This window comes from Winogradskya humida (assembly GCF_016862215.1).
Lineage (GTDB): Bacteria > Actinomycetota > Actinomycetes > Mycobacteriales > Micromonosporaceae > Actinoplanes > Actinoplanes humidus.
The window spans coordinates 1-55,309 of sequence record NZ_BOMN01000102.1 but is presented as its reverse complement, the minus strand read 5'-3'; the positions used below and the strand labels follow the sequence as shown (position 1 = coordinate 55,309).

Annotated in this window: 55 protein-coding genes and 1 pseudogene (1 of these 56 cut by a window edge); 29 read left to right on the top strand and 27 right to left on the bottom strand. The window is 69.8% G+C overall.

The features are described from left to right. Positions 1–180: the 3' end of a DHH family phosphoesterase gene (locus Ahu01nite_RS35810; RefSeq protein ID WP_203841157.1), read on the top strand. Its footprint begins 759 nt before the window's first position; only the last 180 of its 939 coding nucleotides appear in the window; its start codon lies off the left edge, out of view; it ends in the stop codon at positions 178–180. Between the two features lie 154 nt (positions 181–334). Here Ahu01nite_RS35810 and Ahu01nite_RS35805 read toward each other — a convergent pair whose 3' ends face one another. Then, positions 335–1,150, bottom strand: coding sequence for a DUF1775 domain-containing protein (locus Ahu01nite_RS35805; protein WP_203841156.1), 816 nt, complete (start codon positions 1,148–1,150; stop codon positions 335–337). Between the two features lie 80 nt (positions 1,151–1,230). Here Ahu01nite_RS35805 and Ahu01nite_RS35800 point away from each other — a divergent pair, with 80 nt between their 5' ends. From Ahu01nite_RS35800 to Ahu01nite_RS35780, 5 genes are all read left to right on the top strand, one after another. Beyond that, entirely contained in the window at positions 1,231–1,440 is a 210-nt protein-coding gene (locus Ahu01nite_RS35800; RefSeq protein ID WP_212999263.1) for an RNA-binding S4 domain-containing protein, read from the top strand. Positions 1,441–1,524: 84 nt separating this feature from the next. Beyond that, complete coding sequence (locus Ahu01nite_RS35795) at positions 1,525–2,877, top strand: ABC transporter substrate-binding protein (protein WP_203841155.1); 1,353 nt, start codon at positions 1,525–1,527, stop codon at positions 2,875–2,877. A 4-nt stretch (positions 2,878–2,881) separates the two neighbouring features. Further along, the gene (locus Ahu01nite_RS35790) at positions 2,882–3,844 is read left to right on the top strand and encodes a carbohydrate ABC transporter permease (protein ID WP_203841154.1); all 963 of its coding nucleotides are present in this window, start codon (positions 2,882–2,884) and stop codon (positions 3,842–3,844) included. After that, positions 3,841–4,695 (top strand): carbohydrate ABC transporter permease, encoded by an 855-nt coding sequence (locus Ahu01nite_RS35785; protein ID WP_203841153.1) that lies wholly within the window; start codon positions 3,841–3,843, stop codon positions 4,693–4,695. Before Ahu01nite_RS35790 ends, Ahu01nite_RS35785 begins: the two co-directional genes overlap by 4 nt. A 157-nt stretch (positions 4,696–4,852) precedes the next feature. Beyond that, entirely contained in the window at positions 4,853–5,731 is an 879-nt protein-coding gene (locus Ahu01nite_RS35780; protein WP_203841152.1) for a hypothetical protein, read from the top strand. 96 nt (positions 5,732–5,827) lie between these two features. Here the strand turns inward: Ahu01nite_RS35780 and Ahu01nite_RS35775 are convergent, their stop codons facing one another. After that, a complete protein-coding gene (locus Ahu01nite_RS35775; protein WP_203841151.1) occupies positions 5,828–6,196 on the bottom strand; it encodes an FKBP-type peptidyl-prolyl cis-trans isomerase in 369 nt (122 codons plus the stop codon). Positions 6,197–6,313: 117 nt separating this feature from the next. On the opposite strand from Ahu01nite_RS35775, the gene Ahu01nite_RS35770 reads away from it, so the two are divergent. Further along, positions 6,314–7,231, top strand: coding sequence for a lytic polysaccharide monooxygenase (locus Ahu01nite_RS35770; protein WP_239159398.1), 918 nt, complete (start codon positions 6,314–6,316; stop codon positions 7,229–7,231). Positions 7,232–7,309: 78 nt separating this feature from the next. Here the strand turns inward: Ahu01nite_RS35770 and Ahu01nite_RS35765 are convergent, their stop codons facing one another. Both Ahu01nite_RS35765 and Ahu01nite_RS35760 read right to left on the bottom strand, forming a co-directional pair. Then, positions 7,310–8,836 (bottom strand): LPXTG cell wall anchor domain-containing protein, encoded by a 1,527-nt coding sequence (locus Ahu01nite_RS35765; RefSeq protein ID WP_203841149.1) that lies wholly within the window; start codon positions 8,834–8,836, stop codon positions 7,310–7,312. Positions 8,837–8,905: 69 nt separating this feature from the next. Continuing rightward, positions 8,906–9,814: a TIGR03619 family F420-dependent LLM class oxidoreductase gene (locus Ahu01nite_RS35760; RefSeq protein WP_203841148.1), complete on the bottom strand. Its 909-nt coding sequence runs from the start codon at positions 9,812–9,814 to the stop codon at positions 8,906–8,908. A 130-nt stretch (positions 9,815–9,944) separates the two neighbouring features. Between Ahu01nite_RS35760 and Ahu01nite_RS35755 the strand changes: the two genes are divergently transcribed. Continuing rightward, positions 9,945–10,457 carry an RNA polymerase sigma factor gene (locus tag Ahu01nite_RS35755; protein WP_203841147.1) on the top strand — a complete coding sequence of 171 codons (513 nt, stop codon included), beginning with the start codon at positions 9,945–9,947 and terminating at the stop codon, positions 10,455–10,457. A gap of 23 nt (positions 10,458–10,480) precedes the next feature. On the opposite strand, the gene Ahu01nite_RS35750 is transcribed toward Ahu01nite_RS35755, so the two are convergent. Both Ahu01nite_RS35750 and Ahu01nite_RS35745 read right to left on the bottom strand, forming a co-directional pair. Further along, positions 10,481–13,183 (bottom strand): ATP-binding protein, encoded by a 2,703-nt coding sequence (locus tag Ahu01nite_RS35750; protein WP_203841146.1) that lies wholly within the window; start codon positions 13,181–13,183, stop codon positions 10,481–10,483. A gap of 233 nt (positions 13,184–13,416) precedes the next feature. Continuing rightward, positions 13,417–14,022, bottom strand: coding sequence for a DinB family protein (locus Ahu01nite_RS35745; protein WP_203841145.1), 606 nt, complete (start codon positions 14,020–14,022; stop codon positions 13,417–13,419). Between the two features lie 62 nt (positions 14,023–14,084). On the opposite strand from Ahu01nite_RS35745, the gene Ahu01nite_RS35740 reads away from it, so the two are divergent. The 4 genes and pseudogenes from Ahu01nite_RS35740 (at position 14,085) to Ahu01nite_RS35725 (ending at position 16,353) form a co-directional block, all read left to right on the top strand. Next, on the top strand, positions 14,085–14,240 hold the full coding sequence (locus tag Ahu01nite_RS35740) for a hypothetical protein (RefSeq protein ID WP_203841144.1): 156 nt from the start codon (positions 14,085–14,087) through the stop codon (positions 14,238–14,240). Between the two features lie 35 nt (positions 14,241–14,275). After that, a pseudogene (locus Ahu01nite_RS35735) lies at positions 14,276–14,960 on the top strand (MBL fold metallo-hydrolase). Continuing rightward, positions 14,957–15,454: a hypothetical protein gene (locus tag Ahu01nite_RS35730; RefSeq protein ID WP_203841143.1), complete on the top strand. Its 498-nt coding sequence runs from the start codon at positions 14,957–14,959 to the stop codon at positions 15,452–15,454. The pseudogene Ahu01nite_RS35735 and the gene Ahu01nite_RS35730 overlap by 4 nt, the downstream one beginning before the upstream one ends. A 152-nt stretch (positions 15,455–15,606) precedes the next feature. Further along, positions 15,607–16,353 (top strand): alpha/beta fold hydrolase, encoded by a 747-nt coding sequence (locus Ahu01nite_RS35725; RefSeq protein ID WP_239159397.1) that lies wholly within the window; start codon positions 15,607–15,609, stop codon positions 16,351–16,353. Here the strand turns inward: Ahu01nite_RS35725 and Ahu01nite_RS35720 are convergent. Beyond that, entirely contained in the window at positions 16,288–17,253 is a 966-nt protein-coding gene (locus tag Ahu01nite_RS35720; RefSeq protein ID WP_438874854.1) for an EamA family transporter, read from the bottom strand. The two genes, Ahu01nite_RS35725 and Ahu01nite_RS35720, sit on opposite strands and share 66 nt — an antisense overlap. Before the next feature lie 22 nt (positions 17,254–17,275). Between Ahu01nite_RS35720 and Ahu01nite_RS35715 the strand changes: the two genes are divergently transcribed. Both Ahu01nite_RS35715 and mraY read left to right on the top strand, forming a co-directional pair. Further along, on the top strand, positions 17,276–17,749 hold the full coding sequence (locus tag Ahu01nite_RS35715; RefSeq protein WP_203841141.1) for an Lrp/AsnC family transcriptional regulator: 474 nt from the start codon (positions 17,276–17,278) through the stop codon (positions 17,747–17,749). 88 nt (positions 17,750–17,837) lie between these two features. Then, on the top strand, positions 17,838–18,941 hold the full coding sequence (mraY, locus tag Ahu01nite_RS35710; protein ID WP_203841140.1) for a phospho-N-acetylmuramoyl-pentapeptide-transferase: 1,104 nt from the start codon (positions 17,838–17,840) through the stop codon (positions 18,939–18,941). Between the two features lie 16 nt (positions 18,942–18,957). Here mraY and Ahu01nite_RS35705 read toward each other — a convergent pair whose 3' ends face one another. From Ahu01nite_RS35705 to Ahu01nite_RS35670, 8 genes are all read right to left on the bottom strand, one after another. Next, entirely contained in the window at positions 18,958–19,206 is a 249-nt protein-coding gene (locus Ahu01nite_RS35705; protein ID WP_203841139.1) for a hypothetical protein, read from the bottom strand. A gap of 657 nt (positions 19,207–19,863) precedes the next feature. Beyond that, entirely contained in the window at positions 19,864–20,298 is a 435-nt protein-coding gene (locus tag Ahu01nite_RS35700; protein WP_203841138.1) for a hypothetical protein, read from the bottom strand. 473 nt (positions 20,299–20,771) lie between these two features. Beyond that, the gene (locus tag Ahu01nite_RS35695; protein ID WP_239159396.1) at positions 20,772–21,674 is read right to left on the bottom strand and encodes an aminoglycoside phosphotransferase family protein; all 903 of its coding nucleotides are present in this window, start codon (positions 21,672–21,674) and stop codon (positions 20,772–20,774) included. A 19-nt stretch (positions 21,675–21,693) separates the two neighbouring features. Beyond that, a complete protein-coding gene (locus Ahu01nite_RS35690; RefSeq protein WP_203841137.1) occupies positions 21,694–22,701 on the bottom strand; it encodes an ABC transporter ATP-binding protein in 1,008 nt (335 codons plus the stop codon). An 11-nt stretch (positions 22,702–22,712) separates the two neighbouring features. Continuing rightward, positions 22,713–23,798 (bottom strand): ABC transporter ATP-binding protein, encoded by a 1,086-nt coding sequence (locus tag Ahu01nite_RS35685; protein WP_203841136.1) that lies wholly within the window; start codon positions 23,796–23,798, stop codon positions 22,713–22,715. 28 nt (positions 23,799–23,826) lie between these two features. Next, positions 23,827–24,804, bottom strand: a complete 978-nt coding sequence (locus tag Ahu01nite_RS35680; RefSeq protein WP_239159395.1) for an ABC transporter permease — start codon at positions 24,802–24,804, stop codon at positions 23,827–23,829. 62 nt (positions 24,805–24,866) lie between these two features. Beyond that, positions 24,867–26,588, bottom strand: coding sequence for an ABC transporter substrate-binding protein (locus tag Ahu01nite_RS35675; RefSeq protein WP_203841135.1), 1,722 nt, complete (start codon positions 26,586–26,588; stop codon positions 24,867–24,869). Between the two features lie 68 nt (positions 26,589–26,656). Continuing rightward, positions 26,657–27,601 (bottom strand): ABC transporter permease, encoded by a 945-nt coding sequence (locus tag Ahu01nite_RS35670; RefSeq protein WP_239159394.1) that lies wholly within the window; start codon positions 27,599–27,601, stop codon positions 26,657–26,659. Positions 27,602–28,121: 520 nt separating this feature from the next. Here Ahu01nite_RS35670 and Ahu01nite_RS35665 point away from each other — a divergent pair. Next, positions 28,122–31,583: an ATP-binding cassette domain-containing protein gene (locus Ahu01nite_RS35665; RefSeq protein WP_203841133.1), complete on the top strand. Its 3,462-nt coding sequence runs from the start codon at positions 28,122–28,124 to the stop codon at positions 31,581–31,583. Between the two features lie 11 nt (positions 31,584–31,594). Here Ahu01nite_RS35665 and Ahu01nite_RS35660 read toward each other — a convergent pair whose 3' ends face one another. Then, positions 31,595–32,536 (bottom strand): S1C family serine protease, encoded by a 942-nt coding sequence (locus Ahu01nite_RS35660; RefSeq protein ID WP_203841132.1) that lies wholly within the window; start codon positions 32,534–32,536, stop codon positions 31,595–31,597. Between the two features lie 234 nt (positions 32,537–32,770). Here Ahu01nite_RS35660 and Ahu01nite_RS35655 point away from each other — a divergent pair, with 234 nt between their 5' ends. Beyond that, positions 32,771–33,058 (top strand): peptidoglycan-binding protein, encoded by a 288-nt coding sequence (locus Ahu01nite_RS35655; protein ID WP_203841131.1) that lies wholly within the window; start codon positions 32,771–32,773, stop codon positions 33,056–33,058. Here the strand turns inward: Ahu01nite_RS35655 and Ahu01nite_RS35650 are convergent, their stop codons facing one another. Beyond that, positions 33,059–33,784 (bottom strand): PP2C family protein-serine/threonine phosphatase, encoded by a 726-nt coding sequence (locus tag Ahu01nite_RS35650; RefSeq protein WP_239159393.1) that lies wholly within the window; start codon positions 33,782–33,784, stop codon positions 33,059–33,061. A 186-nt stretch (positions 33,785–33,970) separates the two neighbouring features. On the opposite strand from Ahu01nite_RS35650, the gene Ahu01nite_RS35645 reads away from it, so the two are divergent. After that, positions 33,971–34,420, top strand: coding sequence for a GNAT family N-acetyltransferase (locus Ahu01nite_RS35645; RefSeq protein WP_307794664.1), 450 nt, complete (start codon positions 33,971–33,973; stop codon positions 34,418–34,420). Between the two features lie 52 nt (positions 34,421–34,472). Here the strand turns inward: Ahu01nite_RS35645 and Ahu01nite_RS35640 are convergent, their stop codons facing one another. Then, positions 34,473–36,548: a M1 family metallopeptidase gene (locus Ahu01nite_RS35640; protein ID WP_203841129.1), complete on the bottom strand. Its 2,076-nt coding sequence runs from the start codon at positions 36,546–36,548 to the stop codon at positions 34,473–34,475. Positions 36,549–36,607: 59 nt separating this feature from the next. On the opposite strand from Ahu01nite_RS35640, the gene Ahu01nite_RS35635 reads away from it, so the two are divergent. Then, positions 36,608–37,171 (top strand): acetoacetate decarboxylase family protein, encoded by a 564-nt coding sequence (locus Ahu01nite_RS35635; protein ID WP_203841128.1) that lies wholly within the window; start codon positions 36,608–36,610, stop codon positions 37,169–37,171. 10 nt (positions 37,172–37,181) lie between these two features. Here Ahu01nite_RS35635 and Ahu01nite_RS35630 read toward each other — a convergent pair whose 3' ends face one another. Then, a complete protein-coding gene (locus Ahu01nite_RS35630; protein ID WP_239159392.1) occupies positions 37,182–38,381 on the bottom strand; it encodes a metallophosphoesterase in 1,200 nt (399 codons plus the stop codon). A gap of 83 nt (positions 38,382–38,464) precedes the next feature. On the opposite strand from Ahu01nite_RS35630, the gene Ahu01nite_RS35625 reads away from it, so the two are divergent. Together Ahu01nite_RS35625 and Ahu01nite_RS51500 are read left to right on the top strand one after the other, a co-directional pair. Then, positions 38,465–38,674: a hypothetical protein gene (locus tag Ahu01nite_RS35625; RefSeq protein ID WP_203841127.1), complete on the top strand. Its 210-nt coding sequence runs from the start codon at positions 38,465–38,467 to the stop codon at positions 38,672–38,674. 25 nt (positions 38,675–38,699) lie between these two features. Beyond that, a complete protein-coding gene (locus Ahu01nite_RS51500; RefSeq protein ID WP_275411805.1) occupies positions 38,700–38,828 on the top strand; it encodes a hypothetical protein in 129 nt (42 codons plus the stop codon). A 171-nt stretch (positions 38,829–38,999) separates the two neighbouring features. On the opposite strand, the gene Ahu01nite_RS35620 is transcribed toward Ahu01nite_RS51500, so the two are convergent. Further along, entirely contained in the window at positions 39,000–40,406 is a 1,407-nt protein-coding gene (locus tag Ahu01nite_RS35620; protein WP_203841126.1) for a hypothetical protein, read from the bottom strand. 253 nt (positions 40,407–40,659) lie between these two features. Here Ahu01nite_RS35620 and Ahu01nite_RS35615 point away from each other — a divergent pair, with 253 nt between their 5' ends. Together Ahu01nite_RS35615 and Ahu01nite_RS35610 are read left to right on the top strand one after the other, a co-directional pair. Then, positions 40,660–41,154 carry a sigma-70 family RNA polymerase sigma factor gene (locus Ahu01nite_RS35615; protein WP_203841125.1) on the top strand — a complete coding sequence of 165 codons (495 nt, stop codon included), beginning with the start codon at positions 40,660–40,662 and terminating at the stop codon, positions 41,152–41,154. Further along, complete coding sequence (locus Ahu01nite_RS35610) at positions 41,151–42,281, top strand: hypothetical protein (protein WP_203841124.1); 1,131 nt, start codon at positions 41,151–41,153, stop codon at positions 42,279–42,281. The genes Ahu01nite_RS35615 and Ahu01nite_RS35610 overlap by 4 nt, the downstream gene beginning before the upstream one ends. On the opposite strand, the gene Ahu01nite_RS35605 is transcribed toward Ahu01nite_RS35610, so the two are convergent. After that, a complete protein-coding gene (locus Ahu01nite_RS35605; RefSeq protein WP_203841123.1) occupies positions 42,271–42,930 on the bottom strand; it encodes a nucleoside/nucleotide kinase family protein in 660 nt (219 codons plus the stop codon). The genes Ahu01nite_RS35610 and Ahu01nite_RS35605 overlap by 11 nt on opposite strands. A 93-nt stretch (positions 42,931–43,023) precedes the next feature. On the opposite strand from Ahu01nite_RS35605, the gene Ahu01nite_RS35600 reads away from it, so the two are divergent. Next, the gene (locus tag Ahu01nite_RS35600) at positions 43,024–44,151 is read left to right on the top strand and encodes a ScyD/ScyE family protein (protein WP_239159391.1); all 1,128 of its coding nucleotides are present in this window, start codon (positions 43,024–43,026) and stop codon (positions 44,149–44,151) included. Here Ahu01nite_RS35600 and Ahu01nite_RS35595 read toward each other — a convergent pair. Together Ahu01nite_RS35595 and Ahu01nite_RS35590 are read right to left on the bottom strand one after the other, a co-directional pair. Next, positions 44,148–44,798, bottom strand: coding sequence for a hypothetical protein (locus Ahu01nite_RS35595; RefSeq protein ID WP_203841122.1), 651 nt, complete (start codon positions 44,796–44,798; stop codon positions 44,148–44,150). The two genes, Ahu01nite_RS35600 and Ahu01nite_RS35595, sit on opposite strands and share 4 nt — an antisense overlap. Before the next feature lie 66 nt (positions 44,799–44,864). Then, the gene (locus Ahu01nite_RS35590; protein WP_203841121.1) at positions 44,865–45,107 is read right to left on the bottom strand and encodes a hypothetical protein; all 243 of its coding nucleotides are present in this window, start codon (positions 45,105–45,107) and stop codon (positions 44,865–44,867) included. Positions 45,108–45,401: 294 nt separating this feature from the next. Between Ahu01nite_RS35590 and Ahu01nite_RS35585 the strand changes: the two genes are divergently transcribed. From Ahu01nite_RS35585 to Ahu01nite_RS35575, 3 genes are read left to right on the top strand one after another with little or no spacing between them, the layout of a single operon-like run. Continuing rightward, entirely contained in the window at positions 45,402–46,214 is an 813-nt protein-coding gene (locus tag Ahu01nite_RS35585) for a polysaccharide deacetylase family protein (RefSeq protein ID WP_203841120.1), read from the top strand. 12 nt (positions 46,215–46,226) lie between these two features. After that, entirely contained in the window at positions 46,227–47,291 is a 1,065-nt protein-coding gene (locus Ahu01nite_RS35580) for a glycoside hydrolase family 26 protein (protein ID WP_203841119.1), read from the top strand. A 38-nt stretch (positions 47,292–47,329) separates the two neighbouring features. Beyond that, complete coding sequence (locus Ahu01nite_RS35575) at positions 47,330–48,946, top strand: tetratricopeptide repeat-containing diguanylate cyclase (protein ID WP_203841118.1); 1,617 nt, start codon at positions 47,330–47,332, stop codon at positions 48,944–48,946. Positions 48,947–48,967: 21 nt separating this feature from the next. Here Ahu01nite_RS35575 and Ahu01nite_RS35570 read toward each other — a convergent pair whose 3' ends face one another. Continuing rightward, complete coding sequence (locus tag Ahu01nite_RS35570) at positions 48,968–49,600, bottom strand: winged helix-turn-helix transcriptional regulator (RefSeq protein WP_203841117.1); 633 nt, start codon at positions 49,598–49,600, stop codon at positions 48,968–48,970. 76 nt (positions 49,601–49,676) lie between these two features. On the opposite strand from Ahu01nite_RS35570, the gene Ahu01nite_RS35565 reads away from it, so the two are divergent. Both Ahu01nite_RS35565 and Ahu01nite_RS35560 read left to right on the top strand, forming a co-directional pair. After that, a complete protein-coding gene (locus tag Ahu01nite_RS35565; protein ID WP_203841116.1) occupies positions 49,677–50,519 on the top strand; it encodes an SDR family NAD(P)-dependent oxidoreductase in 843 nt (280 codons plus the stop codon). 57 nt (positions 50,520–50,576) lie between these two features. Next, positions 50,577–51,626 (top strand): SDR family oxidoreductase, encoded by a 1,050-nt coding sequence (locus tag Ahu01nite_RS35560; RefSeq protein ID WP_203841115.1) that lies wholly within the window; start codon positions 50,577–50,579, stop codon positions 51,624–51,626. Here the strand turns inward: Ahu01nite_RS35560 and Ahu01nite_RS35555 are convergent. Then, positions 51,599–52,432, bottom strand: a complete 834-nt coding sequence (locus Ahu01nite_RS35555) for a helix-turn-helix transcriptional regulator (protein WP_203841114.1) — start codon at positions 52,430–52,432, stop codon at positions 51,599–51,601. The genes Ahu01nite_RS35560 and Ahu01nite_RS35555 overlap by 28 nt on opposite strands. A gap of 102 nt (positions 52,433–52,534) precedes the next feature. Between Ahu01nite_RS35555 and Ahu01nite_RS35550 the strand changes: the two genes are divergently transcribed. After that, on the top strand, positions 52,535–53,422 hold the full coding sequence (locus Ahu01nite_RS35550) for an SDR family NAD(P)-dependent oxidoreductase (RefSeq protein WP_203841113.1): 888 nt from the start codon (positions 52,535–52,537) through the stop codon (positions 53,420–53,422). 88 nt (positions 53,423–53,510) lie between these two features. Here the strand turns inward: Ahu01nite_RS35550 and Ahu01nite_RS35545 are convergent, their stop codons facing one another. Then, complete coding sequence (locus Ahu01nite_RS35545; RefSeq protein WP_203841112.1) at positions 53,511–54,380, bottom strand: bifunctional 5,10-methylenetetrahydrofolate dehydrogenase/5,10-methenyltetrahydrofolate cyclohydrolase; 870 nt, start codon at positions 54,378–54,380, stop codon at positions 53,511–53,513. Between the two features lie 114 nt (positions 54,381–54,494). Further along, positions 54,495–55,309, bottom strand: an 815-nt coding sequence (locus Ahu01nite_RS35540) for a hypothetical protein (RefSeq protein ID WP_239159390.1), incomplete at its 5' end; no start/stop codon positions are given.

The following is a 55,309-nucleotide window of genomic DNA, read 5'->3' as shown; positions in this document are numbered from 1 at the left end:
GCGTGCGGCAAATCGATCCTCGACCGTACGTCGCCGGTCGACATCGGCTCGGTGATGCTGCACTACGGCGGTGGCGGGCACCTTGCCGCCGGCACCTGCCAGGTGCCGCACGCGGACTCCGAGCGGGTCGAGCGCGAGATCATCGACGCTCTGCAGTCGCCCAGGACCGTCACGGTCTAGCGAAAAGTATTGCGGGCGGGGCGGAGAGCCGAACCTCTCCACCCCGCCCGACGCAGGTCGTGGGTCTTGCCCTGGACCCCACCCGCATGTCGTGCCCCGCGCCCCACGCGCTTCGTCACGACATGTCCGCGCCCACCTCTGCGCGGACGTCTTCTTACTTCTCCTCGGGCTCCTGGTAGCGCCACGACGACGCTGTCACGAGCTCCTTCTTCTCCGGTTCCGCGCTGCCGGCCTCGGCACTGGCGGCCGGGCGCTGCCTGCGGGACCGCATGATCGAAATCGCGGCGGCCGCGGCGGCCAGCAGGGCGACGACCCACCCCGCGACGGTCCAGAAACCGGGTCCGTCACTGCCGGCACTTTCGGCCAGAGCCTGCTGAACGTACGCGTCCAGCGCGGTGTTGTCCGTATCGGCCGTCCCGCCGCCCGTGTGGCTCGCGTGCCCGCCGTACTCCTGGCCCGCGACCGCCGGGGTCAGCGAGATCGACACCGGCGACAGCGGCACACCCTTGGCGGGGTCGGCATACGTGGCCTCGACCTTGAACGCCATCGACGACGTGCCCGGCATCGGGCCCATCGCCGTGGTCAGGTCGGTGGACGCGCCGGGGGCGAGCTCCTTGCCGGCGGCCGCGACCCAGGTGATCGAGGCGGTCATCTGGGTGATCTTGCTGCCGTCCGTGGACGTCACGGGGGTGTCGAGCTGCTTCGTCTCGATGACCGGCGCCCAGTTCTCGACCGACAGCGGATAGATCTCCGCCACCGGGAGATCGGCGGGCAGCACGAGCTTGACCTTGGTGATCGGGGTCTGCGCGGTGTTGGTGACCTTGAACGCGATGTCCTGGCCGCTGCCCTGCGGTGCGCTGGGCGGGTTGACCGTCACGCCGGCGGCGGCCGGGGCCGCGAAACCGAGCACGCCGGTGGCGACGGTGGCAGCCAGGATGCCCGCCCGGCGGTGCTTCTCGAGTCGACTCACGTGGGGTAGTTCGTCTCACACCGCCGAATGGTTCAACGCCTCGGAAAATTTCTTTGCGGGCCGTGCCGGAGAATGAACGCATGCGTGAAGTAGCAATCGGCAGCGACATGATCAGACTCGGACAGTTCCTGAAACTGGCCGACCTCATCGAGACGGGCGGCGAGGCCAAGCTGGTGATCGCCGACGGCGACGTGAAGGTCAACGGTGAGATCGACACCCGCCGGGGGCGGCAGTTGCACCCCGGCGACGTCGTGGCGGTGAACGGTAACAGCGCCAAGGTGGTCCTTTAACGGAAAGTGATGCGCGGTTGACACGGTGTCGATCTCGGCATCTACTGAGGCGGATATCGATGTCTGCCTCGATGGGGAGGCCCTATGAGCCGCGCATTTCTCGCCGCCGCAGCCGCCTGTCTCCTGGGAGTTTCCGGCTGTGCGGGCTGGGGCGGTGACAGCGCCGGCGGCGGCGGGGCGAACAGCATCGACGTGCTGATGGTCAACAACCCGCAGATGATCGATCTGCAACGGCTGACCGCGCAGAACTTCACGAAGCAGACCGGCATCTCGGTCAACTTCACGGTGCTGCCCGAGAACGACGTCCGCGACAAGATCAGTCAGGAGTTCTCCAGCCAGGCCGGCCAGTACGACGTCGCCTCGCTGAGCAACTTCGAGATCCCGATCTACGCGAAGTCGAAGTGGATCGCGCCGCTCGACGACTACGTCAAGGCCGACTCCACGTTCGACCAGAGCGACATCCTGCCCCCGATGACCAAGTCGCTCACCGCCGACGACGGCAAGCTCTACGGCGAGCCCTTCTACGGCGAGTCCTCGTTCCTGATGTACCGCAAGGACGTGCTCGACGCGCAGGGCCTCACGATGCCGCCGAAGCCGACGTGGCAGCAGGTCGCCGACATCGCGGCGCAGGTCGACGGCAAACAGGCGGGGATGGCCGGGATCTGCCTGCGCGGCCAGCCCGGCTGGGGCCAGATCTTCGCCCCGCTCACCACGGTGGTGAACACGTTCGGCGGCACCTGGTTCGACAAGGACTGGAACGCGCAGGTCGACTCGCCCGAGTTCGAGGAAGCGACCACGTTCTACGTCGATCTCGTCCGCGAGCACGGCGAGGTCGGTGCCCCGCAGGCCGGCTTCACGGAGTGCCTGAACAACCTGATCCAGGGCAACGTCGCCATGTGGTACGACGCCACGAGCGCGGCTGGTTCCCTCGAGGCGGCCGACTCCCCGGTCAAAGGCAAGATCGGCTATGTCGCCGCCCCCGTGGTGAAGACCCCGAGCGCCGGCTGGCTGTACGCGTGGTCGTGGAGCATCCAGCAGGCCAGCACGAAGAAGGACAACGCCTGGAAGTTCATCTCCTGGGCGTCCAGCAAGCAGTACGAGGAGCTCGTCGGCGGTCAGCTCGGCTGGTCGAAGGTCCCCGCCGGCAAACGCGCCTCCACGTACGCCAACCCGGACTACCTCAAGGAGGCGTCGGCGTTCGCCGGCCCCACCGAGCAGGCCATCTCCGGCGCCGACCCGCGCAACCCGGGGGTGCAGCCGCGCCCCGCGATCGGCATCCAGTTCGTGGACATCCCCGAGTTCACCGATCTCGGCACCCAGGTCTCGCAGTACGTGAGCTCCGCGATAGCCGGGCAGATGAGCGTCGGCGAAGCCCTGAAACGCGGCCAGCGCCTCGCCGACGACGTGGCCGAACGCTACCGCTCCCGGGAGGGGTGAGGTCATGACATCCGTGGCGGAGAAGACCAGGGGCCGCACCGGGGAGCCCAAGCCGAAACCGTCCGGCGGGGCGAGCCGGGCGGCCGGATGGGTACGCCGTGCACCGCTGCTGCCCGCGCTGATCTTCATGATCGTGGTGACCCAGCTGCCGTTCGTGGCGACGCTGGTGATCTCCTTCATGGACTGGAACGCGTACTACCCCGACGAGGTCGGCTTCGCGGGTGTCGACAACTTCCGGCGCGTGTTCACCGACGTCAACATGCGCGATGCGGTCTGGACGACGATCCTGCTCACCGTGGGCGTCGTCCTGATCAGCCTGCTGCTGGGCCTGGGGATCGCGCTGCTGCTGGACCGCAAGTTCCGGGGCCGGGGCGCGGTCCGCACGATGATGATCGCGCCGTTCCTGGTCGTGCCGGTCGCCGCCGCGCTGCTCTGGAAGCACGCCCTCTACAACCCCGAGTACGGCCTGTTCAACGGCGCGCTCACCTGGATCTGGTCGCTGTTCGGCTCGGACAACCCGCCGCAGCCCGACTGGATCAGCAACATGCCGCTCTGGTCGGTGATCTTCGCGCTGGTCTGGCAGTGGACGCCGTTCATGATGCTGATCCTGCTGGCCGGGCTGCAGGGACGCCCCCTCGACGTGGTCGAGGCCGCGCGCATCGACGGCGCGAGCAGCTGGCAGATCTTCCGCTCGATGACGCTGCCGCACCTGCGCCAGTACCTCGAGCTCGGCGCGCTGCTCGGCTCCATCTACATCGTGCAGAACTTCGACGCGGTCTTCACGATCACGTCCGGTGGCCTGGGCACGGCCAACCTGCCGTACACGATCTACCAGATCTTCTACCAGGCGCACGACTACGGACGGGCCTCCGCGGCGGCCGTGATCGTGGTCGTCGGCACCATCGTCATCGCGACGTTCGCGCTGCGTACCGTCTCGTCGCTGTTCAAGGAGGACCCGGGCCGATGAGTACGCTCACCGCGGCACCCGCCGTACCCAAGAAGAAGGAACGCGGCGGCATCTGGCTGACCCTGCTCGCCTGGGTCGTGGGGATCCTCTTCGTCCTGCCCGTCGTCTGGATGGTGCTCACCTCCCTGCACAGCGAGGCCGACGCCGCCACGAACCCGCCCGCCGTCCTCGCGCCGCTGACGCTGGAGGGCTACCGCGAGTTCTTCACCGGCGGCGCCAGCCCGTGGCCGCCGCTGCTCAACTCGCTGACCGCCAGCATCCTGTCGACCGCGCTGGTGCTGCTGCTGGCGTTCCCGGCCGCGTACGCCCTGAGCATCAAGCCCGTCCGCAAGTGGACCGACGTGCTGTTCTTCTTCCTGTCCACCAAGATGCTGCCGGTCGTCGCCGGTCTGCTCCCGCTGTACCTGTTCGCGCAGAACAGTGGCCTGCTCGACAACATCTGGCTGCTGATCGTCTTCTACACCGCGATGAACCTGCCGATCGCCGTCTGGATGATGCGCTCGTTCCTCTCCGAGGTCCCCGTCGAGATGCTCGAGGCAGCGTCCATGGACGGCGCGAGCCTGACCCGGACCCTGAGCTCGGTGATCGCGCCGGTCGTCATGCCGGGCATCGCCGCCACCGCGCTGATCTGCTTCATCTTCAGCTGGAACGAGCTGCTCTTCGCGCGGGTCCTCACCGCCACCGTCGCCGAGACCGCGCCGGTGTTCCTCACCAGCTTCGTGACCAGCCAGGGCCTCTTCCTCGCCCAGCTCTGCGCGGCCGCGTTCGTGGTCTCGCTGCCGGTGCTCGCCGCCGGGTTCGCCGCCCAGGACAAACTCGTCCAGGGCCTCTCCCTGGGTTCGGTCAAATAAGCCCCCTCCCGAAGCCTTGTCCCGCCCCGTGCAGGCCCTCTTTAAGCTTTATCCCGCCCCGTGTAAGAAGGTGGCCGGTCCCGTTGCCGGGGCCGGCCACCGCATTTTGATCGGATCAGCCGGGAACCCGTCGCCGGGGGAGCACGTCTGAGGCGGTATGACGACATTTCGCGGTTTCCCGACGGCCGCAGCCGCCGCCACGTTGTTCCTGATCAGCGCGTGCGCCAACGCCGGCACGTCCCCCGTAGCGGGTTCTGCACCCTCCTCGTCCGCGCCTCCCGCAGCCGGGAGCGCGGACGATCTGCTGTTGCGCGTCGAGCAGGTCGGCGGTTTCGTGGCCCCCAGCATGCGCTCCGGGCGGCTGCCCCAGATCAGCATCTACGCGGACGGCCGGGTCATCACCGAGGGCCCGGTGCCGGCGATCTATCCCGGTCCCGCGCTGCCCAACCTGCAGGTCGTGATGATCGACCCGGAGCAGGCGCGGGCGCTGGCCGGGAAATCGGCCGCGGCGGGCGTCACCGAGGGCACCGACTTCGGCCAGCCCGGCGTCGCCGACGTCCCCAGCACCCAGGTCACCGCCGTGACCGCGGCGGGCCGGCACACCGTGGCGGCCGAGGCGCTCAACGAGGCACGGGCGAACGACTCGGCGCTCACCGCGGCGCAGCAGGCGGCCCGCACGAAGCTGAAGGCCTACCTCGACGACGTCAACAAGATCACCCTGACGAAGATCGCGCCCGTGCAGTACAAGCCGGAGATCATCGCCGCCATCGTCACGCCCTACGTGGCCACCGACGACGCGGTCCGCCCGGAGACGATCGAGTGGCCCGGCGCGGCGCTGCCCGGTGAGCCGCTCGCGGAGGGCGCCGAGCTGACCTGCGTCACCGCCACCGGCGAGCAGGGCGACACCGTCCTCGCCGCCGCGGCCAAGGCCAAGACCAACACCGCGTGGGGCTACGGCGGCAACACCTGGTCGATCCGCTTCCGGCCGCTGCTGCCCGACGAGACGGGCTGCGCCGACCTCAAGGCGGGGCAGTGAGCCCGTTCGAATACCCCGGCGACGGCCCGGAGCAGGAAACGAACGGGCCGGGACAGGAGAACCCCGTCCCGGCCCGGCCGGCATGCCGTCCCTGCGTCAGCTCACGCCGAGCAGGTCCACCACGAAGATGAGCGTCTCGTTGGGCTTGATGACGCCACCGGCGCCACGCGCGCCGTAACCCAGGTGCGGGGGGATGGTCAGCTTGCGGCGGCCACCGACCTTCATGCCGGCCACCCCCTGGTCCCAGCCGCTGATGACCTGGCCGGCGCCGAGACCGAACTGGAACGAGCCACCCCGGTTGTACGACGCGTCGAACTCCTTGCCCGAGGAGAACGCCACACCCACGTAGTGGACGTCCACCTGGTGCCCGGGCTTCGCCTCCTCGCCGTCACCGACGGTGAGGTCCTCCACGACCAGCTCGGCCGGCGGCTCACCGCTGATGGGGCCGACGTCGGGCTTTTCCATGTGTCCTCCTGAGTCGAGTTCCTGCCAAACCATGCAACCACAGCACTCCGTGGTGAACGATTCGGGTACGCCATCCGTACCCCCTGCGAGCGCATGCAAGCCCGCCAGGAGGTCGTCGTGAAGTCAGCCCGCAGTCTCGCCGCCATCGCCGCCGCCGGTGGGGTCGTCGCGGTGACGGCCCTGCTCCCGGCGGTCCCCGCGCTGGCCCACGGCGCCCCGACCACCCCGATCAGCCGGACGGCGGCGTGCGCCCCGAACGGCGAGGAGCCCGGCGCGGCGGCGTGCAGGGCGGCGGCGAAGGCGAACGGCGCGAACATCGGCTCGTTCGACAACCTGCGGATCGCGAACGTGAACGGCAAGGACAAGTCGGTCGTCCCCGACGGGCACCTGTGCAGCGGCGGCCTGCCCAACTACAAGGGCCTCGACCTGGCCCGCGACGACTGGCCGTCGACCAAGGTCACCGCCGGTGCCACGCTCGCGGTGAGATACCAGGGCACGATCCCGCACAAGGGCAGCTTCCGGCTCTACCTGACCAAGCAGGGCTACGACCCGACCAAGGCCCTGACCTGGGACGACCTGACCAGCTCCCCGGTCGCCACGTTCAAGGACCCCACGTTCAGCGACGGCTCGTACCGCATGAGCGTGAAGATCCCGAAGGACCGCTCCGGCGCGCAACTGCTCTACGTGGTCTGGGAGACCTCCAGCACCCCGGACACGTACTACTCCTGCTCGGACCTCGTGGTGAAGGGCAAGCCCGCCGCCGTCGTGGCGACCTCCAGGACCGCCGCGTCGCCGTCACCCTCGCCGTCGCCGTCCCCCAGCAGGAAAAAGGAGTCGGCGGCCCCGGCCAAGCTGACCAGCAGGACCACCGCCCCGCCGGCCACCACCGACCCGGCCCCGGACCTGAACCCGGTCGCCTCCGACTCGGTGGACGACGGCCGCGCCCAGCTCGGCCACCTGATCATCGCGGGCGCCCTCCTGGTGATCGCCCTCGCCGGCGCCGCAGCCCTCACCACCCGCCTGCGCAGCCGCTGAGCCTCCCGCCTGCGCAGGCGCTGAGCCTTCCGCCTGCGCAGGCGCTGTCCCTCTCGCCCGAAAGCGAGGCCGCCGCCGTCAGGCCTCGAAACGGGACTTCCGCCGGCGGGTGACCACGAACGCCACGATCCCGCCGGCGATCAGCAGCGCCCCGGCCACCCCGATCACCGCGGCGTTCGCCCCGGTGATCGGCAGCGTGCCGCCGCCGCCCCCGGACCCGCCCTCGCCCCCGGGCCCGCCGTCGTCACCGGGCGGCGTGGTTCCTCCCGCGGCCGGCGGGTTCACGACAAGCGCTGCGGTGTCGTTGCCGTGGTTGTGGTCGGGGGTCTGCTCCGTCCATTCGCCCTTGCTGACGACGCGGCCGCGCAGGGTGCCGGCTTTGTCGATGCGCAGCGTGAACGGGAACACGACGCTGCCGCCCGGCAGCAACGGGGCGGCCGCCTTGCGGGTGCACACGTACGAGCCGCCGCTGGGCTCGCACTCGCCGGGCTTGCCGACGACGGTGGTCCCGTCGGGCGGTGTCACGGTGACCACCGCGATCGGGCCGAGGTAGACGCCGACCATCGCCGGCCCCAGGTTGCGGGTGCCGACCCCGGCCACCACGGTGGCACCGACGTCGCCGGTGACCACGGCGCCCACCGCGGCGAGGTCAGCGGTCTGCTTGCCCGTCACCTTGACCTCGACGGACTGGTTGAGGATGTCCTCGGCATCCGGGTCGGTCTCCGGGACCGTGGCCTTGGCGGCGGAGACGCGGCGCACGAGCGACAGCTGTCCGGCCGTACCCTTCGCGGGCTTCTCTGCCTCGACCTTCTCCCGCTCGGTCAGACCGTCGGCCGGGGTCATCCAGTTGAACCGGGTGCCCGCGGAGAACGGCGCCGGGCTCTGTGGACTGATCCGCAGCTTGAGCGGCTCGGACGTCGTGTACCAGGTGGTCCGCGCGAGCTCGTCGTCGAAGTGGCAGTAGCCGGTGCTGGTCCCGTAGTAGCAGTTGGAGTAGCGCTTGGTGAGTGTCAGCCGGGGGTCGAGGCGGAAGTACACGTCGATGCCGTGGATGGTCTCGAGGCCCTGGTTGTAGACGCCCAGGTCCGGCGTGACCGTGGCGCCGGGCCTGCCCGTGAGGTCCTGGAAGTACGGGGCGCCCGTGTAGTCGACGTGTTTCGCGAGCAGCACCGTCGCCTTCCTGGTGAGGGGCTTGAACTCCTTGCCGGTCACGGTGAGCACCACGGTGCCCTGATCGCCGGCCGCGGCACCCACGGCGGTCCGGTACCGCACGGTCGCGATGCTCAGGTCGTACTTGTCCGCGGTGCCGATGTCGCAGGTGATCAGATCCGCGGTCCGGGTGCAGCCCTCGCCGTCACCCTGGGTCAGGGAGTCGACGGCGACGACACCGGCCACCCCGGAGAGGTCGATGGTCGCCCTGACGTCGTGCAGGACACCACCGGCCGGGATACGCATGGCGGTGTACTGAATGCCGATCGCGCCGTTCGCCACCATCGTCAGATTGTTGATGCCGATGGCCGGTGCGGCGTCCGGGGGCGCGGCAGCCGCCGGGAGCGGCGCCGCCAGGATGAGCCCGGCCATTCCTGCGGCAAGTTTCCGGATCACTGCGCGTGCCTCCCCGCGGATCATAGGAAAACCCCGGGTGCCAGGACACCCGGGGTGATCAGAACGGTGCTAACCGGCGCGCATGAGTTCGAGGAATTCTCCGGCGATGCCGAGCATCTCGGAGCGGGTGCGGACGGTGAGGGTCAGGTCGATGAACACCTCGTCGGCCTGCGCTTTTAGGGCGTAGGCGGCGATCTGGTCGAGGGTGCCCCGGGCCGGCACCTGCGCCGGGTCGACGGGGGCGGCGGTGAGGCGCGGGTTGAGGCGCTGGACCATCCGGAGCGAGCCGGGCTCCCGGCCGTACCCGTCGGCCTCGTTCTTGATCTTTTCCCAGAGGCCGTGCAGGTAGGGCAGGGGCATGCCCACCGCGAGCCAGCCGTCGGCGCGGCGGGCGACGCGGGACAGGGCCGGTTCGGTGAAGCCTCCGAGCAGGATCGGCGGTCGCGGTCGCTGCACCGGTTTCGGCCGGATCGAGCTTTCGGGTACGCGATACCGGGCCCCCTCGTGCGCGACGACATCCCCGCCCCAGATCGTGTCGAGGAGGTCGAGGATCTCGTCGAGCCGTTCGCCCCGCTCCGACCACGGCACCCCGGCCGCGGTGTACTCGTCGCGGAGCCAGCCCAGCCCGAGTCCCACGTCGAGGCGTCCCTCGCTGAGCACGTCGAGCGTGGTGAGCGTCCGGGCCAGCAGCACCGGCGGGTACCAGGGCGCGTTGAGCGTGCTCGTGCCGAGCCGCAGCCGGGTCGTCGAGGCCGCCGCGAACGTCAGCGCCGTCAGCGGGTCGAGGTAGACGTCCATCTCCGCGGGCATCGTCCCGTCGCCGCCGGGGTAGCGGTCGCTGGGGTCGACCGGTGACAGCAGCCGGTCCCCAGTCCACAGGCTGTCGTAGCCCATCGCCTCGACGGCCCGGCTGACCTCGGTGATGTCGCCGGGGCCGGTCAGCGCGCCGTAGTGGGGCAGGTTGATGCCGATCCGCATGGGCGTCCCTTCGCACAGCACTGTGGACCGACACCCTAGTGGTTCTTCGGATCCCCAGGGTGGTCCCGCCCGGGAAACCTGGGGTCCGGCCCGGATCTGACCGGTCCGTCGGTTTTCTAGCGTGACCGTCATGGACGAGGAAGTTGTCAAGGCATACGAATCACTGGTCTGGTGGACGGTGCGCTCGTTCCGGCTGTCCGAGGCCGACGCCGAGGACGCCGTGCAGAACACCTGGCTGCGGCTGCTCGAACACCTGCCCGACATCCGCGACCCGCAACGGCTCGGCGGCTGGCTCACCACGGTTGCCCGGCGTGAGTGCCTGCGGTTGCTGCGGACCGGCCGGAGGGAGATCGTCGGGTTGCCGCAGGAGCAGGACGCCCCGGACGAGCGGGCACCGCAGCCGGAACGGGTCGCGGTCGAGAACACCATGAACGAGTTGCTCTGGCGGCACGTCGACGAGCTCCCGGCGCCGGCGGGGAGCCTGCTGAAGGTGCTGAGCGGCAGCCGCGCCCCGGGCTACGCGGAGTTCGCCCGCACGGTGGACATGCCGATCGGCAGCATCGGCCCGACCCGGATGCGGACGCTGCGCAAACTTCGCAGCAGGCTGGAAGGCGACGGCCTCGGCGCGTACGCCTGGCACTGAACACTACGGAAGCACGGCCGACCCTAGGGAAGCACGCTCGCGAGCTGGGTGCGGGAGCGGATGTTGGTCTTGCGGTAGATGTTGCTGAGGTGGTACTCGATGGTCTTCTGGCTCAGGAACAGCGTCGCCGCGGCCTCGTGGTTGGTGGCTCCCCGTCCGACCACGAGGGCGACCTGCAGCTCCTGCGGGGTCAGGCCGGGCAGGGCAGCGGCCGACCCGCTCACGCCGCCGCTCGCACGCAGCTCGGTGCGGGCCTTCGCCGCCCAGGGTTCCGCGCCCAGCCGGTCGAACGTCTCCAGGGCCTCGCGCAGCGGCTCCCTCGCCTCCGCGCGCTGCTTGTCGCGGCGCAACCGCTCGCCGAACGCCAGCAGGGTCCGGGCCCGCTCGAACGGCATCAGCCCGGCGTCGAGGGCAGCCCCGAACGCCTCCCGCAGCTCGTGCGGCCCGGACAGCAGGGCACGGCACCGGGCCGCGGCGCCGGCGGTCCACGGCCCGGTGCCCGCGGCTTCCGGTGCGTTCAACAAGGACACCGCATCATGGGTACGCCCACCGCGCACGTACGCCTCCACCAGGTCGAACACCCACGGCACCACGGCGGGTTCGCGGATGTGCCGGACCACGGGCAGCGCCCGCACCGCCTCGAGCCGCGCGATCGCGCCGGCGGTGTCGCCCTCGCTCATCGCGAGCAACCCGAGCTGATGCCCCGTGTAGAGCGCCATGCACGCGATGCCCAGGTGATGCGCCACCTCATCGGTACGCGCGGCGTGCTCCCGGCACTCCTCGGCGCGCCCCTGCACGGCGTCGAGCCGGCCGGCGAAGAACCGGCCGTAGAGGTTCGCCGAGCGGGTCTCGCTGGCCAGCCGCAGCGTCTCGGCGGCGTCGACCCGGGCGTCGTGCCAGCGCCCGGTGCGGAAATGCAGCTCCGACTCGACGCCGAGCGCCTGGGGGAGGACCCCCAGCGCCCCGGTCGTGCGGGCGGCACCGATCACCCTGTGCAACAGCTGCCCGGCCCGGTCGTAGTCGCCGAGCCAGATCCAGGTCAGCGCCGCGTGGCACAGCTCCTGGGCGCGGAGCAGCGGATCGGTGCGCAGCAGCTCCTCGTGGCAGTCGGCGAGCAGGTTCAGGGCCTGCGCGCGTTCCCCGGCGAGGGCCCGGCCCCCGGCGTACGCCACCGTCGCGGTGAGCCGTGCCGCACCGCCGACCCGGACGCCGAGCTCGTGGCCACGGCGGGCGGCGGCCTGCAGCTCGTCGAGGCGGCCGACCATGAACGAGGGGGTGCACGTCTCGGCGTACATCAGGGCTGCCCGCCTGGGGTCGATCTCCTCGACGGCCTCGGCGTCCGCGGTGAGCGCGCCCAGCACCTCGCCGGGACGTCCCCGCCAGATCCGCACGTACGCGCTCATGTGCCGGATCAGTGCCCGGCGCCCCGGGTCGGCGGTCAGGGGCAGCGCCTCGTCCAGCAACGCCATCACCTGGTCGTTGCGCCCGGCCAGCTGCCAGTTCCGGGCACCGCGCAGCAATCGCCGGGGCCTGTCCGGGCCGCGGCTCAGCCGCGCGGCGTGCCCGAACGCGCGGGCCGCCGCGACATACCCGGAGCGCTGGTTCGCGCGTTTGGCGGCCTGCTCCAGCTCCTCGGCGACCGCGAAGTCCGGCTCGAGCGTCGCCGCGGCCAGATGCCAGGCCCGCGCGTCGGCTGCCGCGTCACCCGGCATATGGGCCAGCACGGCGGCCAGCGCGGAATGTGCCAGGCAGCGCTCGTCCGTGGTCGCGCCGTGATACACCACGGACCGCAGCAGCGGGTGCCGGAAGTCGACCCGGCGCTCGTCGATGTCGACCAGCCCCGCCTGCTCGGCCGGCGCGAAGTCACGCAACTGCAGCCCCGAGGCGCGCGCGGCGGCGAGCAGCGTACCTATGTCACCGCCGGCGGCAGCCGCAGCCAGCACAAGGGCTGTCCGGGTCGTGACCGGAAGCGGCGTCAGCCGTGCCGTCAGCGCCCGCTCGATGCGCGACCCCGTCGGTATCACCGGCGCGCCGTGCAGGTCACCGGCCGGGTCCGTCCCCGCCCGGCACAGCTCGATCACCCCGAGCGGATTCCCCGCCGTCGCCGCGTGCAGCCGTGCCGCCAGCCCGTCGGCAGCACTGTCCAGAGTGGCCTGCGCCAGGGCCGCGACCTCCGGCACGCTCAGCCCGGCCAGGATCAGATGCGGCGACCGCAGCTCCGCGGCGTCGGCGGGATCCCGGGTGGCCAGCAGCAACGCGATCCCGTCGGCCTGCAACCGCCGCCCGGCGAAGAACACCGCCTCCCTCGACGACGCGTCCAGCCACTGCAGATCATCGATCACCACCAGCAGCGGCGTCACCTCGGCGGCGGCCGCGAGAATCCCCACGGTCGCCGCGCAGATCGAGAACCGGTCCCCGGCCACCGGCGGCCCGAGCGCCAGCGCACTGCGCAACGCGTCCGCCTGCGGCCCGGGCAGCTCGTCCAGCCCCGACAGCACCGGCCGCAGCAGATCGGCCAGCCCCGCGAACGGGATCTCCGACTCGTTCTCGTACCCCCGCGCCCGCAGCACCCGCATGCCGGTCGCCTGCTCGATCGCATACTTGACCAGCGTGGTCTTCCCGATCCCCGCCTCACCGCTGACCACCAGCACGTCACTGCCACCGGCCCGGGTCCGCCCGAGCAGCGCATCGATCGATGCACGTTCGGAGTCACGCCCGAGCATCATCGGCTGATACTAATGCCGTGGGTCAGCTCCAGAGGCCGGTCCGACCGGCCAGGAATTCGCGCAGGAACGTGCCAGATCTGCCGGTCAGCCGCGCGATGTGCCCGCCTCGGCGGGTTCATCCAGCGCCGCGCAGCCCGGCCCGTGCCACTTCAACGAGCTCCACCGCGGCGTGGAGGGGATCAGCCACCGCATCCTCACCCTGACCCCGCTCGTCGAGTCGTTCCTGGTGGCTGTCACTCCGCTGACGGACTGGGCTCTCGGAACAGCCGGGCTGTCTGCTCCAGCCGCTCCCGGTATTCGGCCCACCACACCGGATCACCGGTCGGCAGGCTGAGCTTGGTGTCCTGCGCGCCTTTCGCCCCGTCGATCAGCTCCCGGACGATGTCGGCGTGCCCCGCGTGCCGGTGCGTCTCGGCGATCATCCGGATCAGGATCTGATGCAGCGTGACGTCGTGCCGCTCGGCCGGCCACCACGGCACCTGCCCCGCGGCGTCGAGGCTCAGGGCGGCCACGGTGGCGTCGGAATGCGCCCACACCTCGCGGTACAGCTCGACGATCATCGCCCGCGGTTCGTCAGCGGTGGCCCACATGTCCGCGTTGACCTCGGCTTCCACATCGGCCCACGGCATCGTGGCGGGAAACGGGCGCCCGAACGTGGCACCGAGATAGCCCGCCTCGATCGCGGCGAGATGCTTCACCAGGCCGAGCAGATTGGTGCCGGTCGGGGTCAGCGGGCGCCGCACGTCGTACTCGGAGAGGCCGTCGAGCTTCCAGACCAGCGCGCTGCGCGCGTCCTGCAGATATTCGAGCAGGTCAGCCTTGGGATCGTAGGAAACCATTGTCCGAGGCTAAAGCACTTATGGGCGTGACACGACAACACCGATGATGAGATCTTGGGCGGGTGATGGAAGCCGCCCGGCGGGACCTGGACCTGGAGAAGCTGTTCCTCCTGGCCGGCTCGGCAGCTGTCGAAGCCGCGGAGAAGACCGGCGACCGGCACAGGGCTGAGCACTACCGGGAGCTCCGCGACGCCGAGCGACGCCGCATCGACTCGTGACCGGCTTCCGGGAGATCGCCGACCGCGTGTACGTCATGCGGTACCCGGTGCTGGACGTCAACGTCACGCTGGTGACCTCGCCCGGCGCGGCGCTGGTCGTCGACACGCTGTCCACCGCGGCGCAGGCCGGCGAGCTGGCCGATGCGATCCGCGGGATCACCCGCGATCCGTTGACCATCGTGAACACGCACCATCACTTCGATCACTGTTTCGGCAACGCGACGCTGGCCGGGCCCGGCGTGCCGATCTGGGCGCACGAGGACGCCGCGCGGGAGTTGCGCGAACGTGCGGGGAGCCTGCCCCACGACCTGTACGAGCGGTGGCTGCCGGGCGATCCGGAGCTGGCGGCCGGGCTTGCCGAGGTCACCGTACGGGTGCCCGATCGGCTCGTGGGTGCCCGCGCGACCGTCGACGTGGCCGGGCGTGCCGTGGCGCTGCACCATCTCGGGCGCGGGCACACCGGGGGTGACCTGGTGGTCCACGTGCCCGACGCCGGGGTGACGCTCGCCGGTGACCTGGTGGAGCAGCGCGTTCGTGCACGCGCAGCACGAGCAGCTCGGCGAGCTGGAACGGCTGATCCGCGAGGGTCACGCCGACGGCGCCGGCGTCCTGGACGTGGCGGCCCGCTCGCCCTTCGGGGCCGAGGCGTCGCTGGTCGCGGTGCGTCGTGGATATGCCTCGGTTTGGCGACGGGCCTCTGTGGACACCAGGGAACCATGAATCCGTTGAGATGGCCGCTGTGGGTGCGTTCCCTGATCGCGGGACTGTTGTGGGGCGGGTTCATGTACGTGTTCGTGGCGGACGGGCCGCGTACGGTGCTGCAGGGTGTGGTGTTCCTGGTCGGTGGCCTGGCTTTCGGTCTTGCGATGTGGGGGCTGGCCCGGTCGCAGGAGCGGCGCCTGTTCGGTGATCTGAGCGAACCCGAGCGCACGGCCGCGGTCGAGGCCGTCCGGGCAGCGCGGCCGCCGGAGGATTCCCGGCTCGGTGCCGCTGCGACGCGGATAGCGACCGGGTGGGCCACGCCGAGGATGCGACCCGTGCACCTGATCCTCGCCTTCGGGTTCTTCCTGGTGTTGTCGGTCTACGTGGCGATCACGGTGACGCCGTGGGGCTGGTTCGGCATCGTGTTCTGGCCGCTCGTGGCCTGGCTCTCGATCCGCACCGAGCGCCGGCAGCAGCGTGTCGCCGAGCGTTACCTCGCCCAGCTGGAGTGATAACGTGCGGTGTCCGTGACAACACCTGAGGAGGTGAGACCCATGACCGGTAATGCGAAGTGGGCGCTCCTCCCTGCCGTCACGGCCGGGCGACCGACGTAGGTGTCGCCGGGAGCGCCCCGACAAATGGGCACTCCCGAAAGGCAACACCCGTGCATTCTTTGCAATTCACCGCCGAGTCCACCGCCACCGGCATGCTGTCCCGCGACTTCACTGTGGGTGACGTCCCCGGCGTGCTCTGGTCGCCTGCTGTCACCACGGTCGATCACACACCGTTGGTTCTGATGGGCCACGGCGGCGGCACCCACAGCAAGCACCCGTCGATGACCGGCCGGGCCCAGCTCCTCGTGGCCGGCTTCGGTTTCCACGTCGCCGTCATCGACGCCCCCGGTCACGGTGACCGGCCGCGGACGGCACACGACGAGAAAGAGATCGCCGAACTGTTCCGGGCAAGGGCAGCGGGCGAGCCTGAGGGCCCGATCGTCGTCCGCTACAACGCCTACCTCGCTTCACTGGCGGTGCCTGAATGGCAGATGACCTTGGACGCTCTGCTGGCATTCGGCGATTACGGGCCGGTCGGGTACTTCGGGCTGAACATGGGCACTGCTATCGGCGTACCCCTGGTGGCGGTTGAACCCAGAATTGTCGCCGCGGTCTTCGGTCAGCACTGGCCCGACGCCCTGGCCGAGAAGGCGAAGCTGATCACCGTGCCGGTCGAATTCGACCTGCAGTGGGACGACGAGCACATTCCGCGGTCGGCTGGTCTGGCGTTGTTCGACGCTTTCGCCTCTACGGAGAAAACGTTGCACGCCAACGCGGGCAGGCACAAGGACCTACCCCGGTTCGAGGCGGACAGCGCGGTCCGCTTCCTCGCCAGGCATTTGATCCGAACGATCTGACGGTGTGTGCTCCTGCTTCTCCTGATGGAGTGCCACGCCGGCGACGACCAGGACGACACCGATCGTCTCCGCGAGGGCCGGGATCTGGGTCAGGACGATGATGCCGACGACGGTGGCTGTCGCCGGGAGCAGGGAGACCATCAGGGAGTAGGTGGCGCGGGGGAGCCGGGCCATGGCGAGCTGGTCGCTGACGTACGGGATGACGGAGGAGCAGATGCCCACCCCGGCGGCAGCGGCCAGCGCGACCGGGTCGAGGAAGGCGGGTACCGCCTGCCAGGCTCCGACGGGCAGGGCGATGACCGCGGCGATCAGCATCGAGAGCCCGAGACCGTCGATGCCGGACATCTGCGGGCTGCGCGCGACGCGGTGCCCGAGCACGATGTAGAGCGCGAACAGTACGGCGTTGGCGGCGGCGAAGGCGAGACCCAGCGGCTCGGCGACCAGGCGTACGTCGGTGAGCAGGTAGACCCCTGCCACCGCGACGACCAGGGCGAGGGTGTTGCGGCGGGTCCGGGCGGCCAGGGCGGCGAGGGCGATGACCGGGAGGAATTCGATCGCGGCGACCGTACCCAGGGGAAGGCGGTCGATGGCCAGGTAGAACACGCTGTTCATGACCGCGAGCACGGCCGCCCACCGGATCAGCAGCCACCGCCCGGGGCGGTCGAGCTGTCCCCACAACCGCCACGGCCGGCGCCACAATACGAACACCAGCGCGGCGCTCGCGATGCGCAGCCACGCCACCCCGAGCACGTCGACGCGGGCGAACAACAGGACGGCCAACGCCGGGCCGAGATAATGGAACACCGCGCTCACCACGAAATACACGTGCGGCGGCAACCGCTGAGCAATTATCGCCATGCGTCTATTGTCGAAAGGCCGGCAGCGTTGCACCAGAGACATTCGAAGGTGGGAGCGCGGAAATATGACCTTACGAGAAACCAGAACGGCGAACGGCATTCCTCTTCTCGACGAGACCAACACCCGCCTGCTCACCGAGCTCAGCGCCGACCCCCGCGCCACCGCCGCCGAGCTCGCCCGCCGGGTGGGGATGTCCGCCCCCGCCGTCCGCGAACGCCTCGCCCGGCTCGAGGAGACCGGCGTCATCCGCGGTTACCGCCTCGACATCGACCCCGCCGCGCTCGGCCTCCCCGTCGCCGTCTGGGTCCGCATCCGCCCCGGCCCGGGCCAGCTCACCAGGATCGCCGAACTGGCCGCCCGGACCCCGCAGGTCAGCGAATGCCACCGCATCTCCGGCGAGGACTGCTTCCTCCTCAAGGTCCACGTCCCGGCCATCGAGAACCTGGAATCGGTCCTCGACCAGTTCCTCCTCCACGGCCAGACCCACAGCTCCTTCGTGGTCTCCACCCCGGTCCCGCCCCGCACCCCCGCCCCCTGACGGTGGGAACCCGCCGGATGGCAAGATCGTGCCTCATGATCGTTGATGCTGACCTGTCCGGCGCGCATTACCGTGTGGAGGCCTGCTCGTGAGGGCGGTCATCGTCGCGGCGGGGGTCGCGTTCATCGTCTCGCTGTTCCTGACGCCGGTGGCGATCCGGGTCTTCGGCGCGCTCAAGGCCGGGCAGCCGATCCGGTCCCTCGGCCTCGCCTCGAACGAGGGCAAGAAGGGCACCCCTCCGATGGGTGGTGTCGTGTTCATCGTGGCGACCCTGCTCGCCTATGTCGCCGGGCACCTGGCGCTGACCACGCTGCCCGAGCGGCAGATCGCGCAGGAGCAGCCGACCATGACGGCCGTCGTCCTGCTCGGCCTGTTCGTCTTCTGCGGAGCGATCGGCTTCGTCGACGACCTCCTCAAGGTCCGCAAACGCAACTCCGACGGCCTGTCCGCCAAGGGCAAACTGCTCGGCCAGGCGATCGTCGCCACCGGCTTCGGCATCGCCGCCCTCTACGTGACGAGCACCAACGGCCAGACCGTGGCCAGCGAGCACATCTCGTTCATCCAGGACATCAGCTGGCTCGACGTCGGCAAGGTCGGCTCGGTGATGGTCTTCGTCTTCGTGATCACCGCCATGTCGAACGGCGTGAACCTCACCGACGGCCTCGACGGCCTGGCCACCGGCGTGTCGACCCTGGTCCTCGGCGCGTACGCCCTGATCGGCTACTGGCAGTACAGGCACTGGTGCGCCGACGAGACCTACGCCCGCGCGACCGACTACTGCTACCAGGTCCGCGACCCCCTCGAGATCGCCATGATCGCGGCAGCGGCAGCCTGCGCCTGCGTCGGCTTCCTGTGGTGGAACACATCCCCGGCCCGGATCTTCATGGGCGACGTGGGCGCGCTCGGACTCGGCGCCCTGATCGGCGGCCTCGCGATCGCCACCCGCACCACGCTGCTCTCGATCCTGATCGGCGGCCTCTTCGTCATCATCACGGTGACCTGGATCATCCAGATCGTCTCCTTCAAGACCACCGGCAAACGCGTCTTCCGCATGGTCCCGCTCCACCACCACTTCGAACTGGCAGGCTGGAGTGAGGTCAACATCGTGATCCGCTTCTGGATCATCTCCGGCGTCTGCGTAGCGGTCGGCCTGGGCCTCTTCTACTCCGACTTCCTGGCCACCGTGGGGTAGCGCCACGCGAGCCGCGTCAGCGCATCCGGTTGAGCGATTCGGCGAGCGACGCGGCGACATCGGCGCGCGAGAAGTCCCAGACCATGAAAAGCCCCTGCGGACCGGTGAGGGTCAGGCGACCGTACACCACGACCGGCAATTGCCTGTTGTTCTTGAACCGGCGGTCCGGACCACCGGACTTGGCGATGTTCGTGACCAGAACGGGCGGCCCGGTGGGCGGGTTTTCTGATCGGGGTGAGCATTTCGTTTCCGATGTGGCCCTCATCGCCGATCCACAGGCTGGGGTCCATCGTGACCAGAACTCCGGAATGTTTTAACGCGTACGTGTCGTGGCGTGCTCCGTTGATCGCGTCAGAGATCCAGGCCAGGGTGATACATGTTCGGCGGTTCGCTTTTCGTAAGATGTTGTGTGGTAACTCCATCCTACCGAAGAGCGAGCCGTCTTCTACTTCCTGGCTCTGCTGTGGATTCCCAGACCCTTGCTGAATACGCCTCGTGCTATCAATAATCGATTTCGATGGCCACGGCGGGACTTTTACACCCGCTTTTCCGGTAGAGCCCGGAAGCTGCGGCACTGATCAGGTGCTCAAGGTCACCCCCCTCGCGTCGGCATGTCCGTGCGCCGGCCGCTCGCTTCGTCGTGAGGTTGCTTGGCGCGCGGATCGCGGCGAGGTTGGGCCTTCTGGATGTCCTCGATCGACGCAGCCGTTACACCGGGTCAGCCAATAACCGTCGGCAAACTCACGACCGGCAATCGGGCCCCCGGTACGTTCCTGGTACTGCTCAGGACGCCGGCCGCTTCGTCTGAGGGGGTCGGTCCCCGAGCAGAGTCCGGGGTGAATGCGCGGCGTCATCGGTGTGTTGCCTGGAGAAGGTCCGGTGCCGAGCTCGGCGGCCATCAGCTTGTCGAAGCGGGGCCGGGTCAGCAGACGGCGGTGTGGGTCACCTGCCAGCGGCTGGTGAAACGGGTCCAGTCGAACAGTTCGCCCGCTGCGCGCCTGCGGTCACGCTCAGCTGCGGCGTCGGCGCATGCCTGCGTGGTGTTTGCTGCACGGAACAGTGCACGTGCCGCCTCGATCCACATGACCTTGCCGTCCGGTGTTCGCGTCTCAGGAGAGTCGCGTCGCAGCCGGGCGGTGTGGCCCAGTGCTTTCCCGAAAGCGCGCCGGACCCGGTGTTCACGCCGGAACACTTCGGTTGCCGTGGAGTGATTTCGGCGCTTGGTGGGGTCGCGTAGCCAACCTAATTCGACTGTCGTGAAAATTTCCAGCTGCGTGTATTGCATTCCTTGATACTTCTCGGACAACGGCATGATCGGAAGGGGTGAGCGTGCCGTTGTGAGGTTGAGATAGATCATAGGAATGCGAATAGCAGATGGCGAGTAATCGGGTAGCCGGAATGCAGTGGTGGGCGGGTTCCGGGACGGCGATGATTGCTGGGCGGGTGCGTTATGACACATGAAGGATTATTCAGGACGGGGAGATCAGGTCGTCCATCTGCGGCGATCTGCAGCTCAAGGTAGGTCCTGAATAACCCTCAATGTTTACTGCGGTCTTCTCATGACGATGGAGAGGGTCGTCGGGCGGCGGGGAGGAGGAGCATGACGATGGGGAGGATGCCGATGGCCAAGGGGGCGATGGCGCCGCGGCGGTTCCGCCAGTTGCCCGCGGCGATGGAGGCGTACGTCAGAAAGAAGATCAGGAAGGCGAAGGCGCCGCCCACCGAGCTGCCGAGCCGCCGATGAGCAGGACGAGGGTTGCGACCAGCAGGACGAGCGCGACCCACCCGTAGATCACGCTCACCACCATTATCGGCCGAGGGCGCGGCTCCTCACGGTAGGCGGGTCTGGTCGAGGGCGCTGATGGCGTCGGCTGCGGCGAGCATCTGGTCGCCGATCGGCTGGAGTCCGATGCTGACGGCGAGCAGGCCCGTGGAGACGCGTTCGACCACGCCCCATTCCCAGATGGCGGTGGCGTTCAGGCCGGTGCGGGCGGCCAGCCAGTGGGCGCGGTCCCAGGGGTCGGTGTGCATGAGTTCGACCGGGTCCTCGCGCATCAGGACGCCCAGGTCGTATTCGGGTTCGGCGAGCAGGCCGTCCGGGTCGACCAGTTTCCAGCCGTCCCCGGCTTGCAGCGCGTTCCATTGGTGCACGTCGCCGTGTACCAGAACCGCACGGGCGTCGTCGTGGGCGGCAATCCTGCGGTCGGCGCAGGCCAGAGCATGGTGCACCGTACGCGCAGAGCACGGCCGCCCCACCTCCTCCCACCGCCGGACAATGTGTTCCCGCAGCCAGACCCCTTTCTCCGCACCTGTCCGCAACCCCGAAGCCGGCCGCCACACCCGTTGAGCCAGGTCGGTGAGGATGGCGAGCCGCGCAGCCGGCGGCAGCGACCCGGAAGCCATCGACGGCCCGAGCCGTTCGAGCAGCAGCGCCGAGCGTTCCACGTCGGAGCGCAGCAGCCGCGCGAGTCCCGAACCCCCGGCCAGCCGCAGCACCGTGATCTCGTCCTGCGCGGCCGTCCCCCGGCGTGGCACGAGCAGCTTCAGCACCGCCGGTGTCCCGTCGCCCAGGGTGGCGGGCGCGACGAACGCCTCGGTGGCGTCCTCGTAGGCCGGGCCCACGCTGAAGTCCCACTCGGCGCTCAGCGACGTGACCAGCGACGGCAGGGAGCTCAGCCAGGAAGCGGCGCCGACGCTGCGGGCCTTGGCCTGGACCACGTCGGGGATGCGCACGCCGTTGATGATGACATCTCTACGAGGTCAGCTGCGCGGCAAAATGGCAGGCCACCTGCTGACCCGGCGTCCGCTCGATGAGCTGCGGCTCCTCGGTGGTGCAGATGTCCTGGGCCTTCCAGCACCGGGTGCGGAAGCGGCAGCCCGACGGCGGGTCGACCGGGCTCGGGACGTCCCCGGCCAGCCGGATCCGGCGGCGCGGCGGGATGCCACGGACCACGCCGATGTCGGGCACGGCGGAGAGCAGAGCCTGGGTGTACGGATGCTGCGGCGCCTCGTACAACGCGTCCCGGGGCCCCTCCTCGACGACCCGTCCCAGGTACATGACGGCGACCCGGTCGCAGAAGTGCCGCACCACCCCGAGGTCGTGGGCGATGAAGACGAACGCGATGCCGAGTTCCTTGCGCAGGTTCTCGAGCAGGTTCATGACCTGCGCCTGGATCGACACGTCCAGCGCGCTGACCGGCTCGTCGGCGACGATGACCTTCGGGCGCGCGGCCAGGGCCCGGGCGATGCCGATGCGCTGGCGCTGCCCGCCGGAGAACTCGTGCGGGTAGCGGTTGTAGTGCTCCGGGTTCAGGCCGACGAGTTCGAGCAGCTCCTGGACCCGCTTGAGCTCACCGCTGCGGGGGACCATGTCATGGGTACGCAGCGCCGTGCCGACGATCGTCCCGACGGTGTGCCGGGGGTTCAGCGACGAGTACGGGTCCTGGAAGATCAGCTGGATCTCGCGCCGGTAGGGCCGCAGCCGGCGCTGGGACAGGTGCGCGATGTCGGTGCCTTCGTATTCGATGCTCCCCGCGGTCGGTTCCAGCAGCCGGGTGATCAGGCGGGCCGTCGTCGACTTGCCGCAGCCGGACTCGCCGACCAGCCCGAGTGTCTCACCGGGGGCGAGCGTGAGGTCGACGCCGTCGACTGCGCGTACCCACTGCTTGCGCCGTGCCAGCAGGCCGTCGCCCTTGATCGGGAAGTGCATCTGGAGGCCGTCGAGCCGCAGCAGCGGCGTGCCGGTCGTGTCGGTGGTCATCGCGTCGTCCCTCACGGCAGCCGGGGCAGGATCTCGATCTGATACACCCGGTCCGGGTCCTTCAGATGGCAGCGCGACAGGCGACCGGTGTCGGCCGTGCGCGGGACGAGGCCGGGGTGCACCGTGGTGCAGTGCTCGCCGCCGACCCGGTCACGGAACTCGCAGCGCGGGTGGAACGGGCAACCGCTCGGGACAGCGAGCAGGCTCGGCGGGCTGCCCGGGATCGGGTGCAGCGGTGCGGGTTCCCCGGAGAGAGCGGGAAGGCTTTCCAGCAGACCCCATGTGTACGGGTGGAGCGGCGCGCCGAGCACCTTGCCGACCGGGCCGTGCTCGACCGCGTTGCCGGCGTACATGACCAGGACGTCATCGGCGACCTCGGCCACCACGCCGAGGTCGTGCGTGATGAACACGACCGCGGAGCCGAAGTCGCGTTGCAGGTCGCCGATGAGGTCGAGGATCTGCGCCTGCACGGTGACGTCCAGTGCGGTGGTCGGCTCGTCGGCGATGAGCAGTTTCGGATCGTTGACCAGCGCCATCGCGATCATCGCGCGCTGGCGCATGCCGCCGGAGAACTCGTGCGGGTAACTGCTGATCCGCCGCTGCGGGTTGGGGATGCCGACCCGGCCCAGCATGTCGATCGCCTGCGCCTTGGCCACCCGTTTCGACACCTTGTGGTGCGCGCGGTACGACTCCATGATCTGGTCACCGATCGTGAAGTACGGGTGCAGCGACGACTGCGGGTCCTGGAAGATCATCGCCGCGTCGGCACCCCGGTAACGGCGCAGCTCGTCGGCGGACATCCCGACGACCTGCTTCCCGCCGACCTTGATCGAGCCGGTGATCCGGGTGCCGCGCGGGTCGTGCAGCCCCAGCACCGCCATGCTGGACACGCTCTTGCCGGAGCCGGACTCCCCGACGATCGCCAGGGTCCGGCCCAGCGGCAGGGAGTAGCTGAGGCCCTGGACCGCGTCGACCGTCCCGTCCGCGGTGGGGAACTGCACCCGCAGATCGGAGACCTCCAGGTACGCCTCCCCGGTCGCCGCCTTGCGCGGTGTGCGTACCACCGTCTCGGGTCCCCGCAGGGTCTGGTCGCTCATCGTGCCGCCTCGCGGGTGAGAAGGGGGGTCATCCGAGCCGCACCCGGGGGTCGAGGACCGTGTAGACGATGTCCACGACGAGGTTCATGACGACCAGCACCACCGAGCCGAGCAGGACGCAGCCCATCAGCACCGGAAGGTCGTACTGGTTGAAGGCGCGCAGGGTGAGCACGCCGATGCCGGGCAGGCCGAAGATCTGCTCGGTGAAGATGGCGCCGGTGAGCTGCCCGGCCAGGTCGATGCCGAAGATCGTCACCACCGGCGTCAGGGCCGCGCGCAGCCCGTGGCGGTAGACCACCCGGCGTTCGCTGATGCCCTTGGACCGGGCGGTACGCACGAAGTCCTGCCCGAGCGACTCGATCATCGACGCCCGCGAGTACCGGGTGTACGCGGCCGCGTTCGTCAGGCCCAGGGTCAGCCATGCGGCGACCAGCCCGCTCGCCCACAGCAGCGGATTGCTGAGCAGCGGGTGGTACTCCGAGTGCGGCAGGACCGTGACGTAGAGCGCGACCAGGACCGCGACCACGAAGTACGGGATCGAGTTGATGACGATGGAGGAGCCGATCAGCGCCCGGTCGAGGGTGCCGCCGCGGCGCTGCGCGGACAGCGTGCCGAACAGCACGCCGAAGAAGAGGTAGACGACCGCACCGCCGAGCACGATGGACACCGTCACGGGCAGCGCCTGCGCCAGCAGCTTGGTGACGGGCTGACCCAGCGTGTACGAGTAGCCGAGGCACGGTGCGTCGCAGTGCTGGACGACGCCGCTGGTCGTGTAGTCCCGCCCGACCAGGATGCCCTTCATGTAGCCGCCGATCTGCTCGATCGGGGGCTCGTCGAGGCCGAGGCTGGAGCGGATCTCGGCGAGGCGGTCCGCGTTGCAGCGGGTGCCGCAGATCGTGCCGGCCGGGTCCGTCGGGGCGAGGAAGAACAGCGCGAAGCTGGCGACCAGCGTGACGACGACGACGGAGATCGCGCTCACCACGCGTTTCAGGATGTAGAGCAGCACCGCGGGGACTCCAGGTGAAAGAGCCGTGGCGGCCCGGTGGGGACCGGGCCGCCACGGGGTTGTCAGCTCTTCAGGTAGATGTCGTAGAACGCCGGCATACCGGCACCGGGGTCGCCCTGGGCGCCACCGACGTTCGTCCCGACGACGATGCCCATCTTGGTGTAGTAGAACGGGATCGCGAGGTACTTCTCCATCATCGCCTGGTCGAGCCCGGCCCACTTCGAGACGGCCTGGTCAGCGGGCATGTTCGCCACGGCGTCGATCTGCGCGTCCACGGTCTTGTCCTGCTGCATGCCCCAGCTCGTCTGGTCGGCGACGCTGTGGGACTGGAACATGACGGGCAGCCAGGAGCCGCCGCTCGGCCAGTCGGAGCACCAGCCGCGGGGACCCTGCGCCATGTTGACCGGCGCGGAGTAGTCCGAGATCTTGGTACGCAGGTCGGCGGTGGTGACACCGATCGCCTTGACCTTGAAGCCCGCCGCGGTGAGCGCGTCGGCGCGGACCTGGCTGACCTGCTGCGAGATCGGCTTGGTGTTGTCGTAGTACCAGCTCACCTCGAAGCCGGTCTTGCCGGCGGCCTCCAGCAGCGCCTTCGCACCCGCGGCGTCACCGGTCCCGGTGCCGGACAGGTCGGTCACCGCAGGGTACGCCTGGTAGCCGGGGACGCCGGGCGGCATGAACGTGCTGGCCTTCTGGCCGATGAGGTCGCTGACCCCGGCGGCCTTCCAGGTCTGGTCGTACGGCCACGCCTTCGCGATCGCCTTGCGCACCTCGAGCGGGATCTTCGTCGTGTCCATCTGCCACACGTACGTGCAGGGGCTCTCACCCGACACGAGCTGGGCCTTCTTGTCACCGGTCACCTGCGGGACGAGCGTGCTGTCCACGTCGGCGTAGTTCAGCGCGCTCGCGTCGGGGCCGTTGCTGTTGAGGACCTGCTGCTGGGTCTTGACGTCCTCGCCACCCCACTTGAAGTCGTAGCCGTCGACGTAGTTGTGCCGCGCCGCGTCGGTGTTCGCGTCCCAGTTGGGGTTCTTCTTCAGCTTCAGCTCGACGCCGGGGGTGTACGTGTCGAACTCGTACGGTCCGCTCGAGATCGGCTTGTTCTTGTAGTCGGCCTTGGTGTCCTTCGCCTGCGGGATCGGCGAGAACAGCGGGAACGTCATGAAGAACGGCAGGTCGGCGAACGCGCGGGTCAGATGGATGACCAGCGTGTCGGTGCCCTGGGTCTCGACGCCGTCGAACTTGTCGCCGCCTGCGACGTACGGTCCCTTGTAGGTGTCGCCGCCCTTGAAGTACTGCATCTGGTACGCGGGGCCGTTGGGGTACAGGTCGCGGGCGAAGGACCGCTTGATCGCGTACGCGAGATCCTCGACCTTGATCTCGCTGCCGTCCTGGTACTTGATGCCCGGCTGCATCTTGAACGTCCAGGTCAGCTTGTCGTCCGAGACGCTGCCGACGTCGGTGAGGTCGGGCACGAGCACCGACTTGCCGTCGCGGACCACGAACTGGGTCGGGGTGCGGTAGAGCAGCCGCCCGATGGCCAGCGAGTCGGAGTAGTAGGTGTCGGTCGGGTCGAACGTGTTCGGCGTGCTCGCGGAGTAGACGGTCAGCACACCGCCGTTCTTCGCACCCGGCACGGCGGCGGCCGGGCCCTTCGCGGCCGCGTCGATCGACGAGGTCTGCGTGGTGATCGCGCCGTTGCCGGAATCCGGCTTGTTGCCGTTGTTGGACGACGGGCTGCCGCAGCCCGTGAGCCCCAGGGCCACGACAGCGGTCGCTGCCACAGCCGCTTTGTAACGCCTCGCCATTGTTCCTCTTCTCAAAACTGTCACCAGGAAGGGCGTAGCTACCGTCACCGTCGGGTGCGGGGGTCGAAGGCATCGCGGACCGAGTCGCCGAGCAGGCTGAGCGCCACGACGAGCACGGTGATGCCGAGCACGGGCAACCACAGGTAGAGCGGGTCGGCCCGGTAGAAGCTCTGGGCGGCGGAGATCGTCACGCCCCAGGAGGGTGTCGGTTCGGTCAGCCCGACACCCAGGTACGTCAGGCCGGCCTCGACGACGATGTACGAGGGCAGCGCCATGGACGTCGACACCACGATCGGCGCGACGAGGTTGGGCAGCAGCTCCTTGAAGAGCACCTTGCTGGTCGGTACGCCGAGCACACGGGCCGCCGCGATGAACTCCCGCTCCCGCAGCGACAGCACCTCACCGCGGATCAGCCGCGCCAGCCCGGCCCAGCCGAACAGCGACAGCACCAGGATCAGCGAGATGAACCGCACCCGCGACACCTGGTCGACCGAGGCGCCGTCCGCCGGGCCGACGAAGATCGACAGCAGCACCGCCGGCACCGCGATCGCGAAGAGCAGGTACGGCAGGCTCAGCACGAAGTCGATGACCCAGGACAGGATCCGGTCGGTCCAGCCGCCCGCGAACCCGGCGACGAGCCCGACGACGACCCCGAGCAGCGACGTGATGACCGTGACCGACGTGGCGACGATCAGCGACGGGCGCGACCCGTAGACCCACCGGGCGAACAGGTCCCGGCCGAGCCGGGGCTCGACGCCGAACCAGTGCCCGCTGGTCGGGCCGATCGTCGGGAAGCCGTAGTCGTCGACGAGTTCCTGGTGGTACGCCGTGGGGGACTGGCCCTCGAGCTTGGCCAGCAGCGGCGCGAAGATCGCGATCAGCACGAAGAACAGGAAGATGCTCCCGCAGATCACCGCGACCCGGTCCGTGCGGAGCCGGGCGAACGCGATCGCTGTCGGGGACTTGCCCCGGGTGCTCAGCCGTTCCACGCGGTGGATCACCTCCGTCGGGCATGCCACCGCCACGCGCTCTGCGTGCCGGTTCCTCGATGCCGCGGTGGGAAACGTAGTCCGCGTAATTGCCGTGAGAAATGGTTTGACATATCAAACGAATAACAGCGAAGGCCCGCCATTTCGTTCACGTTTCGTTTTTGTTTTCGTCACCGACCTGGCGGTTACGGATCGCTGCATGGTGCAGCCAGACGGGCAGAACTTCGGACAATCTACGCACGGGGTAGCTATGGCCGGAAGAAATCCTGCGATCAAGGCAATAAGCCAAAGGATCCACGCCTGCCGTGAGAGGCATGGTTGTCTCTGTGCAAGGACATTTAATAGAAATATATCGCTGTCCCGTGACCGTTCCTAAATGGACGGCCGGGCCTGCCGGCGCGGGGGATCCGGCGCAAAGGTGACGCACGTGACGTCCGGATCGCCGTAAATGCGTTGAGCCGGACCCGCCCGGGCACGCAGGATGGTGGGTACCGCCTTCCCTGCTGCTTGAGGACCTCTGATGCGTCTGCTTCGCGACTTATGGGTAACTTCGCCCCGTCGCACCGCCCTCATCGTCGTCCTCATCGTGCTCGGGGCCGCCGGACAGGCCGCGTCGCTGGGCCTCGCCGGGGCCGTGCTGGTGCACCGGTCGATGCCGTTGTTCGGGGTGCTGTCGGGTGCGCTGGTCGTCGCCGTGCTCAGCGACGTCATGGTCAGCCTGGCCGCTGCCCGGCTGACCGCCGACTGGGCCGCGTCCGCCCGCCGCGGGCTGTGCCGGGTCGCGTTCGGCCAGGACGTGCCCACGCTGGAGAACACCCCGGTCGGCGAGCTGCTCGACCGGATCGACAGCGACGTCTACCAGGTCGGCTCCGAGCTGCGCGGCAGCGGCGTGCGGCTGGCCCAGTCCCTCGCCGTGGCGGTGCTGTCGATCGTCACCGCGTTCTTCGCCTGGTGGCCGGCCGGCATCGGCATGGTGCTGGTGTCGATCGTGCTGGTGCTGCTGATGAACAAGCCGATCCAGCGGATCTCGCCGGTGCGGATCAGCGAGGAGGAGGCCTGGTCCGACCTGGCCGCGGTGATGGAAGAGGCCATCCACGGCCAGGACGACGTGCGCACCAGCCTCGCCGCGCCCTACGTGCGCGGCCTCTACGCCAGGCGCGCCCGCGAGGTGCTGCGCCGGGGCCGGATCGTCTGGCGGATGTCGTCGAGGATCACGATGACCGCCGGTGCCATCACCCGGGTGCTGATCGCCGCGCTCGTCGTGGCCGGTGCCTGGGCGCTGACCGCGGGGCACATCGACAGCGCCCGGCTGACCGCGGTCTGGCTGCTCGCGCTGGGCTTCGGCGGCACCCTCGAACAGGTCACCCGGATGGTTCCCGAGCTGCAGAACGCGCTCGGCGCCTGGGGCCGCGTGCTGCTGCTGCGCGACGTCCCGCAGGAACCGAGCGGCGGCGAGGACCCCACCGACGGCCTGCTCGAGGTCCGCGACCTGACGTTCCGCTACGGCGAGGCCGACTCGGAGCGCCCGGCGGCGTTGCGCGACGTCACCCTGACGTTCGCTCCCGGCCGGTCGTACGCGCTGATCGGCCGCACCGGATCGGGCAAGTCCACGCTCGCCAAGGTGCTGACCCGCGCGGTCGACGTGCCCCGCGGCACGGTCTTCCTCGGCGGCACGGACATGGTCGACCTCGACGTCGAGGGGCTGCGCCGGTGGACGGCGATCGTCCCGCAGCGCACCGAGATCCTGGCCGGCACGCTCGCCGAGAACATCGCCCTGTTCGACCCGGAGCTGCTGTCCGGTGCCGGGGACGCGCTGCAGGAGCTCGGCCTGACCGCGTGGTCGAGCACCCTGCCCGACGGCATCGACACCAAGCTCGGCGAGGGCGGCTACGTCCTGTCCGCCGGGCAGGAACAGCTCGTCGCGTTCGCCCGGATCCTGGTACGCGACCCCAAGGTCGTGATCCTCGACGAGGCCACCGCGCGGATGGACCCGGTCACCGAGGCCTGGGTGCAACGCGCCACCGATCGGCTGCTGCGCGGGCGCATCGGCGTCATCGTGGCGCACCGGCTCTCCTCGGTGCAGCGCTGCGACGAGGTCGTGGTGCTCGCCGACGGCGCGGTGCTCGAGGCCGGGCCGATGGCGCAGTCGCGGCGCTTCGCCGAGCTGCTCGCCAGCAGCAACATGGTCGCCCCGGCCCGCGCCGGCGGCGGGGTGGCGCTGCTGGAACGCGAGCCGGAGGAGCCGCTGCGCACCGAGCTCGGCAACACGCTGCCGCTGGAGGATCCGCCGCCGCTGCCCGAGCCGCCGCCCGCCCGTACGTTCCGGGAGATCTTCCGGCTCACCACCAACGACCCGCGCTACGGCCTCGCGGCGGTCGGCCTCTTCGTGATCCTGGTGCTGCTCGGCCTCGACGGCGCGATCCTGCCGCTGTTCTGGGCCCACGTGGTGGACGGCCTCGGCGACCCGCTGTGGCCCGCCATCGGCATCGCGGCGTCGCTGATCGTGGCGATCCCGACGCTCTACTACACGGGCACCTGGTTCCCCGAGTGGTGGGTGCGCCAGATGCTGCGGATCAGCCAGCGGCTCGTGCACGGCCAGATCGGGCCGCGCCGGATCACCAAGTTCACCCCGGCCGAGGTCGTCGCCCAGGGCGGCGACACCGAGCGGGTCGTCATGCTCGCCGACAACCTCGTCGACACCTCGATCAGCCTGCTGATGATCGTGACGATGACGCTGGCGTCGCAGTCGTTCGTGCCCGCGATGTTCTTCGTCGGCACGATGGTGGTCTCCGGGCTGATGGCGACGCTGTTCGGGCCGCGGCTGGAGCGCGCGGCCCGGCGTACGGTCGCGGCAAGGGCTTCCTTCGCCACCGCACTGGTGTCGTCGCTATCGGCGGCGCGCACGGTGAAACTGGCCGGCGCGACCGTGCCGGTGCTCAACCACCTGGCCGGGCTCGACGAGATCCGCAGCGAGCGGCAGCGCCGGGAGATCGCGATCCAGGTGTGGGCCCGCTCGACGCCGTCGGTGCTCAGCGGCCTGCTCCCGATCGCGGTCTGGGCGCTGTATCTCGCCGGGAACCTGTCGGCGGCGGCGACGCTGATCGCGGTGGCCACGCTCGGCTCGGCCCGGTGGTTCGCCTGGACCACCGCGTCGCTGGTGTCGCACTTCCCGTCGGCCCGGGTCTGGACCCGGCGCACGGTGGCGATGGCCGGGGCGGCGGCGTATTCGTCCGCGGTCCCGGGGGTCGACATCAACGCCGGCACGGCCGAGGCACCGCAGGCGGCACCGCGTGACCCGCTGCGCCAGCTGCGGCTGACCGGTTTCAGCGCGGTCCACGAGAACGGCACTGTCGGCGCCAAGGACATCGACCTGACGGTCAACCGCGGCGAGCTGGTGCTCGTCGTCGGTCCCGTCGGGGCGGGCAAGTCCTCGCTGCTGCGGGCCCTCGCCGGGATCGTGCACCACACGGGCTCGCTGACCTGGAACGGCCGCGACGTCGACGAGCCGGAGCTGTTCCTGCGCCCCAACCAGGTCGGCTATGTCGCGCAGCTGCCCCGGGTGCTGTCCGGGACGGTCGCCGACAACATCGCGCTCGGCCACCAGGTCGACGCCGCCGACGCGGTGACGACCGCGCAGCTGGAGCACGACCTCGCGGTGGCCGGTGGCGGGCTGCAGCTGCTGATCGGGCACAAGGGCACCCGGCTCTCCGGCGGTCAGCTGCAACGGCTGGCGCTGGCCCGGGCCCTCGCGCCGCGCACCGAGCTGCTGGTCGCGGACGACGTCTCGTCGGCGCTGGACGTCACCACCGAGCTGGAGCTGTGGCGCGCGCTGCGCGGGCACGGCGTGACCGTGGTCGGCTCGACCTCGAAACGGGCGGCGCTGTCGGGCGCCGACCGGGTGGTCGTGCTGATCGGCGGCCGCGCGGTGGCCCAGGGCACGTGGCAGGAGCTGGAGAACACCTACGGCCACCTGGCCGGCTGAGCCCGTAAAACTCAGCTGGCTTTCGTCTCCAGCTGCTTGACCACCTGGGTGACGGTGTCGGCCGGGATCGCGAATCCCAGGCCGACACTGCCGGTGCTCGACGTGTCGGCGGTCGCGATCGCCACGTTGATGCCGATCACGTTGCCGGCCGTGTCGACCAGCGCGCCGCCGGAGTTGCCCTCGTTGATGGCGGCATCGGTCTGCAGCAGCCCGCTCAGCTTCTCGGTGCCGGTGCTGACCTCCCGGTCGAGCGCCGACACGATGCCCGACGTCACGGTCCCCTCCAGGCCCAGCGGCGCCCCGAACGCCAGCACGGTGTCACCGACCGCGACCGAGTCGTCGGTGCCGAACGTCGCGGGGGTCAGCCCGGTGATCCCGGTCGCCTGCACCAGCGCCAGGTCGTGCGTGGTGTCGGTCGCGACAACCTCGGCCGGCACCGTACGCCCGTCCGAGAGCCGCACACTCACGGTGCCCCCGGACGAGATGACGTGGTTGTTGGTCAGCACCAGCCCGTCGGAGCGCAGCACGACCCCCGACCCGAGCGCCGACTCGTTCTGCCCGTCGATCAGCACGGTGACGATGCTCGGCGACACCTTCGCGGCCACGGCGGCGAGGCTGGTGCTCCCGGTGGTGGCGGCGCTCGCGTTCGTCGCGGTGGTCGTGGTGCCGGCCGCCGCGGTTGTCGTCCCGTCGCCCGCGTAGTGCTCGGCGATCACGGCTCCGCTCGCGCCCCCACCGGCGACCAGCGCCAGCAGCGCGGCACCCCCGGCGATCCGCCGCGGCCAGCGGCCGTTCCCACCCTTGCGGTGGCTGTAGACGTTCGGCGGCAGCGGCGGCGGCGCATTGTGGGAGGACGTGCCGTCGCCGTAGGAGTTGTCGCCGTGGGAGCCGTCGCTGTGGGAGCCGTCGCCGTACGGGTCGGAGTACGGGGGCCGGGTCAACAGATCGGTCATGACGCGCCTGCCTTCGATTCAGCGGTGATGTCACTACTGTTGCCCGCCCGGTTGTCAGCTCCCGGTGAAGCGTCTGTGTGTTCGCTGTAAGCCGCTGCGACCAGGGAAAACCCTTAGGTGTGCCGCCTGTCGGCCGAAAGTCATAGCTGATTCAAAGCAGGTCGGGCCCGTCGGCAGAGGCCCGGCACAGGCGAACTCCGCATGATGTGAGTACGACGAAACAAGGAGGTCGCGATGTCGGCACGAGGAATGCTCAGCGTGGTCGGAACGGCCGTCGGAGGCCTGATCGGCTGGAGCGACGAGCCCGCCCCCACCGCGGACCCCGGGTCCCTGCGCGAACACTTCGCCGCCCTGCGCACGCACGTCGGCCCCGCCGACGAGGACCTGACCACCGCGGTCCGCCAGTTCCAGTCCCACGTCGGCCTGGAAGCGGACGGCGTCGCCGGCCCCCGCACGGTCCACCTGCTCACCCGCTACGCCAAGGAAGCCCGCGAGATCCGCCGCTTCGAACAGGCCGCCTGATCACCGCCCCACGCGGATGATCACAGCGGTGGCGTTGTCCTTGCCGCCGGCCCGTAGCGTCTCCTCGAGCAGCTCGGAGACGCTGCCGGCCGGAAGAAACACGGCGAGCCGTTCGTAGGGGATCTGGTCGCTCACCCCGTCGGTGCAGAGCAGGAACACGTCGCCGGCGCGCAGGCCGACGTTGAGCAGATCGGGCTCCGGCATCGCCGGGTGGCCCGCGTATCGGGTCAGCTGGTAACTGGCCGCGTGCGCCTCGGCCGAACCCGCGGCGTACCAGCCGTGCAGCAGGCCCAGCCACGCCGCGGTGTGATCGACGGTGAGCAATTCGAGGAGCCCGTCCCGCAGCCGGTACGCCCGCGAGTCGCCGAGCTGGACCAGCCACGCCCCGGACTCGTCACCCACGAATGCCGTCAGCGTGCAGCCGGTCAGCCCGGCGATGCCCCGGCCGGCTTCCCGGACCGCGAGCTGCACGGCGGCGACGGCGGCCCGCAGCGCGTCCGGTCCGTGGGTGGTCGCTGTCGATTCCACAAAGACATCCGCCGCCGTACGCCCGGCAGCGCGGCTCCCCGCCCCGTCGCCCATGCCGTCCGCGACCACGGCGAGCACCCGCCCGCCGTCCAGGTGCAGCACGTCGTAGTTGTCGTCGTACCGGTTACCCGTCACGCTGCCCGCGGTCGCCGTCAGAGTGTGGCCCGCGAAGTCCCAGGTAGCTCTCAGTTCTCGCACCATGTCAGCATGCAGTAGCGCCGCGCCGCCATGAACAGGCTGCCCGGCCGGAGGTTCTGTAATCGGGTTGTGCGCGGGCATCCCGGTCAGCAGGATTCCGCGCATGGAACCCCCTGAGACAATCCCGGCCGGCAATGTTGTCCTGAACGCTGGGAGCCGCGCTGGGCCGAGCCGGCGGCCGCAGCGATCCGCTCGTCGTTCGCCGAACTGGAACCCTTTCTCTCCTGGGTCAGTGCCGGCCACGACGTCGCGGAGTCGCTCGCGTTCATCGAGAGATCGCGGGAGAGCTGGGCGAAGGGCACCGAATTCAACTATGCGATCCTGACGGCGGACGACGAGTTCGCGGGCTCCATCGGGCTGATGACCCGGATGGGTCCCGGCATCCTGGAGATCGGCTACTGGATGGGCACCGCGCACGCCGGCCGCGGCTACACGACGGCCGCGGTGCGCGCGCTGACCTCGGTGGCGCTGACCCTGCCGGATGCCGGCCGGCTCGTCATCTGCCACGACGTGGCCAACGCCGCCTCGGCCGCCGTCGCCCGCAAAGCGGGCTACGTCGAGACCGCCCGTGTCGCCCGCGACCCCCAGGCCCCCGGCGACACCGGCACCGACGTCGTCCGCGACTACCGACCCTGACTTTCGCTGTGGTGCGCGCCCGCCGCAAGCCGGCGGCGCACGCACCCGTTTGTCAGCGCTGCCCGGTCACGCTCAGCCGCACCGCGGCCGGATCGGACCGGGACGGGACCGACGAGGCGGGCTGGGCAGGGGAGTAGAGCCACGCGTCGAAGAGCGCGTCCAGGTCCTTCCCGGAGATCTTCTCGGCGAGGGTGATGAACTCCGGCGTGGTGACGTTCCCGCCGGCGCGGCTGGTGGCCCACTTCTTCAGGATGCGGAAGAACGCCTTGTCGCCCACGGCGAGGCGCAGGGCGTGCAGAGTCATGGCGCCGCGGGTGTACACCTGCCTGTCGAAGAGGTGCTCGGGTCCGGGGTCGCCGATGGGCAGCTCCCAGAACGACTCGTCGCCGTCGTAGGACTCGGCGTACGAGTCGAACTGCTCCTGGGCGGTGCCGAGTCCTTCGTGCTCGCCCCACAGCCATTCCGCGTACGTCGCGAAGCCCTCGTTGAGCCAGATGTCTTGCCAGCGGGCAACGGCGAGGCTGTCGCCGTACCACTGATGGGCGAGTTCGTGCACCACGACGGAGTCGCCGTCCGCCGGTGAGGTGAAGAAGGCCTGCGCGTAGATCGGGCGGGTCTGATTCTCCAGGGCGAAGCCGAACCCGTCGTCGGCGTCGACGATGCCCCCGGCGGCGGAGAACGGGTAACGGCCGAAGACGCTGCCGAGGAAGTCGAGGATCTCGGGTTCGCGGGCCAGGGAGCCGGCGGCGAAGTCGCCGGTGGTCGGCGGGAGGTCGGCGACCGTGCCCGCGATCCAGGTCGTGTCACCGGTGCTGCTGCCGGCAGGGGCCTTCGCGGCTTTCCAGCCGCCGAGGCCGGCCTCGAAGGACGTGCTGCCGTCGCCGGTGGACACGACCACGTCGTCGACTGCCGCGCCGGCCAGGGTGAAGCCGTCGTCGTTCACGGTGGTCAGGGAGAGTTCGACCTTCTTCGACGCGTACGGATCCAGGTCGACCGACCAGTGCTCGTACCCGTCGCTCTCGCCCGTGGCCGCGTTCCAGTCGCCGGTGGTGCCGGACGGCTCGCAGCCCTTGACGGTCACGTAGTGCAGGAGGAACGGATGCAGCCGCTCGGCGTACTCACAGATGCCGCCTGTGTCGTTCGAGGTGTGGCCGTTGATGTCGGGCAGGGTCGTCCAGTCGCCGGTGCCGGCCGGGCGCGCCTCGACGAAGAAGTAGTCCCAGTACTGATCGGTGTCACGGTCGGCCCAGAAGCTGACGGTCGCGCCGGCCCGGGGGACGGTGATGGTCCGGGTGAGCCGCTTGTAGGCCGGCTCGCCCGTCCGGCTCAGCGCCATGTGCGTGCCCGTGCGGGGCGCGGCGGCCGGGGTGAACAGCTTCGGGTCGAGGGCGTCCAGGAACCGGATCCCGTTCTTCCGGTACGCCGTGACCCGGTACTCGCCGACCGTCGCCGTGGCCAGGTAGGACGCCATCGGCTCGCGCGCGTCCCACGTCCACGTCGTCCAGCCGTTGCGGGTGAGATGGTTCTTGAGCACCCCGTTGGCGATCGCCTGGAGGCCCTGCGGCGCGGTCACCCGGATCGTGTAGGAGGCCTTGTCGAGCGGGTGGTCGTTGACTGGGAACCAGCTCGACGCGACCTCGGGCTGCCCGACGATCACCATGCCGTCGTCGGTGCGGAACACCCCCGAAGCGCCGAGGTTCGCGTCCTCGATGATCTTCGGTACGCCGTCGTAGCGCGCCACGACGGTGAACGCACGCCCCCTGCGCAGCCCGGCGCCGGGCGTCACCGTCAGCTCACCGTTCGCGCGGCTCCACCGGGCGGGCTGCCCGTTCACCGTCAGCGACCGCAGCGTCAGAGCGTCGAAGTCGAGGTTGAACGACGAGAGCCCCTGCGTGGCGACCGCCTCGATGGTCGCCACGCCGCCGAGCTCCCCGGTCTTCGGCTGGTAGGTGATGTCGAGCCCGTAGTGCTGGACGTCGTACCCGCCGTTGCCCGCGAGCGGGAAGTAGGGATCACCCATGCCGGCCGCCCCGGGCCGGAACGTTGCCGCCGGGGCGGGGGTCGCGGTCGCGCCGGAGACAGCCAGGCCGGCGATGACCAGACACGCTAAGTATGCACGTTGGAACATAAAGTGACCGTAGCGAACTTGTCCCTGCTCAGAGCGCTGCGACACCCTACTGTGGACGCATGTATCCACCCGCGCCGTGGAACCTTCAGGGACAGCTCTACCTGTCCGTCTTCCTGCTGCCAGCCCGCGGCCTGCCCGCCCTGGACCCGGGTCTGCGACCGGTCACCGTCGCCGGCCGCGTCCCGGTCGGTGCCGCCTGGGTGGACTACGAACCCGGTGGCGTCCTCGACTACCGCGAACTGCTCACCGCGGTCCTGCTCCGCGGGCGCCGGCAGACGATCACGCACATCTGGGTGGACAGCCCGGCCTCCCGCGACGGGGGCCGCGCGCTGTGGGCCATCCCGAAAGACCTGGCGGTGCTCAAGGTCAGCCCGCCTCTCGCCGTGGCGGAGACCATCGCTTCCGCGACGATCAGGCCGGGCCGTCGTCTGCCGGGCCGCTGGCCCACCCCACTCACCGTGGTCCAGAAAGACATCACCACACGGGTACGCGGCAGAGCAGCCGTTCGCGCGACCCGCATCACCTGGGACGTCGACGAGGCCGGCCCACTGTCCTGGCTGGCCGGTCGGCGCCCGCTGTTCTCGCTGACCCTCGCCGACTTCCGGCTGAGGTTCGGCGGCTGAGCTCGTCCCTCTACGCGGAACGCAGCGTCAGCAGGGTGATCTCGCTGGGGGCGAAGACGCGGAACGGCGGCCCCCAGAACCCGGTGCCCCGCGACGTGTAGAGCTGGGTGCGCTCGCCGTGCCGGCTCAGCCCCTGCAGCACCGGCTGGTCGATGCGCACGAGATAGTGGAACGGCCAGATCTGCCCGCCGTGGGTGTGCCCGGAGATCTGCAGGTCGACGCCGTGCGCGACCGCCCCGGTGATCTGCTGCGGCTGATGCGCCAGCAGCAGCACCGGCAGCTCCGGGTCGGCGCCGTGCAGCGCCGCCTCGTGGTCCATGTGGTGCCCCGGCACTCCCGAGCCGGCCGCCGTGCGGTCGTCGACCCCGGCGATGACCAGGCTGCTGCCGCCGCGCTCGACGACGACGTGCCGGTTGTGCAGGGCCTCCCAGCCCAGCGACGCCATGTGCTCCACCCAGCGCTGGGCACCGGAGAAGTACTCGTGGTTGCCGGTCACGTAGACCCGGGCCATCCCGGCGCGGACATCCCCGAGCGGCGCGGCCTGCTCGCGGCGCTGCGCCACCTCACCGTCGGCGATGTCGCCGGTGTGCGCGACGACGTCCGGGTCGAGGGAGTTCACCACGTCGACCACGCCCCGCGACCACTTCGCCCGGTTGATCGGCCCGTAGTGCGTGTCGGTCAGCAACACGACCCGCAACCCGTCCAGCCCGGCGCCGAGCCGCGGAATCACCACGTCGATGCGGCGCACGCGAGAGACGCGCATCGCCTCGACGTTCCCCCAGACGAGCAGGACGACCGCCACCACCGCGACCACCGCCGTGACGATGCGCGAACGGGCCGGATCGCCGACCCCGGCGACGGCGAGCACGAGGCGCAGCACGTTACCGAGCACCGACCACACGAAGAACACCCAGACGATGCCAAGCAGCGTGTCGGCGATCCGCGCGGGCAGATCCCGGTGATGCTGCCCGTGCCCGGAGAACATCAGCCCCGGGAACGCAGCGGCAGCGCCCACGAAGACGACGGTCCCGCTCACGAAAACCGCACCCGGCCAGTCATTTCCGGACCAGATCAACGTCCACCAGGGCACGCCGAACAGGAGCACCAGCACGGCGGTCACGATCAACGCGAAGCGCGCAGCCCGGCCGGACCCGCGCCGCGGCTCGGTCTCGACGGCTTCTCCCACAGACGCGGTCTCTTCCACAGGCACGGAGCAAGTCTGCCACGCCCGCCCGCCCCGCCGACGCGGCCGCTGGTTACGTTGTCCCCCGGCACTCCACCGGAAGGACACCCATGCGTCGCAAGATCGCGCTGATCGCCGCCCTCACCACCGCAGCCATCGCCGTGACCGGCACCGCTGCCCCGACAATCCCCACGGCCCACCAACGCCACCCCACCGTCACCGAAGCCCCCGCACCCCCACCCCCGGGCGACGACATCTGGATCGACGCGGGCGAATTCGACTGGCGCACCCCCGCCCCCGCCGGCCGCCCCACTCCGTGACCCGCCGCCCCCTACCGTGATTCACATGCGGACTCTCAAGCCCGAACCCCCCACCCCCACCGAACCCCCCGCCCCGCTCGTCCCCATCATCTGGGACACCCTGCGCCTCCTCTCCCGCAGAACCCCCGCCCCGTGCAAACCCTGCTCGACGTGATCACGGCGCTGCTCCCGGCATCCCGCCCGGCCCACCCCTACCTGGGCCCCCCGAGCGGCGATCCGATACGCCGACCACGACCCCTACGAACCTCGCATTAGGCGCCCGAGGTGATGGTGCCGCGAAGTAGGGCGCAGCAACGTCGCCGTCGGCTGTCTGCTCCGGGCAAGATCATTTACTTCTGATTGCTCCGGTGACCGAAGCAGCACCCAGGATCGCGAACGCCCATCCTGCGATCTTGAGCAGTAGCAGCGCCGTGAACCAGGGCCAGTCGTCGAGGTTCGTTGTGGTGAGAGTCCACTGCTCCTTCGAGCCGGTCGATATGAACGGGACTACGTTGTCCACGGCCAGCGCTATCGATTCCACCCACGACATCGAGGTGGGCGCCTTTGCGGCGCTGCCCTTGGCAGGTTGGAACAATCCAGGGTGCAACATGATGAGCAGCCCGGACATCGTCACGGCCACGGAGAGCCACAGGAGTGCCAAGGCGGGCCGATAGCCGTAGCCGACGAGGATGCCCAATGTCCTACGCGTGAAGCCCTCACGGGATCGGAGTGGATATGAGCGCGCCAACCTGCGCTGGAGAGAGATCCGGGTGATCCGGCTCAGTGCTGGCTGGCCTAGCGCCTCGAAGTGCTCAGCCAGATGGCCGTATGCGCTGGGCGCGATGCTTGACCCGCTGAGCAACCTGAGCACATCGGAGCCAGTTGCGGGAAGAATTCTACGATACGTAAAGTTGTCGATCGAGATGTCGGCTTTTTCCAGCTGGGTGGGGTGGACCGTCCAGGTTTGGCATCTCGCCCCGTTCAAGCTGACGGTGCCCTGCAGATCTGTCGGCCCGGCCTCGCTGGTCCAGAAGTAGATCGCTCCGCCTACCGTGACGTTCACCAGGCTGATCCCATCGCCGGCGTCTGCGGCGGATGTCATGCCAGCCAGCTGCCGCGACTGGATCCGGGCGCCCTGTAGCCGGATGTTGCGCCGAATCGTGGAGCCGTTGGCGTAGATCCCGCCACGAAGGTCGCTGTTATTGACGAAAAGGTCTCCGATGGAAGCGCGGAAGAGATCGAGGGCTGCCCGGCTTGGCACCTCCGCCGGAGCGCCGAGCGTCGAGCCTCGGACGCTGAGGGATCCTGTGACGGACAGACCGAGGCCACGCACGCCGTCCGGAGCGGTAAATCCATCTCTCAGGTGGATGGATCCGTCGATCCGAGCGTCTATGGCGTGAAACCCTGCAACGTGCGATCCGTCCAGGCAGATTCTTCCCTGGACGACGGCATGAGAGACGTTGAAGGAGCCTGTGAAAAGGCACTTCACCAGATTCAGTCGGCCGGACCAGTGTCGATAGGACAGGTTCACGCCGTGAATCACCAAGCCGACAAGGTCGATGTTGTCGACCGGGTAGCCGTATCTGCCGCGCAACAGATCGACCAGGAGCTCGGCCGGGATGCCCGGATCGGATGCGATTCCTGCTGGCAGGACATCGCCGCCTGAGTAGGACTTGCCCGACAGGACCGCTGAGACGACCTTCCTGCTCGTTCCGCGCAATGAACGTACGTCGCTTGTGCCGCTGAAGATCATTGACCGATCACCCCGTCAAGGGGACCAGGAAGCTGACTCGCCGGTCAACGCCTGATCCGGTTGCCCTCTCAGCCGAACTTGTGACTCGTTCCGCTTCACCTTGAGTGAGCGAAGAAGTCGCACCGCAGCGACGGCACCAGGGTCCACGACACCTGAGCGCTTCCTGGCACTCGCCGATTGTTCACCTTTGGCCGGGCAGCGCCTCGCCGCGGGCGGGCGTTCCTTATGCGGAATGCCGAGCGGGGAGGGGTTCATGCGGTTCGAGGAGTTCGTGTCGGCGCGGTTGGCGGCGTTGATGCGGTATGCCGTTCTGCTGAGTGGGGATCGGGAGTATGCACGGGACATCGTGCAGGAGGTGCTGGCGCGGGCGATGTTGAGGTGGCATCGGATCGGGGCGATGGAGGAGCCGTACGGGTATGTGCGGCGGATGGTGACGAATGAGTTTCTGTCGTTGCTGCGGCGGCGCCGGCGGGTGGTGACCGTGCCGTTGGAGTGGGCGGGGGAGCAGCGGCTGACCGTGGAGGCGCGGCCGGAGGCTGATGACGAGATGTGGCAGGTGCTGGGGACGTTGCCGCGTCAGCAGCGGGCGGTGATCGTGCTCCGGTATTACGAGGGGCTCACCGATCCGGAGATCGCGGAGGTGCTGCGGTGCCGGCCGGCGACCGTGCGGGCCTATGCGAGCCGGGCCCTGTCGGCGTTGCGGGTGGAGCTGGCCCCGGTCGGCGAGCGGAAGGGAGTCCTGTCATGAACACACTGGAGGAGCTGCGCCTGACGCTGGAGCGTCACGCGGGCGGGCCCGAGGACAGCGCGGGGATCGCGCAGGGTGCCGAGGCGAGGGCGGGGAGCATCCGCCGGCGACGGCGGGTGGCGGGGTCCGCCGTCGCGGCTGTTCTGGTCGTTGCGGCCGCTGTGGGCGTACCCGTCGCGGTGGGCCGGAAAAGCAGTGAGCCGCCACCGCCTTCCTCGGTCGTGAAACCGCATTATCGCGATGCTTCGCAGTTGAGTGTGGCGATGGCGGACGGGTCGCCGTTCGCGCTCACCAACCGGGGCGGGGACGGCGTGGGGCAGTTCGCCTCGATCCGCAACAGAGGCGACATCACGTCCCCGCGGCCGGGGGAGGCGGGCCTCAATGCGGGCGCGGAGCTGCTGGCCTACAACCCCGGCGAGTTCGACCCGGCCAAGCTGAAGCAGGGTGAGCAGGTGACGGTGGCGGGTCATCCGGCCTGGTTCTCGACCGCTCTGACGTTCGCGGCGAGCAACGTGGTCCCCGAGGGCATCTATCCGACGATCGGCTGGGAGGAGAGCTCCGGTGTCTGGGTGCTCGTCTACACCAGCGACGACGGGTGGCAGGGGCACGAGGCCGGGAAGAAGGCGCAGCTGACCGAGGTGGCCGATGATGTGCGGCTGCCCGCGGTGACCGGCGTCAGGACGCCGTTCCAGTTCGGCTGGGTCCCGCAGGGGCTGCCGGTCAGCTATGTGAGCATCCGCGACCTGCCCGGGATCGACCCGGACGCACGGATCGGCTTCGGGAAGTCCGGCTACCCGACGATGCAGGACCTCGCGAGCGGGTGGCCGCTGTCCGTGACGTCGACGCCGGACACGAACCGGGACTGGCCCACCATCAAGGCCGATCTCGGGTCACCGGCGACGATCGGCGGGCGCAACGTCTGGTACGTGCCCCGGCCGAGCACGCTCAACAGCAGCGGGAGTCCGACGGGCGCCGATCTGGTCGTGGAGACCGGCAACTGCCTGGTCTACCTGAGCGTCCCGGAGCGGGACGTCATCGGCGAGCGGGATCTGAAGCGGATGGCCACGGAGATGACCGTCAGCAGCTGCACCGACGCGAAAAGCTGGAAGCCCCCGGTCAAGGGGTGACGGTGGTGCCGATCAGGGCGGACGGGACGATCAGGTCCGCCCTGGTCCGGGTCGCCACGATGACGGCCGCGTTGCGCTCGTCGGTGCCGGTGGCCCAGGCGACGGCCTCGTGCTCCGCCTTGCCGAAGCGGACGTGCCGGGCGATCAGCCGGGCGAGGCGGGTGTCCCGGTCGAGGTCGGCGTACCAGATCTCGGCGAGCAGCGGGCGGACCCGATTCCAGCGGTCGTCGTCGACCAGCAGGTAGTTGCCCTCGGAGACGATGAGCCGGGCGGTGTGCGGGACGGGGATCGCACCGGCGATCGGCTGCTCGATGGTGCGCTCGAAACCGGGCGCGTAGATCATCTCGTCGGTGTCGTCGTGCAGCCGGCGCAGCATCGCCGCGTAGCCGAGCGCGTCGAACGTGTCCGGGGCGCCCTTGCGGTCGCGGCTGCCGAGCCGGTCGAGCTCGGCGTCGGCCAGGTGGAAGCCGTCCATCGGGACGTGGGCGACCCACCCGGGCGGGCTGATCGCCGCGACGGCCGCGACCAGTTCCTCGGCGAGCGTCGTCTTGCCCGCGGCGGGCGGCCCCACGATCCCGAGCACCGCCCGGCGCCCGTCCACCACCAGCGCCTGCGCCCGGCGTACCAGGTCATCAAATCGCGTCGTCACCGGTCGATTATGGCGGCCCCGAAAGAGTGCGGGCGCCACTCGCCCGCCGGGCGCCTCGTTTTCCCAGGTGAATGCACCACTGAGGGAGACAACATGATTGCTGGACGTTCCGCAGTCGCCGCCGCAGCAGCGGCCGGCGCGCTGACCGTGTCCCTGGTCCCGGCGCTGCCGGCGGCGGCCACCACTGAGCCGGCCACCACCACCACGCCGGCGCTCACCGTCGTGGCGACGAACCTGAACAACCCGCGCGGGCTCACGTTCGCCCCGGACGGCACGCTGTACATCGCCGAGGCCGGCACCGGCGGCCCGGGTCCGTGTCTCGACGGCGCCGAGGGCCTGGTCTGCTTCGGCACCACCGGGTCGATCAGCCGGGTACGCCTCGGGCAGCAGCAACGCGTCCGCGCCGGCCTGCCGTCGCTCGCCGGTCATGACGGCAGCCAGGCGATCGGCCCGGCGGACGTCGCCGTGGACGGCTTCGGCCTGCTGTCGTTCACCGTCGGCCTGGCCTCGGACCCGGACGTCCGGGTCACGACGAAGAAGCTGACCGGCATGGCGAAGCTGTACGCCTCGGGGCGCCGCGGCCCGCGCCTGATCGCCGACCTGGGCGTCTACGAGAAGAAGGCGAACCCGGACAAGGCCGCGCCGGACACGAACCCGGCCGGCCTCGCCGTCGTCGGCGGCACCCGGTACGTGGTCGACGCCGGCGCGAACACCCTGCTGAAGGCGAACGCCCGCGGCAAGGTCAGCACGGTCGCGGTCTTCGGCAAACGCACGGTGCCCGCGCCGGCGGGTAACCCGGACCTGCCCGAGGGCACCCCGCTCCCGATGCAGTCCGTGCCCACCTCGGTGGTCAAGGGCCCGGACGGCGCGTTCTACGTCTCGGAGCTGACCGGCTTCCCGTTCCCGGCCGGTGGCGCGCGCATCTACCGGGTCGTGCCCGGTCACGCACCGGTCGTCTACGCGACCGGGCTGACCAACGTCATCGACCTGGCGTTCGGGCCGAAGGGCAGCCTCTACGCCCTGGAGATCGCCAGGAACGGGCTGCTCAGCGGGGACCGGACCGGCGCGCTGATCCGGGTGGACCCCGAGGGTGAGCACAAGGTCGTCGCGTCGGCCGGCCTGACGGCGCCGGGCGGCATCGCGATCCGTGGCAAGGACGCGTACGTCACGAACTGCGGTGTGTGCGCCGGCGCCGGCACAGTGGTGAAAATCCGCCTCTAGAGGCCCAGTCTCAGCCCCGCGACTCCCGCGGGGCTGAGCGGCCGGGCGGTGGCGCGGGTCAGGTCGCCGTGCACGAGCCCGGGCAGCTGGCTGCCCAGCGCGCACAGCGCCGGGTACAGGTCCAGCACGTCGCGGTGGCTGAGCGCGCCGACACCGATGAGCAGGCCGTTGACCGAGCCGGGCGTACGCGCGAGCTCCGCACAGAGCTCCATCCGCCACACCGGGTCCTCGATACTGGCGGCCAGCTCCCGGGCGATCCGGTTGGTGGCGCTGCAGCTGTCGTCCGGCGCGGCGTGGCGCCCGGAGGGGGCGAGCACCGGCGCGAGCCGCACCGCGACGCCGAGCCGGTCGGAGAGCTCGGCGACGCTGAGCACTTCGAGACCGAACGAGCAGGTGTCGCAGAGCGGCTGGAACGTTTCGGCGTGCACGACCACCGCGAGATTCGGGCACCCGTTCGCCGGGTTGCACTCGATATCCATGATGATCTCCGCGAGCCGGCCGGACTCGTCGAAGCGGCCCACGCCGAAGTAGGTCGCGGGCGTCTCGCGGTAACGGGCTATCGCCGCGCGCTCGCTGCCGTAGCCATCGGGATCGACGCCGATGCGGGGTACGCCGTGCTGCGCGTGGAGCTGGATGAGACGGAACATCCTGGTCACTCCCGGGGTGTTGAAGAACGGGTGCATCCCGGGGTACGGGTCAAGGCGCCGCTCGGTTCATTCCTTACGCTGGGTATAAGAAAACTTGCCCCTTTGCCGGTCACCCGTCAAGCGAAGACAGTCGAACGTCACTGTGTGTAATGCGTACGTTGCGGCCGTCAGCAGGGCGAACATGCCGGCGAGCACCACCCCGAGCCGGGCGTCGAGGGTGCGCCAGGCGATCGGCAGCGCGGAGACGGCCAGCAGGATCCCGGCCTCGGCGGCGGCCTCGGCGAGGCGGCGCGCACGGTCTGCATTCATGGTCACGACCCTGCCAAGGCCGCGGGTGGTCGCGCTTCCCTCCGCAGCCCGAGGCGGTCTATGACTTTCGGCAGAGGCCCCCGACGGGTACGCGAGGAGCACGCTGACCGTCATCGATATGTTCTCAGCCGCCGCCGGACACGCGCTGGACACGTTCGGTACCGCGTCGTAACGTGGCCTGAGCGGCGGAAACGCGCCGCGGCGAGCGGAATGGGAACCAGTGCGCCGAACCTCGAAGCTCACCGGGATTCTGACCGATAGTGGTCATGTTCGTGAGCGTGGGGGAGGTAAGCGGTGACCGTCGTAGCACCATCGGCCTGGCAGAGTCTGCCCGCGCTGATGTACCACTCGGTCTCCGCGGTGGCCGGTCCCCTGCGTGATCTCGCCGTCCCGCCCGGCCGGCTCGAGGAGCAGCTGAGCGCCCTCACCATGGCCGGATACCGGCTCGTCGGGCTCACCGAGGCGCTCGACCTGCTCGACGAGGGCTGCACCGACAAACTGCTCGCGGTCACGTTCGACGACGGCTACCGCAACTTCCTCACCGCGGGCATCCCCGTGCTCGCGAAGACCGGGGCTTCCGCGACCCTGTACACCTCCGTCGGGCATCTCGGCCGCCCCGCGGAATGGCTCGGCCGCTGGGCGCCCGACTTCGGCAAGCTGCTCACCTGGGACGAGCTCGCCGAGGTCGCCGACGCCGGGGTGGAGATCGCCAACCACAGCCTCGTGCACCACCCGCTCGACGTGCTGCCCGCCGCGCAGCTGCGCGAGGAGGTCACCCGTAGCAAGGACGAGCTGGAGCAGCGGCTCGGGCGGCGGGTGCGCGGGTTCGCGTACCCCCATGGTTACAACGGCACCAAGGTCCGCGCCGCGGTGCTCGCCGCGGGGCACGACAACGCCACCGAGGTGGGCCGGCGCCTGCACACCCCGGGGGAGAAGCGCTTCGCCGTGCCCCGGCTCCAGCCGACCCCCGACCTGACCGGTGACGACCTCGTCGCCCTGGTCGCCGGGGGCGGTTCCGCGCTGGTCCCGAAGCTCAAACAGCTCGCCCAGCCCGGCTGGCGTACGGTCCGGCGGGCCGCCCGGGTCGCCGGCCGCAACCTCACATGAGCAGGCCCTGATATGAGCAGGCAGGGCATTCACCGCGCCCCTCGTCGTACGCTGAGCCGCCGGTACTTCCTGGGCCTCGCCGCGCTCGCCGCCGTCCCGGCCGGTGCCGCGACCGTCCAGCAGCTGCGCAGCCCGGAGACGGCGGCCGAGGCGACCACCTCACCCGGCCGGGTCGCCGAGACCCCCGCCGCGAACCCGTCGGCGGACGCGCTGCCCGCCGGCGTGGCCAAGGGTGGCGGCACAGTGCCTTTCCGAAACGGAAAAGCGCTGCTGGGCGCGTACCTGGATCTGTCCGGCATGACCACCGCCCAGGCTGTCGCCCTGCGCCGCAAGCAGATGGGCCGCGAAGAGCGGATCCTGCACGTCTTCTACGACTGGGACGACCAGCTGCCCACCAAGCTCACGGGCATCGCCGACCACGCGTTCCCGATGGTGTCGTGGCGCGGCACGGGCTACGCCGACATCATCAACGGCTCGCACGACGCCCTGATCAAACGGGCCGCCCGCCGGCTCAAGGCCCAGAAACGCCCGGTCCTGCTGCGCTGGGGCTGGGAGATGAACGGCGACTGGTACGGCTGGTCGCCGGCCCGCAACGGCAACAGCCCGGACGGCTTCATCGAGTCCTGGAAGCGGCTCCACGGCATCTTCGCCGACGAGGGCGCCGACAACGTCTCGTGGGTGTGGAGCCCGAACTGGAATTCCTCCCCGGTCGCCGACTGGAACACGTTCGCGGCCCTCTACCCCGGCGACAAGTACGTCGACTGGGTCGGCGTCTCCGGCTACAACCTGCACCACGAGACCCCGGACACGATCTTCGGGCCGATCTACCGCTCGTACGCGAACCACAAGCCCCTCATGATCACCGAGGTGGGCGCCGTCGACAACGGCGGGCGTACCAAGGCCGACTGGATCGCCCTGCTCGCCCAGTGGGTCGGCAACCACCCCGCGGTGGGTGCGGTCGTCTGGTTCGACACCGACACCCATCCCGGGTACGACGAGAAGTGGCGCCTCGACACGGACGGCACCTCGCTCGCCGCGTACGTCGCGCTGGCCAAGAGCGCCCGCTTCAGCGGGTAGTTGCTCAAGTAATGGCCTGCCCGGCCGATCACAGCGGTGTGGATCTGCGGGTGGAAGCCGCAGCACCGGCCCTGCTGGTGCTGGCGCAGGAACACGTCGACCGCTGGAACCCCCGCGCGGCCCGTGACCTGGCCAACCGTGCCATGGACCGGGCCGATTCGTGCGACGATCCCCGCCTGGTCCGCGCGCGGGCCCTGACGATCCTGGCGTTCTGCGAGCGCATGGAGGACCGCTACCCCGAGGGCGTGGCCGCCGGGCAGGCCGCGATCGAGCTCGCCCAGCAGACCGGGGACCTGGCAACCGAGGCCCGCGCCCGCTCCGTCGTCGCCCGGATCCTGCTCACCATCGGCGAGACCGACGACGCCGTCCTGGAGAGCCGCACCGCGCTGGACATCGCCGAGCTGAGCGGCGACCTGACGTCCTGCATGATCGCCTTCACCGCGTTCACCAACGTCTGCCTCGCGATCGGCCAGTTCGACCTCGCGCTGGAATACTGCGAGCGGGCCTCGGAGATCGCCCGGATGACCGGCGACGACATCGCCTGCGGCATGCTCATGGACACCGCGGGCTGCGTGTACGTCGAGCAGGCCGTGGCCGCCCAGGAGAGCGGCGACGTCACCGGGGCGGCGGCACTGTTCCGCCGGGCCGTGAAACTGTCCCGCGAGGCGATGCTGGTCGCCCGCCGCAACGGCCACCGGCGCTACGAGGCCGGGGCGCTCGCCAACCTCGCGGAGGGCCTGGCCGCGCTGGGCCAGCCGGAGAAGGCGCTGCGCCTGCTCGAGTCCTGGCAGGCCGACCCCGAGCTCGACACGGCGTACACGCTCACCCACCACCTCGACACCCGAGGCGCCATCTGCCTGGCCCTGGGCCGTTACGACCAGGCGGTGGAATGCTTCGCGGCGGCGCTGGAACTGGCCGAGGGGAAGAAGTCAGCGATGGTCTACCACGAGCACCTCGCCGAGGCCCACGAACGCAACGGCGACCCCGTCCGCGCCCTGATGCAGTTCAAGGCCTTCCACACGCTGTACGTCCAGGTCGCCTCGGAGTCCGCCCAGCGCGGCGCCCGCGTGGCGGCCGTACGCTGGGAAACCACCCAGGCCCACGCCCGAGCCGAGCAGGAACGCGCCCGCGCCGAGGCCCTGAGCAGCACCAACCTCGAGCTCAGCCGCCGCACCGAGGACCTGCTCCAGCAGAGCCGCGAGGACCCCCTCACCGGCCTGGCGAACCGCCGGGCCATGGAACGCCTGCTGGAACACGGCCTCGGCGACCGCGCCATCGCCATGATCGACGTCGACCACTTCAAAAACGTCAACGACACGTTCTCCCACCCCGTCGGCGACGCCGTCCTGCGCCACCTGGGCCAGATCCTCCGCACCTCCTGCCGCGCCGGCGACGTCGCCATCCGCTACGGCGGCGAAGAATTCGCATTGTTGTTCCACCGCGCCGAGGACGAAAGCGTCCGCGCCGCCGCCGAACGGGTCCGCGCAGCCGTCGAGGACTACGACTGGAACGCCGTGGCAACCGGCCTCGCGGTCACGGTCAGCGTCGGCGTCGCCACCGGCTCGGACGCCAACACCGCAGCGGAGGCACTGGCCCTCGCTGACCAGCGCCTCTACCAGGCAAAACGTACGGGTCGTAATCGCGTGGTGGCGTAGCGGATCAGTCGCGCCGGCGCATCACTCTGTGCACGGAGCCGCGGCATCGGCTTGTTGCCGGGTCAGCGCCCAGTGGGTGAGTGCTTCGCCGACGCCGTGGATGCGCTGCCCTTCGGGGGTGTGGGCGTAGGCCGGATGCGCGGAATCGGTCACCTTGCGCACGAGGCCGAGTTGTTCCAGCTCGGTGAGGCGCTGCGAGAGCGAGACGGGGTTGACGCCGATTCGCCGCGACAGGTCGGTGAACCGCTGCGGGCCTTCCAGCAGCTCGCAGTGGATCTCCAGCACCCATCTGCGCTGGAACAACTCGAGGGCGATCGAGAGTTGTGCCTGGTCGTCGGTCACGGTGAGACCGTTGGCCTGCGCCCACGCCGCCATCTCGTCGAACACCGGCGCCAGGCCTGCGCCGTAGTGGCTCATCCGGTAGCGGCTGCTGGGTGGCTGGCTGTCGACCAGTTCCCGTTCGACGATGCCGGCCTGGGTGAGCTGGCTGAGGCACCGGGCAAGCGGGCTGGGCCCGATACCCGGTGTCGCGCGGCGTATCTCGTTGAAGCCGGCAGCCCCGTTGAGCAGGGCGGCGATGACCCGAAGAGTCCAGCGGCCCTGCAACGGCCGCATGGCCGCGATGGGCACGGCGCTGTCGAGGGTCTCGTCCACGGCTCGATGGTAGTCCGCACACTTGACTAAGTATTTGATAGCTAGTATCAAATACTTAGTCAACGGAGAGGTTGTTATGTCAACGCGCACAGCAGTAGTCACCGGGGGCACGGCCGGCATCGGTCTGCATACCGCGATCGGGCTGGCCGAGGCCGGGTTTGCAGTCACCGTCGTCGGCCGCGACAAGGTCCGAGGGGCAGCCGCGCTTGAACGGCTCAATGCCGCCGGATCGGCGGCGACGTTCATCGCCGCTGATCTCAGTTCGCAGGACGAGGTTCGCGGCCTTGCCGGAACCCTGCGCGAGCGTGGGGGCATCGACGTGCTCGTCAACAATGTGGGCGGTCTCTATCCGCGGCGCCGCGTCACCGGCGACGGCTTCGAGGCGACGTTCTTCCTCACTCACCTCTCGGGCTATCTCTTGACGGAACTGCTGCTCGAGGACATGGTCGCCGCCGGGCGTGGCCGCATCGTGAACACGGTCTCCCAGGGCATCGTGTTCGCCGACCGGACCCCGTTCGGCCAGGCCGACGTGGCTGGTCCGTACTACGCAATGGCGGTGTACGGGCGCGCGATGGTGGCCAGTCTCGCCTGGACGCACGGCCTGGTGGCACGGCTCGCCGGGACGGGCGTCACCGTGGTGGCGGCCGCTCCGCCCGGCACCAGGAGCGACATGGGTAAGTCGATGAGGGCGAGCATGTTCCCGTGGCCGACGCGACTGGTGTGGCCGGTGATCTGGTTCAACGTCCACCGCACCCCCGTCGCCAGGGCAGCCCGCATGACGCTCACCGCGGCGACGGACAAAGACATCGCACATGGCACCGTCCTCGGCATCGATGCGGATCTGGGCGGCGCGGACAACCCGGAGACGGTCGCCGCGGTGGAGCGGCTCAGCCGCGATCTGGCGCCGGTGCGGGGGTGATCCGGGATCTCGGCGAGGCGCATTCCCTGCAGAGACAAGATCCCGAAAGGAAAACCCATGAGCGTCACCCGGCCTGACACCGTCCTGGTCACCGGCGCCTCCGGCTTCGTCGCGGGCCACTGCGTCGAGGACCTGCTCCGGCACGGCTATGCCGTGCGCGGCACGGTCCGCGACGTGGCGCGCAGCGAAAAGGTCGCCCACCTCACCGCCCTGGCCGCGGAGACCGGCGGCAGTCTCGACTTCGTCGCCGCTCGGCTGGACACCGACGAAGGCTGGGCCGAGGCGGTCGCCGGCTGTACCTACGTGCTGCATGTCGCCTCGCCGAACCCGCCCACTGTCCCCCGCGACGAGAACGAGGTGATCCGCCCCGCTGTCGAAGGCACACTGCGCGTACTGCGGGCCGCGGCCGCGAGTGACACCGTCCGCCGGGTGGTGCTGACCTCGTCGACCTCGGCGGTCGCGGGCGGCCGTCCCGAACCGGGATCCGGCCACCACACCGAGGCCGACTGGTCGCTCGAGGAGAACTGCTCGCCGTACGAGAAGAGCAAGACTCTCGCCGAGCGCGCCGCCTGGAATTTCCTTAGCGAGCTGCCTGGGCAGCGCCGTCTCGAAATGGTCGCCGTCAACCCCGGACTGGTCATCGGCCCCCTGCAACGCTCCGAGGTGACGACATCCAACGAGTCCGTCCAGCGGCTGCTCAACCACTCCATGCCGGCCGTACCGCACATCAGCTGGAGCCTCGTTGACGTCCGGGACGTTGCCGTCGCTCACCGGCTGGCCATGGAGAGCCCGGAAGCCCCCGGTAACCGCTACATCTGCGCCGGCCCGGACACCTGGATGCTGGAGATGGCCCGCATCCTCGCCACCGAGTTCGGTCCCAGGGGCTTCCGTGTCCCCACCCGGCGCCTGCCCTACTGGGCGATGTGGCTCGCCGCCCGTTTCGACCCCACTCTGCGCCTGGCTCTCGGCTTCGTCGGCCGCCCTGAGCTGGTGTCGAGCCGGAAGGCGACAGACGAGCTCGGGTGGAGCGCCCGCCCGCCCGCGGAGATCCTCCGGGACACCGGGCAAAGCTTGATCGACTACGGCCTGGTCCGTCGTCGTGGCTGACGCGGCGCTGCGAGCAGGCTCAGCGCCTCTTCGGACCGGCTGCGGGGCTCGGCAGAATAGACCACGAGCTGCTGTCCCGGCGCGGACGGGACAAGCAGCCGTTCGAAGGTGAGTGTCAGGGTTCCCACCTGGGGGTGGGCGAGCGTCAGCGTCCCGTTGGTGCAGCCGTGCACATCGTGCCTCGCCCACAACCGGCGAAACGGCTCGCTGCATCCCGACAACTCGCCGACCAGCGACTCCAGGTCAGGGTCGACGACGTCCGCGCCGGCCAGCCCACGAAGACACGCCACCAGATCGGACCGGGGATCCGGCTCCCCGAGGGCGTCGTCCGTGTCCAGAAAGGCAGCCCGGACCAGGTTGCTCCCAGGTGTGAAGACGGATGACAGCGACCGGGCCAGCGAATTCGCCGCCAAGACCTCGAAGGCGTGCGTCTGCACGAAGGCAGGTGTCAGGGCCCAGGAGTCGATGAGCTGCCGCAGACCCGGTGCCACCTGGTGGCGGTACGTGCGATCGCGGACCGGCCGGGTGGGATTGGTGAGCGAGAACAGGTGCGCTGTGGCTCCATCATCCAGCCGCAGGGCTCGCGCCAGCGCCGCGAGAATCTCCGCCGACGGCCGCCGGTCGCGACCCTGCTCCAGGCCGAGGTAATAGTCCGCGCTGATCCCGGCGAGCATAGCGATCTCCTCGCGGCGCAGACCCGGAACACGACGCCGTGCTGTCCGGGGGAGGCCGACCTCATCGGGATGCAGCAATTCCCGTCGCGCCCTGAGATATTCGCCCAGCGGTTTCGGGTTGCGATTGGCCATGACCGCAAGAATAGTGCCGGGACACGTCGGTAACCTGGTGGTGGTAGTACCAGGATCTTCTCCCTCTTCCTGGCCCGGAAACCGCGGCCTAGCGTCACCCGTATGACGAAGGAAACGCTTGCCGGCATGACCGCCGTTGTTACCGGAGCCAGTTCCGGAGTCGGCGCGGCCGCCGCTCGGCGCCTGGGCGCGCTCGGCGCGTCGGTGATCGTTGTGGGCCGCTCCGCGGTCCGGACGCGTGATGTCGCCGATGAGGTCGGCGGCGAGGCCCTGCCTGCCGACTTCACGCGGTTTTCCGAGGTACGCAGGCTCGCGGACGAGTTACTCACCCGTGTGCCGCGGATCGACATCCTCGCCAACAATGCGGGTCTGGTCCTCGCGGATCGCCGGATGACCCCGGATGGTCATGAACAGACCATCCAGGTCAATTTCCTTTCTCCCTTTCTGCTGACCTCACTTCTGCGGGAACGGCTCTCGGAGGCCCCTGCCGCGCGGATCATCAATACCAGCAGCAGCTTTTACCGGTTCGGAGAACTCAACCCGGACGACCTCGACGGCAATCACCGCCGATACACCCGGATGCGGGCGTACAACACGGCGAAGCTGGCAGGCGTGGTGCACGCTGCCGAGCTCAATCGCCGGGCGCCGCGCACGGTGACCGCCACCGCGTTTCACCCCGGCACTGTGCGGTCAGGCTTCGATCGCGGTTCGAAACTGGTCACGGCGGTGAAAGCGTCGTTGGCCGGTCGCCTGGTGACCCAGTCCCCGGAGGAGGGCGCGGAGCCACTCGTACGGATCGCCACCACGGACCAGGCCGAGCTCCGGAACGTCTTCTACAACCGGCTCGAACGCGAATCCTTCCGGCATCCTGCCGTCACGGACGCGGAGTTCGGAGCCCTGCTGTGGGACCGTGCCGGCGAGATCACAGACGCCCCGCCTTGGCCCCGCCCCCCGATCCGTACCGGTGCCGGCGATTCGGCTGGGCGCTGAGGCCCTCCCTTGCTCGTGCTTTTCCGGTTGCGATCACACGATGCGCACGGGCCCTTCCCCGGACCGGGGAAGGGCCCGCGAACTGCACCTAGCGGCTTGCTTTCTCCGCGGCCTCGACGGCGTTGCGGAAGAGCATGGCGACCGTGGTCGGGCCGACCCCGCCGACCCGCGGGGTGAGCGCCCCGGCGACCTCGGCGACCTCTTCGGCCACGTCCGGCAGCAGGCGGCGTCCCTCGTACCGCACACCCGCACCGATGACGGTCGCCCCCGGCCGCACGTGCTCCGGCTGGATGATCCCGGGCACGCCGACCGCGGCGATCAGGATGTCCGCCCGCTTCGTGTAGCGCTCCCAGTCAGGGACACCGGTGTGCACGACGGTCACGGCGGCGTTAGCGGTCGGCCGCTTCTGCGACAGCATCATCGCCAGCGGCCGCCCGATAGTGGCACCGCGCCCCAGAATGACCACCTCATGCCCGGCCACCGGGATCTCATAGTGCGCGAGCAGCGCCTCGATCCCCGCCGGCGTACACGGCCGTGCCCCCGGCAGCCCCACGGACAGCCGCCCCAGGTTCAGCGGGTGCATGCCGTCGACGTCCTTGTCCGGGTCGACGGACATCAGCGCGGCGTCATAATCGATGTGCGCGGGCGGCGGATACTGGATCAGCAGCGCGTGCACAGACTTGTCGGCGTTCAGCCGATCGATCACCCGATGCAGGTCGTCCTGCGTCGCATCGCTCGGCAGATGCTCGTGCGGCGACACGAACCCCAGCTCGCCGGCCTGCCGCTGCTTGATCCGGATGTACCCCGCGCTGGCATCGTCGTCCCCGACCAGAATCGTGGCCAGCGACGGCTGAACGCCACCCTCCTTGAGCTTCGCGACCCGCTGCGCCACATCGGCGAGCACCGCGTCGGCCACCGGCTTACCGGGCAGCAGCTTCGCCTGAGTCTCCGCTGACATGAGGCCCTCCCACACGTGGGCACCCAGGCGGACGGCCCCCACAACAAGCTCCCCGATGGTTGCCCATCCTCGGTGCCGCCAGTCGCGTCTACACCCCCAGTATGCCGTGCCCCCTCACCCACCCACCCCCCTGGTCACCGCCACGATGCCCCGCGCCACAGCCCCAGGATCGACAACCTGATGCACATGCCCGCCAGCGATATGCCCCACGGCCCACCCCCGCCGCTCCGCCTCCCGAGCCCTGTCCTCATAAGCCGGGCTGAACCACAGGTACCCACACGCCCGCTCGTCCCACCCCTCCGGCACAGGCACCTCCTCCTCAAAAAAACTCACCGGCACCCGAGGCTGCTCCGCCGACACCTCAGCCCTCGTCTGCGCATCCCCGAACAACCCCGCCACAACATCCTCGTCCCACCACGACGTCCACGGCGGCACCCGCCCATCCGCCGCAGCCATCCCCCGCAAAGCCCGGAACCGCTCAGCCGTCACCCCTTCCCCGGGCAACGCCGCATCAACGAACACGCACCCGCTGACCCGTTCCCCGATCGCCTCGACAATCACCGGCACAAACCGCCCCGCATTGCTGTGCGCCACAACCACCACCGGCCGCCCACCCAGCTCGGGCCGTTCGCCTACCTCGGGCCGTCCAACTGCCACCGGCTGCCCGTCTGGCACCGCGGCCGCGACGGTCGCCGCGATCCCCGGCCAGAACGGCGGCCCCGCGTCAAGAGCCCCCGTCAAGGACGGCACGCCGGCCCCTAACCTCCGCCCCACGGGAGCCCAACTTCGCGGTCCCAGCAACAAACTGTGCACAAGAACAAAATCGACCTCCACCGTCACATAGTGCTCGTCGAACCCCAGCCGCAAAGTGTCAGATTTCAGTCTCGCCGACAGCGTCCGCGGGTCCGAAAACTGTCGTACAGGTGGGG

Excerpts from the sequence above, each read along its gene's own strand:
- Ahu01nite_RS35800 (WP_212999263.1), top strand. The coding sequence starts at position 1,231 with ATGCGTGAAGTAGCAATCGGCAGCGACATGATCAGACTCGGACAGTTC.
- Ahu01nite_RS35795 (WP_203841155.1), top strand. The coding sequence starts at position 1,525 with ATGAGCCGCGCATTTCTCGCCGCCGCAGCCGCCTGTCTCCTGGGAGTT.
- Ahu01nite_RS35790 (WP_203841154.1), top strand. The coding sequence starts at position 2,882 with ATGACATCCGTGGCGGAGAAGACCAGGGGCCGCACCGGGGAGCCCAAG.
- Ahu01nite_RS35785 (WP_203841153.1), top strand. The coding sequence starts at position 3,841 with ATGAGTACGCTCACCGCGGCACCCGCCGTACCCAAGAAGAAGGAACGC.
- Ahu01nite_RS35780 (WP_203841152.1), top strand. The coding sequence starts at position 4,853 with ATGACGACATTTCGCGGTTTCCCGACGGCCGCAGCCGCCGCCACGTTG.
- Ahu01nite_RS35775 (WP_203841151.1), bottom strand. The coding sequence starts at position 6,196 with ATGGAAAAGCCCGACGTCGGCCCCATCAGCGGTGAGCCGCCGGCCGAG.
- Ahu01nite_RS35760 (WP_203841148.1), bottom strand. The coding sequence starts at position 9,814 with ATGCGGATCGGCATCAACCTGCCCCACTACGGCGCGCTGACCGGCCCC.
- Ahu01nite_RS35755 (WP_203841147.1), top strand. The coding sequence starts at position 9,945 with ATGGACGAGGAAGTTGTCAAGGCATACGAATCACTGGTCTGGTGGACG.
- Ahu01nite_RS35750 (WP_203841146.1), bottom strand. The coding sequence starts at position 13,183 with ATGATGCTCGGGCGTGACTCCGAACGTGCATCGATCGATGCGCTGCTC.
- Ahu01nite_RS35745 (WP_203841145.1), bottom strand. The coding sequence starts at position 14,022 with ATGGTTTCCTACGATCCCAAGGCTGACCTGCTCGAATATCTGCAGGAC.
- Ahu01nite_RS35730 (WP_203841143.1), top strand. The coding sequence starts at position 14,957 with ATGAATCCGTTGAGATGGCCGCTGTGGGTGCGTTCCCTGATCGCGGGA.
- Ahu01nite_RS35720 (WP_438874854.1), bottom strand. The coding sequence starts at position 17,253 with ATGTCTCTGGTGCAACGCTGCCGGCCTTTCGACAATAGACGCATGGCG.
- Ahu01nite_RS35715 (WP_203841141.1), top strand. The coding sequence starts at position 17,276 with ATGACCTTACGAGAAACCAGAACGGCGAACGGCATTCCTCTTCTCGAC.
- Ahu01nite_RS35705 (WP_203841139.1), bottom strand. The coding sequence starts at position 19,206 with ATGAGGGCCACATCGGAAACGAAATGCTCACCCCGATCAGAAAACCCG.
- Ahu01nite_RS35700 (WP_203841138.1), bottom strand. The coding sequence starts at position 20,298 with ATGATCTATCTCAACCTCACAACGGCACGCTCACCCCTTCCGATCATG.
- Ahu01nite_RS35690 (WP_203841137.1), bottom strand. The coding sequence starts at position 22,701 with ATGACCACCGACACGACCGGCACGCCGCTGCTGCGGCTCGACGGCCTC.
- Ahu01nite_RS35685 (WP_203841136.1), bottom strand. The coding sequence starts at position 23,798 with ATGAGCGACCAGACCCTGCGGGGACCCGAGACGGTGGTACGCACACCG.
- Ahu01nite_RS35665 (WP_203841133.1), top strand. The coding sequence starts at position 28,122 with ATGCGTCTGCTTCGCGACTTATGGGTAACTTCGCCCCGTCGCACCGCC.
- Ahu01nite_RS35660 (WP_203841132.1), bottom strand. The coding sequence starts at position 32,536 with ATGACCGATCTGTTGACCCGGCCCCCGTACTCCGACCCGTACGGCGAC.
- Ahu01nite_RS35655 (WP_203841131.1), top strand. The coding sequence starts at position 32,771 with ATGTCGGCACGAGGAATGCTCAGCGTGGTCGGAACGGCCGTCGGAGGC.
- Ahu01nite_RS35640 (WP_203841129.1), bottom strand. The coding sequence starts at position 36,548 with ATGTTCCAACGTGCATACTTAGCGTGTCTGGTCATCGCCGGCCTGGCT.
- Ahu01nite_RS35635 (WP_203841128.1), top strand. The coding sequence starts at position 36,608 with ATGTATCCACCCGCGCCGTGGAACCTTCAGGGACAGCTCTACCTGTCC.
- Ahu01nite_RS35625 (WP_203841127.1), top strand. The coding sequence starts at position 38,465 with ATGCGTCGCAAGATCGCGCTGATCGCCGCCCTCACCACCGCAGCCATC.
- Ahu01nite_RS51500 (WP_275411805.1), top strand. The coding sequence starts at position 38,700 with ATGCGGACTCTCAAGCCCGAACCCCCCACCCCCACCGAACCCCCCGCC.
- Ahu01nite_RS35620 (WP_203841126.1), bottom strand. The coding sequence starts at position 40,406 with ATGATCTTCAGCGGCACAAGCGACGTACGTTCATTGCGCGGAACGAGC.
- Ahu01nite_RS35615 (WP_203841125.1), top strand. The coding sequence starts at position 40,660 with ATGCGGTTCGAGGAGTTCGTGTCGGCGCGGTTGGCGGCGTTGATGCGG.
- Ahu01nite_RS35610 (WP_203841124.1), top strand. The coding sequence starts at position 41,151 with ATGAACACACTGGAGGAGCTGCGCCTGACGCTGGAGCGTCACGCGGGC.
- Ahu01nite_RS35600 (WP_239159391.1), top strand. The coding sequence starts at position 43,024 with ATGATTGCTGGACGTTCCGCAGTCGCCGCCGCAGCAGCGGCCGGCGCG.
- Ahu01nite_RS35595 (WP_203841122.1), bottom strand. The coding sequence starts at position 44,798 with ATGTTCCGTCTCATCCAGCTCCACGCGCAGCACGGCGTACCCCGCATC.
- Ahu01nite_RS35590 (WP_203841121.1), bottom strand. The coding sequence starts at position 45,107 with ATGAATGCAGACCGTGCGCGCCGCCTCGCCGAGGCCGCCGCCGAGGCC.
- Ahu01nite_RS35580 (WP_203841119.1), top strand. The coding sequence starts at position 46,227 with ATGAGCAGGCAGGGCATTCACCGCGCCCCTCGTCGTACGCTGAGCCGC.
- Ahu01nite_RS35565 (WP_203841116.1), top strand. The coding sequence starts at position 49,677 with ATGTCAACGCGCACAGCAGTAGTCACCGGGGGCACGGCCGGCATCGGT.
- Ahu01nite_RS35560 (WP_203841115.1), top strand. The coding sequence starts at position 50,577 with ATGAGCGTCACCCGGCCTGACACCGTCCTGGTCACCGGCGCCTCCGGC.
- Ahu01nite_RS35555 (WP_203841114.1), bottom strand. The coding sequence starts at position 52,432 with ATGGCCAATCGCAACCCGAAACCGCTGGGCGAATATCTCAGGGCGCGA.
- Ahu01nite_RS35550 (WP_203841113.1), top strand. The coding sequence starts at position 52,535 with ATGACGAAGGAAACGCTTGCCGGCATGACCGCCGTTGTTACCGGAGCC.
- Ahu01nite_RS35545 (WP_203841112.1), bottom strand. The coding sequence starts at position 54,380 with ATGTCAGCGGAGACTCAGGCGAAGCTGCTGCCCGGTAAGCCGGTGGCC.